Raw genomic sequence first — 55,779 nt, forward strand, 5'->3', positions numbered from 1 at the left:
TCTCAACACGACGCTATCGGAGCTTGCCGCCTACGAAAAGCAGGGCCGCGCGCTGCTCGCGGCCGGCATCGACAAACGCGCGCGCCGCTCGAAAGCCGCATGATGTGAGCCGCCATGAATCACTTCCCCAAGCTGCTGTCGTCGGAAATCGGCTTCGATGTCGCGCAGACGCTGCTCGAAGGCTTCAACCGGCATTACCGCGTGTTCCGCGAGGCCGCCATCGACGCGAAGCTGTTATTCGAACGCGGCGACTGGCACGCGCTCGCGCAACTCGCGCGCGAGCGCATCACGTCGTATGACGAACGCGTCGCGGAGTGCGTGATGCGCCTCGAAGAACGATACGACGCCGAGCATATCGACGACGAGCTTTGGCAGCAGATCAAGCTCCACTACATCGGCTTGCTGACGACGCACCGCCAGCCGGAATGCGCGGAGACGTTTTTTAATTCGGTGTGCTGCAAAATTCTGCATCGCTCGTATTTCAACAACGATTTCATTTTCGTGCGGCCCGCGATTTCGACGGAATACATCGAAAACGACGAGCCCGCCGCGAAGCCGACGTATCGCGCGTATTACCCGGACAAGGACGGGCTCGCCGCGACGCTCGAGCGCATCGTCACCAATTTTCAGCTCGATGTACCTTTCGAGGATCTCACGCGCGACGTGCAGTGCGTGGTCGATTCCATGAAGAGCGCGTTCGGAGACTTGCCGCCCGCGCCCAACTTTCAGATTCACGCGCTGTCGTCGCTCTTCTTTCGCAACAAGGCGGCGTATATCGTCGGGCGCGTCATTCATGGCGATTCGCTTCTGCCCTTCGCCATCGCCATTCGTCATGCGCAACCGGGAATGCTCGCGCTCGATACCGTGCTGCTCGAACGGCAGCAGTTGCTCATCATCTTCAGCTTCGCGCACTCGTACTTTCTCGTGGACATGGAAGTGCCGTCCGCGTATGTGCAGTTTCTGCGCACCATCATGCCGGGCAAGCCGAACGCGGAAATCTACACGTCGCTCGGGCTGCAGAAGCAGGGCAAGAATCTGTTCTATCGCGACCTTCTGCATCACCTGAAGCATTCGAGCGATCCGTTCATCATCGCGCCGGGCATCAAGGGGCTCGTGATGATCGTGTTCACGCTGCCGTCGTTTCCCTATGTGTTCAAGCTCATCAAGGACACGTTTCCGCCGCCGAAAGACACGACGCGCGAGAAGATCCAGGACAAGTATCAACTCGTGAAGCGTCACGACCGCCTCGGGCGCATGGCCGATACGCTCGAATATTCGAGCGTCGCGCTGCCGCTCGCGCGCCTCGATCACGCGCTCATTCGCGAACTGGAGAAAGATGCGCCTTCGATGATCGAATACGAAGGCGACAAGCTCGTCATCAAGCATGTGTATATCGAGCGCCGCATGGTGCCGCTCAATCTCTTCCTGCAGAACGGCGGCGCGGACGACATCGATCACGGCATCCGCGAATACGGCGATGCCATCAAGCAGCTGATGCAGGCCAACATCTTTCCCGGCGACATGCTGTACAAGAACTTCGGCGTGACGCGGCATGGCCGTGTGGTGTTCTACGATTACGACGAGATCGAATATCTCACCGACTGCAACATCCGACGCGTGCCGCCGCCGCGCAACGAGGAGGACGAACTCGCGGACGAACCGTGGTATACGGTCGGTCCGCACGACATCTTTCCCGAAACATACGGCACGTTCCTGCTCGGCGATCCGCGCGTGCGCGAAGCGTTCATGCGTCATCACGCGGACTTCTTCGACCCTGCGCTATGGCAGCGTCACAAGGAGCAACTGCTGCGCGGCGAGCTTGCCGATTTCTTTCCTTACGACCGGGCCATCCGATTCCGCGTCCGCTATCCGGAGCGCTTCGAGAAGGCATCGGCGCGCGCGGCATGACGCCCGCGCGATGAATCATCCGACGCAACATCAGACCAACCATGACTGACCGAACCAACGAAGCCGCCAACCCGCTCGCCCATCTCTTCGACAACAATCAGACGTGGGTCACACGCAAGCTCGCGGAAGACGGCGAGTTCTTCACGCGCCTCGCGCATCAGCAGGCGCCGGAATATCTGTGGATCGGCTGCTCCGATTCACGCGTGCCGGCCAACCAGATCATCGGGTTGCCGCCGGGCGAAGTGTTCGTACATAGAAACATCGCGAACGTGGTCGTGCATTCGGACCTCAACTGTCTTTCGGTGATCCAGTTCGCCGTCGATCTCCTGAAGGTCAAGCACATCATGGTCGTCGGCCATTACGGTTGCTCGGGCGTGGGCGCGGCGCTCGTCGGGCGGCGCGTCGGCCTTGCGGACAACTGGCTGCGACACGTCGAGGACGTGCGCGAGAAGCACGCCGCGCTGCTCGACGAATGGCCGATGGGCGAAGCGCGGCATCGCCGGCTCGTCGAACTGAATACGATCGAGCAGACGCTCAACGTATGCCGCACGACCATCGTCAACGACGCATGGGCGCGCGGGCAGGAACTCACCGTGCACGGCTGGACGTATGGCGTGCACGATGGCCGTCTACGCAATCTGGGCATGATGATCAGCGCGCAGGAAGCGGTGGAATCCACCTATCAATCGTGCCTCGCCGCGTTGAAGCGCGACGGCGCACATGCGGCGGAGAACGACGTGATCGCGTCCGATGCGGCGCGCCTCGGCGATATCCCCGCCGTTATTCAGGGCGTGATAAAGGAGCTGAAACATGAGTGAGACACAGTCGGATGCCGTCGTCATCGTCTCGGCGGCACGCACGCCGATGGCCGCCTTTCAGGGCGATTTCGCCGCGCTCGCCGCGCCGCAACTCGGCGCGGCGGCGATCCGCGCGGCCGTCGAACGCGCGGGTGTGAGCCCCGAGCAGATCGACGAAGCCATCATGGGTTGCGTGCTGCCCGCGGGACAAGGCCAGGCGCCCGCGCGACAGGCCGCGCTCGGCGCGGGCTTGCCGCTTTCCACCGGCTGCACGACGATCAACAAGATGTGCGGCTCGGGCATGCGCGCCGCGATGTTCGCGCACGACATGCTGCTCGCGGATTCCGCCAGCGTGATCGTCGCGGGCGGCATGGAAAGCATGACGAACGCGCCGTATCTGCTGCCGAAGGCGCGCGGCGGCATGCGCATGGGACACGGACAAGTGCTCGACCACATGTTCCTCGACGGCCTCGAAGACGCCTACGAAAAGGGCCGGCTGATGGGCACGTTCGCGGAGCAGTGCGCGTCGTCGTATGCGTTCTCGCGCGAATCGCAGGATGCGTTCGCGGTCGAATCGCTGCGCCGCGCGAAGCGTGCGAACGAGGACGGCTCGTTCGAATGGGAGATCGCGCCGGTCGCCGTGCAGGGAAAGAAGGGCGAAACGATCGTCGATCGCGACGAGCAGCCGTTCAAGGCGAACATCGAGAAGATCGCGTCGCTCAAGCCCGCATTCGCGAAGGACGGCACGGTGACGGCGGCGAATTCGTCGTCGATTTCGGATGGCGCGGCGGCGCTCGTGATGATGCGCGAGTCCACCGCGCGGCGTCTCGGCGTAACGCCCGTTGCGCGCGTCGCCGGCCATGCGACGTTCGCGCAGCAGCCGGCGCTTTTCACGACGGCGCCTGTCGGTGCTATCCGCAAGCTCTTCGAGAAGAACGGCTGGCGTGCTCGCGATGTCGACCTGTACGAGATCAACGAAGCGTTCGCCGTCGTCACGATGGCCGCGATGCGCGAGCACGATCTTCCGCACGACAAGGTCAACGTGAACGGCGGCGCGTGCGCGCTCGGGCATCCGATCGGCGCGTCGGGCGCGCGGATTCTCGTCACGCTGATCGGCGCATTGCGCACGCGCGGACTGAAGCGCGGCGTGGCGTCGCTGTGCATCGGCGGCGGCGAAGCGACGGCGATGGGCATCGAATTGATCTAAAGCCAACGACAAAGGACGACCATGAAAACCGCCCTCATCATCGGCGCGTCTCGCGGCATCGGCCACGAACTCGCGCGCCAGTACGCACGCGACGGCTGGCGCGTACTCGCCACCGCGCGCGACAAAGCCGCGCTCTCGTCGCTCGACGCGCTCGGCGCGCAGACGTTCTCGCTCGATGTCACGCAGCCCGAGCAGGTCGCCGCGCTCGCGTGGCAGCTCGACGAAGAACGGCTCGACGTGGCGGTCATCGTGTCGGGCGTGTATGGCCCGCGCACCGAAGGCGTCGAAACCATTAGCGCCGACGACTTCGATCACGTCATGCACACCAACGTGCGCGGCCCGATGCAACTGATCCCCGTATTGCTGCCGCTTACCGATGCCGGGCATGGCGTGTTCGCCGTCGTGTCGAGCAAGATGGGCAGCATCGCGGAGACGAGCGGCGCGACCGGCTGGCTGTATCGCGCGAGCAAGGCGGCGCTCAATTGCGCGCTGAAGGTGGCGTCGATCGAATCGCGGCAATCGGCGTGCGTCGCGCTGCATCCCGGCTGGGTTCGCACGGAGATGGGCGGGCCGTCGGCGGCCATCGACGTCGCGCGCAGCGTGACCGGCATGCGCGCGGTCATCGCCGAGGCAGGCGAGATGCGCGACGACTACAACGGGCGCTTCATCCAGTACGACGGCACGCGGCTCGACTGGTGAGCGTCATCGACAAAAAGGGAGCTTCCGAAGTGACTTATCACGTGCATGGCGTCGCGGCATCGGGCAACTGCTACAAGGTGCGGCTCGCGCTCGAACAACTGCAACTGCCGTATGTCTGGCATGAAGTGGACATGATGCACGGCGCCACGCGCACCGATGCATTTCGCAAGCTCAATCCGAACGGCAAGGTGCCGGTGCTGTGCATCGACGAGACGACGACGCTCTCGGAATCCGACGCCATCCTCTGCTATCTCGCCGAAGGCACCGCGCTCTGGCCGGAAGACCGCCTCGAACGCGCGCAAGTGCTGCAGTGGATGTTCTTCGAGCAATACAGCCACGAGCCGAATGTCGCGGTCGCGCGGTTCATCCGCCAGTTTCTGAAGCAACCGGACGATGCGCGTCTGCCCGATCGAATCGCGGGTTCGTATCGCGCGCTCGACGTGATGGAGCAGCATCTCGCCGCGCGCACGTTCTTCGTCGGCGAGCGCTACACGGTGGCCGATATCGCGCTCTACGCGTACACGCATGTCGCCGATGAAGCCGGTCTCGATCTGGCGCGCTATCCGGCCGTTCGCGCGTGGCTGGACCGCGTGCGCGGGGAGCCGCGTCACGTCGAGATGCCGGGAGTCGATGCATGACGCCGCTCGACTGTCCGTGCGGCGGAGCATCGCCCGCGCAGCGCGCGAACGCCCGCGCGCCGCGCTACGAAGACTGCTGCGGCCGGTTCATCGAAGGCCGGGCATCGCCCGCCAATGCGATGGAACTGATGCGTTCGCGCTACACCGCCTACGTGCTCGGCGACACCGCGTATCTGCGCGCGACGTGGGACCCGCAAACCTGCCCGCCCGATCTCGACGCATCCGTCGATCAGACGCGCTGGCTCGGCCTGCAGATCAAACGCCATTCGGTCATCGACGCGGATCGCGAGGAAGTGGAATTCGTCGCGCGATACAAGGTGAACGGGCGCGCGCATCGGCTGCACGAATCGAGCCGATTCAAGCGCAACGAAAATGGCCGATGGATTTATATTGACGGAACCATGATGGAAAAGTAAATCTCCGCTTAACAGAAAAGAGCGAAGAGACGGTATTAATTTCCTGAAATTCTCCTTTCAGATTAAGCTGTTACGGGGTTTCCTTTATTGTGCAGTGCAATTTTGAGCGGGTAATCTCTCATTACGCCAGCGCGCCGTCATTTGCGCGCCCGGCTCAATGCGACGCCCGTTTTTGTCTGTCCGAAGACATTCGTCGTGCCTTTGCAAGGCGCGGCTCCCGGAACCATTAATCGATCCTGCTCATCGTCAGCAGCGCGACAGGTTTGTGACTTCGACGGCAGCTTTGGTGCGGCGCCACATCAACGCCTTGATCGACGCAGTCGGAGTCCACGGATGGCGATCAGAACCTGGTTGGTCGGATGCAGCATGGTGTGCTCGCTCGCGGCGTCGTTCGTCACGTCCGCGGCGCGCGCCGAGCCGATCGGCGGCATTCGTCAATCCGAAGGGCTCGCGGCGCCGGTCTTCAGCCAGATTCCCGATGCGCTCGACCCGCGTTTGCCGGTCGTCGCGAACGGCCTGAACGAAACGGTCGTCGAGATACCCGACGACGACATCGCGCTCCAGACCACCATCTTCAAGCCGGACGGCGCGGGCCCGTTCCCGATGATCGTCTTCAATCACGGCAAGCTCCCCGGCGATTCCCACGCGCAGCCGCGCAACCGGCCCGTCGCGCTCGCACGCGAGTTCGTGCGTCACGGCTACGTGGTCGTCGTGCCGAACCGGCGCGGCTTCGCGGGCTCGGGCGGCGAATACGCTGGCCAGGGCTGCAACGTCGAGGCCAATGGTTTCTCGCAGGCGCGCGATGTCGCCGCCACCGTCGCATACATGAGCGAGCAGCCTTACGTCGACAAGACGCATGTCGTCGTGGCGGGCACGTCGCACGGCGGGCTGACGACCATCGCCTACGGCGCGCGCGATGCGCTCGGCGCGCCGGGCGTGCGCGGCCTCATCAATTTCTCGGGCGGCTTGCGTCAGGACGAATGCGCGGGCTGGCAGAAGAATCTCGTCGATGCCTTCGGCGCGTATGGCGAGCACGTCCGCCTGCCGTCGCTGTGGCTCTACGGCGACAACGATTCCGTCTGGGAAGGCAATCTCTCGACGCAGATGTACGGCGCCTTCGTCGCGCACGGCGCGCGCGCGAGCATGGTGGATTTCGGCACGTACAAGAACGACGCGCACCGGCTCGTCGGCGACCGCGACGGCGTGCAGGTCTGGTGGCCGCGCGTGAAGGCATTCCTCGCGCAGATCGGCATGCCGACCGCCGTGCAGTATCAGGTCGCCGAGCCGCGCGCGCCGCAAGCCACCGACTTCGCGAATCTCGACTCCGTGCAATCCGTTCCGTTCGTCGATGAAAGCGGCCGCGCTGGGTATCGCAATTTCCTGAACCAGTATTCGAGCCGCGCGTTCGCCGTGTCGGACTCGGGCGCGTGGTCGTGGGCCGAAGGCGGCGACGATCCGATGGCGGTCGCCATTGCCGGCTGCCAGAAGCAGAGCAGCGATCCGTGCAAGCTCTACGCGGTGGACGATGTCGTCGTCTGGAACGACAGCGCCGCGCAAACGCAGACCGCGTCGCGCTAAAACCCGCGTGCTTCGCGCTCCCGAAAACGCCGGCCTCTTGCGCCGGCGTTTTGCATCTTGCGGCATGAATCGGAAGATTAGGCGTCGCGTAGAGCGACGATGCGCGCGATAGTGCGTTTTCGCATTTCCGATGCGCGCGCATGCATCGTCCAAAACATCGCCGAAAAAGGAAGCCGCCGCTCGTTTTCGGGATAATTGGAGCGCGCGAAAGCATCGCGCAGCTTTCTCCAAATGCGCAGGCCGCAGCGCCTGCCCCGACGTACCGGCCCGCGCCGCATGCGGGCCTGGGAGCCGTTTTGAACACAGAAGCCAATCAAGACTGGGTCGCGCGCTCGCTCGCCGCCGTATGGCATCCGTGCACCCAGATGAAGCACCACGAGCGCATGCCGCTCGTCCCCATCGCGCGCGGCAAGGGCGCGTGGCTCTACGATCCCGCGGGCGACCGCTATCTCGACGCCATCAGTTCGTGGTGGGTCAATCTCTTCGGCCACGCGAATCCCGACATCAACCGCGCGCTGAAAGATCAGCTCGAGACGCTCGAACACGCGATGCTCGCGGGCTGCACGCACGCGCCCGCCGTCGAACTCGCGGAGCGTCTTTCCGCGCTGACGCACGGCACGCTCGGCCACGCGTTCTTCGCATCGGACGGCGCGTCGGCGGTCGAGATCGCGCTCAAGATGAGCTTTCACTTCTGGCGCAATCGCGGCCAGGACGAGAAGCGCGAGTTCGTCTGCCTTGCGAACAGCTATCACGGCGAGACCATCGGCGCGCTCGGCGTGACGGACGTCGCGCTCTTCAAGGACGCTTACGATCCGCTGATTCGCCACGCGCATGTGGTCGCGTCGCCGGCCGCGTCGGGCGTCGATGAAGCCGTCGCCGCGATGCGCGCGCTCTTCGAGCAACGCGCGGCGCAGCTTGCCGCGGTGATCGTCGAGCCGCTCGTGCAGTGCGCGGCGGGCATGGCGATGTACGACGCGTCGTATCTCGCGCGCCTGCGCGCGCTCTGCGACGAGTTCGGCGTGCATCTGATCGCCGACGAAATCGCGGTCGGCTGCGGGCGCACCGGCACCTTCTTCGCGTGCGAACAGGCGGACGTGTGGCCGGATCTCCTGTGTCTTTCGAAAGGCATCAGCGGCGGATATTTGCCGCTTTCCATCGTGCTTTCGCGCGATGACATCTACGCCGCCTTCTACGACGACGACATCGCGCGCGGCTTTCTGCATTCGCATTCGTACACGGGCAATCCGCTCGCGTGCCGCGCCGCGCTCGCCACGCTCGACCTTTTCGAAAGCGCGAACGTGCTCGCCGAAAACCGCCGCAAGTCCGCGTTGCTGCGCGAAGCCTTGCAGCCGCTTTTCGCACATGAACGCGTGCGCAATCCGCGCGAGCGCGGCACGATCTTCGCGTTCGATGTGGACATTCAGGACCGCACGTTCTCGCGCCGCTTTTTCGCGAACGCGTTGCAGCGCGAACTGCTGATGCGTCCCATCGGCGCGACGGTCTACATGATGCCGCCGTACATCCTCACCGACGACGAACTCATGCTGCTCGCGCAACGCACGCGCGAAACGCTCGACGCCACGCTTGCGGAGCGCGTCGCATGAACGGGACAACGCAGGCGCTTTTCGACACGCTGAATCAGGGCTTGGCCGATATCGACGCACGCGGCTTGCGCCGTCGCCGCAGAATCATCGACGGCGCGAATTCCGCGCACATGACGGTCGATGGCCGCGAGCTCGTCGGCTTCGCGAGCAACGACTATCTCGGACTCGCCGCGCACGAAGCGATCCGCGCGGCGCTGGCCGAAGGCGCGTCGCTGTACGGCGCGGGCAGCGGCGGCTCGCACTTGCTGGGCGGCCATTCGCGCGCGCACGCGCAAGTCGAGGACGACCTCGCCGCGTTCGCGGGCGGCTTCGTCGACGATGCGCGCGCGCTCTACTTCAGCACCGGCTACATGGCGAATCTCGCCGTGCTGTCGACGCTTGCCGGGCGCGGCACGCTCGTGTTTTCGGACGCGCTGAATCATGCGTCGCTGATCGACGGCGTGCGGCTTTCGCGCGCGCAGACGCAGATTTATCCGCACGCGGACATGACCGCGCTCGACGCCATGCTCGACGCATCGCGCGATGAAACCGCGACGAAGCTCATCGTCACCGACACCGTGTTCAGCATGGACGGCGACATCGCGCCGCTCGCGCGCCTCGTCGAACTGGCGGAAGAGTACGGCGCGTGGCTCGTCGTCGACGACGCGCACGGCTTCGGCGTGCTCGGCCCGCAAGGACGCGGCGCGCTCGCGCACCTGGCGCTGCGCTCGCCGCATCTCGTCTATGTCGGCACGCTCGGCAAGGCGGCGGGCGTCGCGGGCGCGTTCGTCGCGGCGCACGCGAGCGTCATCGAATGGCTCGTGCAGCGCGCGCGGCCCTATGTCTTCACGACGGCCTCGCCGCCTGCGGTCGCGCATGCGGTGTCCGCGAGCCTGAAGATCATCGCGAGCGACGAAGGCGATGCGCGCCGCGCGCATCTCGGCTCGCTCATCGCCACCACGCGCGCGATGTTGAAACGCACGCGCTGGCTTCCGGTCGATTCGGAGACCGCCGTGCAGCCGCTCGTCATCGGCGGCAACGATGAAACGCTGCAAATCGCCGCCGCCCTCGACAAGCACGGTCTCTGGGTGCCCGCGATTCGCCCGCCGACGGTTCCGCAAGGCACCTCGCGTTTGCGCATTTCGCTTTCCGCCGCGCATAACGAGGACGATCTCGCGCGGCTCGATCATGCTCTGAACACGCTATGACCGCTCTATCCTTTTTCGTTGCCGGCACCGATACGGAGATCGGCAAGACCTTCGTTTCGTGCGCGCTGCTTCACGGCTTCGCGCGCGCGAACCTCCGCGCCGCCGCGATGAAGCCGATCGCCTCGGGCGCGGCCGTCCGCGATGGCGCGCTTCACAACGAAGACGCCGATCAGCTCGACGCCGCCGCCAACGTCGCGCTGCCGCCCGAGATTCGCACGCCGTTCATGATGCGCGAGCCGATCGCGCCGCACATCGCGGCGGCGCGCGAAGGCATCGCGCTCGATATCGGGCGCATCGTGGACGCGCATCGCGTGGCATCGACGCGCGCGGATATCGTCGTGGTGGAAGGCGTCGGCGGCTTTCGCGTGCCGCTCGACGACGCGCACGACACCGCCGATCTCGCCGTCGCGCTCGGCTTGCCGGTAGTGCTCGTCGTCGGCGTGCGGCTCGGCTGCATCAGCCATGCGCTTCTGACCGTCGAAGCGATTGCATCGCGCGGGCTGCGGCTCGCGGGCTGGGTCGCCAATCGCGTCGATCCGGACATGCTCTATCCCGACGAGAACATCGCGACGCTCACGAAACGCATCGACGCGCCGCTTCTCGGCGTCATTCCTCATCTCGCACATCGCGATGCAGCGCGCGCCGCCGATCATCTCGACGCGCGCCTTCTGCTCGACACGCTTCATCTCAAGGACTGAACTCACATGACGCAGACCATCACTGCGGAAACCACGCAATCCATTCACGCTCATGCACAGACGCCCGCGCGCTGGCGTGTCGCGGATGTCGTCGCGCTCTACGAACTGCCGTTCAACGATCTGCTTTATCGCGCGCAGACGGTGCATCGCGAACACTTCGATCCGAACGCGGTGCAGCTTTCCACGCTGCTCTCGATCAAGACCGGCGGCTGCGAGGAAGACTGCGCGTATTGCCCGCAGTCCGTGCATCACGAAACAGGCGTGAAGGCCGACAAGCTGATGGAAGTCGATGCCGTGCTGAAGGCCGCCGAAACCGCGAAGGCCAACGGCGCGACGCGCTTTTGCATGGGCGCGGCGTGGCGCAATCCGAAGGATCGCCATCTCGAGCCGATCAAGGACATGATTCGCGGCGTGAAGGCGATGGGCCTCGAAACCTGCGTGACGCTCGGCATGCTGGAGGCGCATCAGGCGCAATCCCTGCGCGATGCCGGCCTCGATTACTACAACCATAACCTCGACACGTCGCCCGAGTTCTACGGCCAGATCATCTCGACGCGCACGTATCAGGATCGGCTCGACACGCTCGAACATGTGCGCGACGCGGGCATCAACGTGTGCTGCGGCGGGATCGTGGGCATGGGCGAATCGCGGCGCGAGCGCGCGGGGCTGATCTCGCAGCTCGCGAACATGGAGCCGTATCCGGAGTCGGTGCCGATCAACAATCTCGTGCAGGTCGCGGGCACGCCGCTCACCGGCACCGAGGCGCTCGATCCGTTCGAGTTCGTCCGCACGATCGCGGTCGCGCGCATCACGATGCCGAAGGCGATGGTGCGTCTTTCGGCAGGCCGCGAACAGATGGACGAGGCGTTGCAGGCGCTGTGCTTCGCGGCGGGCGCGAACTCGATCTTCTACGGCGACCAGTTGCTCACGACGAGCAATCCGCAAGCGGAAGCGGATCGCAAACTGATCGAGCGGCTCGGCATGCGCGCGGAAGCGGCGCAGGACACGGCTAAACGCGAAGCGGCTTGCGGCTGCGGGAATTAATCGCACGCTGAGGAGGCTCGCGCGCGCGAGCCTCGTCGCGGATCGCTTACTTGCGCTCCGCGATCACCTGATCGAACGTTCCGCCATCGGCGAAATGCGTCTGCTGCGCTTTCTGCCAGTTGCCGAACACCTGTTCCACCGTGAACGTCTTCAAAGGCTTGAACTCGCTCGCGTGCTTCGCGAGCACGTCCGCGTTGCGCGGGCGCAAGTGATGCTGCGCGATGATCTCCTGCGCCGCTGGTCCATAGAGAAAGTCGAGATACGCCTGCGCCTGCTTGCGCGTGCCGCGCTTGTCGACCACTTTGTCGACGATCGAGACCGGCGGCTCCGCGAGCAGGCTCGATGACGGATACACCGCGTCGAAATCCTTCGCGCCCGCGCCGGCTTCGATCAGGCCGACTTCGTTCTCGAACGTGACGAGCACGTCGCCGATTCCGCGCTGCGTGAACGTCGTCGTCGCGCCGCGCCCGCCCGTGTCGAGCACCGGCACGTTCGCGAAGATCGCTTTCTCGAAGTCCTGCGCCTGCGCATCGGTCGCGCCCTGCTGCTTCTTGTAGCCCCACGCGGCGAGATACGTGTAGCGCCCATTGCCCGATGTCTTCGGGTTCGCGATGATCGCCTGCACGCCGGGCCGCGCGAGATCGCTCCAGTCGTTGATGTGCTTCGGGTTGCCGTGGCGCACGAGAAAGACCATCGTCGTGGTGTACGGCGCGCTGCCGTTCGGCAGGCGCGTGCGCCAGTTCGCGGGCACGAGCTGGCCGCGTTGCGCGAGAAGGTCGATGTCGTTCGGCTGATTCATCGTGACGACATCGGCCTGAAGTCCCTGCATCACCGATAACGCCTGCGCGCTCGATGCCCCATGCGACTGCCGCACCGACACGGTTTCGCCGGTGCGCTTCTTGTAGTCGGAGACGAACGCTGCATCGATGTCCTTGTACAGCTCGCGCGTGACGTCATAGGAGACGTTGAGCAGGGTCGTGTCCGCATGGGCCGCGCCCGCCGTCATGTTCAACGCCGCGCACGCGGCGAGCGCGAGCTTCTTGTATGCCGCCATGTTGTTCCTCGAAAAAGCGGTTGCGATAAAAACGCGAAAGGCCGCGCGAAGGCGGCCATTGCATGTCATTCACGCGCCCGACGCGCGCGGTGCGATTCAGCCATACGCATGTTCGCGCAGGAACGCGTCTTCCGTGTCGCGCGCGGGCGCTGCGGGCGCTGCATGGTGCGAGAGCGTGTCGACGAGATACTTCGCATGCGGCCACGGTCCGAAGCCCGCAGCCGTGTTGATGTGCCCGGCATCGCCGAAATTCACGAACGCGCTGCCCAGACGCTGCGCGAGATCGCGTGCCTGATGCGCGGGCATCCACGGATCGGTCTCGCTGCCGACGAGAATCGACGGTACGCGAAGACGCGCCGGCTCCAAACGTCCCGCGAGGCGAAACTTGTCCGGGCTTGCAGGCGCGACGAACAGCACGCCGACCACTTGCTTGAGCATGCGTGCGTGGGTGCCCGTGCCCGTGCTTGCGTTCGCCTGCGCGCGCAGGAGCGCATGCGCGGCCGCGAAACAGCCGAAGCTATGCGCCGCGAGCACGACGGGCCGGCGCAGCGCATCGAGCCGTGCGCTCACCGCGCTCGCCCACGTGTCAAGATCCGGCGCGTCCCAGTCGGCCTGTTCGACGCGCGACGACTCCGTGTATTGCCGCTCGAGCCAGCTTTGCCAATGCGCGCCTTCGCTGCCGTGCAGCCCCGGCACGGTGACGAGCACAGGCCTGCCCGATGGATAGTCGATGTCGTTCATGCATGCCTCGCGCCGCGTTGGATTCATGCGCCATTCTCGCGTGATGCGCGCCGCGCGCGAACGATTCAATCGTCATTTCGATATGCGCGCCCGCGTCATGCTCACCGTAGAATGTGGCGATATGCCCGCACCATCCTCACCGGAGGCCGTATGTCCGATCTGCCCGACGAATCCGCCGACCGCTTCCAGCACGCGGATCATTCCAGAACGCAGCGCACGCTGCAGCCGTTTCATCTCGCGTTTCCCGTCACGAGCCTCGAGTTCGCCCGCGCCTTTTACGGCGAACTGCTCGGCTGTCCGGAAGGCCGCAGTTCGCCCGACTGGGTCGATTTCGACTTCTTCGGCCATCAGCTCGTCGCGCATCTGTCGCCGGACGAGGCGCGTCCCGCCGCGAAGAACGACGTGGACGGCGACGCCGTTCCCGTGCGTCACTTCGGCGTCGTGCTTTCCATGAGCGACTGGCACGCGCTCGCCGAGCGTCTGCAGGGCGTCGGCACGAAGTTCATCATCGAGCCGCATGTGCGCTTCAAGGGCGAAGTCGGCGAGCAGGCCACCATGTTCTTCCTCGATCCATGCGGCAACGCGCTGGAATTCAAGGCGTTCAACGACATCGGCCAGCTCTTCGCCAAATGAGCCGCATGAAGATCATCTTCTACGAGAAGAACACGGACACCGGCGCGTGGCTGCGCAATTTCGCGCGCGAGCTGCCGGAAGCCGACGTGCGCGTCTGGGAACCGGGCGACACCGCGCCCGCCGATTACGCCGTCGTCTGGCGCGCGCCGCGCGAGTTGTTCGCGCATCGCCCGGATCTGAAGGCCGTGTTCAATCTCGGCGCGGGCGTCGATGCGATTCTCGATGCCGAACGCAAGGAGCCGGGCACGCTGCCGCGAAACGCGATGCTCGTGCGCCTCGAAGACAGCGGCATGGCGCGGCAGATGGTCGAATACGCGAGCTATGCGGTGCTGCGCTACATGCGCCGCCTCGACGAATATGAAGCGCTGCAACGCGAAGGCCGCTGGGAAAAGCTGACGCAGCACGCGCGCCGGGATTTCACGGTAGGCGTGCTGGGTCTCGGCGTGCTGGGCGGCGAAGTGGCGCGCGGCCTGCTTGCGCTCGGCGTGCCGGTGCGCGGGTTCAGCCGCACGCCGAAGACGATCGAAGGCGTCGACGTGTACGCGGGTCCGGAACGTTTCGATGCGTTCCTCGATGGCGCGAAAATGCTCATCAACCTGCTGCCGCATACGCCGGACACCGAAGGCGTGCTGAACGCGCGCACATTCGGCAGGCTTGCGCACGGCGCGTATCTGGTGAACGTCGCGCGCGGCGCGCATCTCGTCGATGACGATCTCATCGCGGCGCTCGATAGCGGACAGCTCGCCGCCGCGATGCTCGACGTGTTCCACACCGAGCCGCTGCCGCAGGCGCATCCGTTCTGGCAGCATCCGCGCGTCAGCGTGACGCCGCACGTTTCCGCCGAAACGCTGCGCGAAGAGAGCGTCGTGCAGATCGCCGCGAAGATCAGGGCGCTCGCGCGCGGCGAAGCCATCAGCGGCATCGTGGATATCGCGCGCGGTTACTGAACGCATCACCGAGACAAGGAGACACCATGCTTCCCGCCAAAGTGAAAATCGTCGAGGTCGCGCCCCGCGACGGCCTGCAGAACGAGAAGGAATTCGTCCCCACCGAAGTCAAGATCGAGCTCGTGAACCGGCTCGCGCGCGCGGGCATCGTCAATGTGGAATCGACGTCGTTCGTATCGGCGAAATGGGTGCCGCAAATGGCCGACGCCGCCGCGCTGATGGCGGGCATCGAGCGCCGGCCGGGAACGCTCTACTCGGTGCTCACGCCGAACATGCGCGGCTTCGAAGGCGCGCTCGAAGCGAAGGCCGACGAGATCGTGATCTTCGGCGCGGCGAGCGAGGCGTTCTCGCAGAAGAACATCAATTGCAGCATCGCGGAGAGCGTCGCCCGTTTCGAGCCGGTCGCCCGCGCCGCGAAGGACGCGGGCATGCGTCTGCGCGGCAGCATCTCGTGCGCGCTCGGCTGCCCGTATCAGGGCGACGTGAGCGTGGCCTCCGTCGTGGATGTCGTCGAGCGCATGAAGGCACTCGGCTGCGACGAAATCGACATCGCCGATACGATCGGCGTCGCCACGCCCGCACGCACGCGCGAAGTGGTCGCGGCGGCGTCGAAGGTGTTTCCGCGCGAGCGTCTTTCGGGCCACTTCCACGATACCTACGGGCAAGCCATCGGCAACATCTATGGCGCGCTGCTGGAAGGCATCGAGATTTTTCACGCGTCGGTGGCAGGGCTCGGCGGCTGTCCGTATGCGAAAGGTGCGACGGGCAACGTCGCGACCGAAGACGTCGTCTATCTGATGAACGGCCTCGGCATCGAGACCGGCGTCGATCTCGATCAGCTCGTCGAAACCGGCGATTTCATTTCGCGCGCGATCGGCAAGGCGAGCGCATCGCGCGCCGGACGCGCGCTGCTCGCGAAACAGCGCAGCGGCGAAGCGTGCTTCTAGCCCGAGGACATTTCATGATCGAAGCCACCCCCATCGAAGCGCTGCCCGATTCCGCGCGCCGCGTCGCGCTGTTGCTGAAGGAACGCGGCCATCCGCATCCGGTCGTGATGCTGCCTGCGACCGGCAAGACATCAGCGGAAGCGGCGGCCGGCCTCGACTGCTCCATCGCGCAGATCGCGAAGTCGATTCTCTTTCGCCGGCGCGACGACGACACGCCGGTGCTCGTCATCGCGAGCGGCGCGAATCGCGTCGACGAAGCGAAAGTCGCGGCGCGCGTCGGCGCATTGGCGCGCGCGGACGCGAAGTTCGTGCGCGAGAAAACGGGCTATGCGATCGGCGGCGTCTGCCCCATCGGACACGCGACGCAACCCGTCACGCTGATCGACGAAGACCTGCTCGCGCTCGATAGCCTTTGGGCCGCGGCGGGGCATCCGCACGCGGTGTTCAACCTGTCGCCGCGCGAGCTGGTCGAGTTGACCGGCGCACCCGTCGTCGATGTCGCGCTGCGCGAACCGGCGCCATGACGACGAACGTGCCCTCGCCTTGCGTCGACGTGTGCCGGATGAATCCGCAAACCGGCTTCTGCGACGGCTGCCTGCGCACCATCGACGAGATCGCGGCGTGGGCCGGCTATGACGGCGACGAAAAGCGCGCGGTGCTCGCGCGCATTCCGAGCCGCCGACAAGGTGCGCGCATCGTCGTGATCGGCGAATCGTTCGACGCCACGCTCGCGCTGCCCGCCGACTCCATCCGGCATTTCGCGACGCTCGTCAACGACATGAACCCGCTGCATCACGACGACGCGACCGCACGTGCAAGCCGCTTCGGAACGCTGATCGCATCGGGCACGCAGCCGACCGCGCATCTGATGGCGATGATCGCGACGCACTTCGCGCGGTACGCGCAGCCGCTCGGCCTCGAATTCGGCATCAAGCTCACGCGCGCGGTGAAGGCGAACGACGTGCTGACGATGCGCTGGCAAGTGATCGAAGCGAAGTGGAAGCCGAGTCTCGGCGGCGATCTCGCGAAGCTCGAAGGCGGCGCGGTGAACCAGCACGGCGAAACCGTGATGAAGGCGACGGCCACCATCGTCGTGATGCCGGCATGAAGACGCTTCCTCAATCGATGACCGTTTTCGAGCGCGGCTGGCTCTCGTCGAACAACGTGCTGTTCGAGGGCGCCGAAGGCACCGCGTTCGTCGATACCGGCTACGTTTCGCACGCGCCGCAGACGCTCGCGCTCGTGCGCCAAAAGCTCGGCGCGCGCAGGCTCGACCTGATCGTCAACACGCATCTGCATTCGGACCATTGCGGCGGCAACGCGCTGCTTCAGCAAACGTATGCGTGCGACACGCTCATTCCCGCCGGCGAAGCGCAGGCCGTGCGCGACTGGAACGAACGCGCATTGACGTTCGACGCCACCGGCCAGTGCTGCGACCGCTTCGGCTTCACGGGCACCATCGAACACGGCGCGACGCTCACGCTCGGCGGCTTGCCGTGGTCCGTGCTCGGCGCACCGGGACACGATCCGCATTCGCTGATGCTCTATTGCGCCGACGCCCGCGTGCTCATCAGCGCCGACGCGCTCTGGGAAAACGGCTTCGGCGTGATCTTTCCCGAACTGGAAGGCGAAAGCGGCTTTGCGGAGGAGCGCGCGGTGCTGGAGGTGATCGCGCGGCTCGACGTCGATCTCGTGATTCCCGGACACGGCGCGCCGTTCAGCGATGTCGCGCGTGCGCTGGATGTCGCGTCGTCGCGGCTCGAATACTTGCAGGCCGATCCCGCGCGCAACGCAAAGAACGCGCTCAAGGTGTTGATCGTCTTCAAGCTGATGGAAGTGCGCGCCATGAGCTTCGACGCGATCTTCGCGATGACCGCGACCGCCCGCGCGATGCGCGCCGCCGCGAGCGTGCTCGCTCCGCCGCGCGAACGCCGCGCGCTGCTGGAGAAGATCGTCGGGGAACTGGAGAAAGCCGGCGCGGTGAAGGTGAACGCGGGCGTGGTATCGGCGGCTTGAGGCGTGTGCAAAGACCACACGCAAAAGCGACGCCCAAAAAGAAAGCCGCTTGTCAGCTACGGCAAGCGGCAGAACATAGACGTGATCAACGTCGAAATTATCCTAACCCGACGATACAACCGTTGCATCGGTGCTTTCCCTACAGAACTGTAACGCTCACCTGACCGGCGCGTGTCACGGTGCGCTCGCCTCGAAGAACGCGAGAATCTCTTCGATGAGCATCTGCGGCTCTTCTTCGGGAATGTAATGGCCGCACGGCAAGGCGCGGCCGCTCACGTCGCGCGCCACGCGCCGCCATTCGGCGAGCGCATCGAAGCATCGCTCGATCACGCCGTTCTCGCCCCACAGCACGCGCAACGGACACGCGATCCTCTGCCCGCGTTCGAGATCGGCGCGGTCGTGCTCCAGATCGATGCTCGCGGACGCGCGATAGTCCTCGCACATCGCGAAGACCGCGCCCGGCTGCGCGAGCGCATCGCGATACGCCTGCAGCGCATGCGGCGCGAACGGCGCAAGCCCCGCGTGGCGATTGCCCATCACGCGGTCGATGTACGCATTCGGATTGCCGCCGATCAGAAGCTCGGGGAGCGGCGACGGCTGGATCAGCAGGAACCAGTGGAAGTACGCAGTCGCGAATTCCCGATTCGTGGCTTCGTACATGGCGAGCGTCGGCGCGATGTCGAGCAGCATCAGGCGGTCGACGGCGTCGGGAAAATCCACGGCCATGCGATGCGCGACACGCGCGCCGCGATCGTGCGCGCAGACGAGGAACCGCCCGAAGCCGAAGTGACGCATGACCGCGATTTGATCGGCGGCCATCGCGCGCTTCGAGTACGGCGTGTGGCGCTCGTCGCTCTCCGGCTTCGACGACGCGCCGTAGCCGCGCAGATCCGTGGCGATGACGGTGAAGCGACGCGCGAGAACGTCGGCGCACGCGTGCCAGATTTCGTGCGTCTGGGGATGACCGTGCAGGAGCAGCAGCGGCGGGCCGTCGCCGCCCTTGACGCCCGCGATGCGGACGCCGGCCGCATCGATCGCAAAAGGCTCGTAGTCTCGGAAGGACATCATGGGCTCTCGTCGTCGCGGTGCGAGTCATTGTAGGCGTGGCGCTTCGAATGCTCATCGTCGCGAGGCGCGTTTCGCGGCAAAACCGAGGAAGCACTCGGGATTTGCCCGGTTCGCGCCGAAAGCGCCGTGCCTATAATCGAACGATCGTTCCAAAGCGTGCACTCACGTCATGCTTGTCTCGCGCGACACTTCACGAAGGCCGCGTCGAGCGCGACAAAGACATCATCAGGAGACTCGATTCATGGCACTTCCCGCAGTCCTGCAGAATCTGGCGCTGCCCGTCATCGGCTCGCCGATGTTCATCGTCAGCTATCCGGAACTCGTGCTCGCGCAGTGCAAGGCGGGCATCGTCGGATCGTTTCCCGCGCTCAATGCGCGTCCCGCCGAACTGCTCGACCAATGGCTCACGCAGATTCAGGCGTCGCTCGCGGAACACGAGGCGGCGAACCCCGGCGCGACCATCGGGCCGATCGCGGTCAATCAGATCGTGCATCAGTCGAACGCGCGGCTCGAACACGATATTCGCGTGTGCGTCGACCATGAAGTGCCGATCTTCATCACGAGCTTGCGCGCGCCGGTCAGGAAGATGATCGACGCGGTTCATTCGTATGGCGGAATCGTGCTGCACGACGTCATCAATCTGCGGCACGCGCAAAAGGCGCTCGAAGCGGGCGTCGACGGCCTGATTCTCGTCGCGGCGGGCGCGGGCGGGCACGCGGGCACGACTTCGCCGTTCGCGCTCGTCGGCGAAGTGCGGCGCATGTTCGACGGTCCGATCGTGCTGTCAGGCTCGATTGCCAATGGCGGCTCGATTCTCGCCGCGCAAGCGATGGGCGCGGACCTCGCCTACATGGGCACGCGCTTTATCGCGACGCGCGAGGCGCATGCGCTCGAAAGCTACAAGCAGGCCATCGTCGAGTCGAGCGCCGCCGACATCATCTATACGAATCTCTTCACGGGCGTGCACGGGAATTACATTCGTCAGAGCATCGTCAACGCGGGGCTGGACCCCGACGCGCTGCCCGAGTCCGACAAGACCGCGATGAATTTCGGCGATGGATCGAGCAAGGCGAAGGCGTGGAAGGACATCTGGGGCGCGGGACAAGGCGTCGGCCTGATGCACGACGTGCCGAGCGTCGCCGAACTGGTCGCGCGGCTCAAGCGCGAGTACGAGGACACGAAGGCGCGGCTCGCGATTCGTTGACGGTCCGCGCCGCCGCAGATGAAAAAACACCGCGCACTCGGCGCGGTGTTTTCGTTTTGGCGTGACCGTGGCGCTCAGAACTTCGCGCGAATGCCGACGCCGAACGTATCGCCCGACGACATGCCGGTGTACTTGTCGTTCAGGTACGCCGCGTAGACATCGGTGCGCTTGGAGAGCGGATAGTCGTAGCCCAGCGCCCAGCTCTTGTGCGTCTGATCGAAGCCGCCGTTGCTGCGCGAGTACGCGTAGGAGGCCATCACGGTGCCCGGGCCGACCGGCACGGTCACGCCGCCTTGCCCGGTGTTGACGTGGAATGAAGTCGGCTCGATGTCGTTCTTCGTATACATGTACTGCGCGAAGAACTTCACGTACTTGAGATCGAACGACGCGCCCAGTTGCCCGACGCTCTGGCTCTTGAAGCCGGGGGTGACGAAGGCGTTAGACGTCGGCAGGTCGCCCGGCACGTTGTTGAAATTCACGTACTGATAGACGCCGGTCGCCGCGAACGGGCCGTGGAAATACAGGAACTGCGCGCTGTACTTCTTCGAGCGGCCATCGCCCGCGTTGTTGCCGAACGCGTACATCGCGCTGGCGGACAGGCCGTTGAAGTCCGGCGTCGTGTACTGAACCGCGTTGTTCCAGCCGGAATCGCCCGTCACGCCCTGATCCGTCCGGTACGTCGGGAACGTGCCCTGGCCGAGGAACACGTGATAGACCATCGGCGAAAAGACGTAGGAATCGACGAACGGGTTGAAGAGGATCGTCGAGACGAAGAGTTGCGTCGTCAGGCGGCCCGCGGTGACGGTGCCGATCGGCCCCTGAACGCCGACATACGAGTTGCGGGCGAAGAACGTGTCGCCCTGGAAGCGCCCGTACTGGCCGTTCTGTGCGCGGAAGAAGCTCTCCAGCGTGAAGATCGCCTTGTAGCCGTTGCCGAGGTCTTCAGCGCCCTTCAAGCCCCAGTAGGACGTGGACATGCCGCCGCCGCTCACGTTCCACGCGCGCTGGCCGCCGGGGAATTTCGTCGCGCCGACCCATTCGTCGACTTGGCCGTACAGCGAAACGCTCGATTGCGCGTGAGCGGCGCTCGCGGCGAAAAAGCCGATCATCGCGGCGACGGCTGTTGCCTTCACCGCGGCTTTCACCGTTCTCTGCGGCGCACGGTTGACGGTTGGCTTCATGGACTCTCCTGTCGTTTGTCAAAAGTTGAAAGCGTGGCGGGCAAAGAACGCTGCGCTCGCCTCGTCAGACCGGCGTAATGGGCTTCTTGGCGAGAGGCATCGCGTGCGGAGCGGCACCATCTTTACGGACCATTTATCCGGTCAAAAATAGTTGTCGTTATTGCGGGTATAGCGGTTGGGATACTCCGTGCGTAATCGCCGGTGGCGACGCTTCACCGCGTTCGTGCCGCACGCACGGACGGCGCGCGCCGCCGCGCCGGAGCGCGTGCACCGGCGCGCCTGTCCACGCGATGAAAGGAGTCTGAAAACGCTGGGAACGCGCAATGACCTGAAGGCCGCATTGTCCTTGCGCGCAAAAGAGAGGGGAATGTCTGACAGGAAAAGTGACGCGTCACTGTGGCGAGATTACGTCACCGCGACAAGCGCGCTGGACGCGCTATTTATTTTTCGTTAATTGCCGCTGCAAGCCGCGCTTTTAGTTGCGGAAGTTGGACGTTGCGGGCGCGCGGCCGTCTTCAGAAGGACGGCCCTGCGGACGCGGCAAGCTGCGCTCTTCGTTGTACCGCGTGATGTCGGCCCGGATCGATCCCGCGCCGTGGAATTGCGCGGCCTGATCCGCGCGCGGCACCGGGCGCATTTCCGCGCTGACGGGCGTGAGGCCGTCTTTTGCCGCGACCGGCGTGTAATGCAGCGACTGACGGCTCGCGGGGGAATCGGCGAAAACGGCCGGCGACAGCCACTCGACGCGCGGTCCCGCAAGCGCGAGCGAACCCCCGACCGCGAGCGCAGCAAGTGCGGCGGAAGCGAGAAGCCGAGATGTTTTGCGAATGCCAGTGAGCGCCATTGTCGATACGACCTGCCTCCAACGCGAAACGTCTCCGCGACGCGCGACCGGAAGACGGATTCGGCGAAGCGGACGCCAACCGTGGTTGGAGCGTGCGGGGCGCAATCGGGCGATGCGCGACCCCGCCGGTCGGCGCAATCGTCAATTTATTTGCGTTGGTGAAAGCCGTCGAGTCAAAAAGTGTTAGGCCCGCTCGATGGTTGTAACACCATGTTACGTCAGAGTTTTTTCACTTCGCCATCCTGATCGGCACGCTGGCACTAACCGCATTCGGCATCGCGGTCGCGGCCCGAATGTTGCTCGATTCGATGCGCGCGTCGGCCGCTTTAATGCGCGAAGGGTATCAATCGATCGAAGAAATGAATTTGCCAATTCAATCGGCGGCAGAGGAAAATCATGGTTTTCCCTGACGCAACGCTGGGCATGCCTCCGATGGCGCCGCCGGCAGCGCGAGTGCGAGATCTCATCAATGGCACGGCCTAAATTTCTGCCCGACAACTTCACGCTGGCGCTCGTCGGCACCGTCATCATCGCGAGCTTTCTGCCGTGTCGCGGCGGCGTGGCGGTCGCGTTCAACTGGGTCACCAACGTCGCGATCGGGCTGCTGTTCTTCCTGCACGGCGCAAAGCTCTCGCGCGAAGCCATCGTTGCCGGGGCGACGCACTGGCGCCTGCACCTCGTGGTGCTGCTGAGCACCTTCGCGATGTTTCCGGTCCTGGCCATCGCGCTCAGGCCTCTGCTGAGCCCGCTCGTGACGCCCGCGCTCTACACCGGCATCCTGTTCCTCTGCACGCTGCCGTCGACCGTTCAGTCGTCGATCGCCTTCACCTCGATGGCCAAGGGCAACGTGCCGGCCGCCGTGTGCAGCGCGTCGGCGTCGAGTCTGCTCGGCATCTTCATCACGCCGGCGCTCGTCGGCGCGCTCATCAGCAATCACGGCGCGACGACCGGCTCGCCTTGGCAGACCGTCGGCAATATCGTGCTGCAACTGCTCGTGCCGTTCATCGCGGGGCAATTGCTGCGGCCGGCCATCGGCAAATGGGTGGACCGGCACAAGCCGGTGCTCAAGTTCGTGGATCAAGGCTCGATTCTGCTCGTCGTGTATGTCGCGTTCAGCGAAGCGGTCAACGAAGGCATCTGGCATTCGATTCCGCTTTCCGCGCTCGCCGGCCTCGTCGCCGTAAGCGCCCTGCTGCTCGCGGTGGCGCTGTTCATCACCGCGTTCGGCGCGAAGCGGCTGGGCTTCAGCCGCGCCGACCAGATCACCATCATCTTCTGCGGCTCGAAGAAGAGTCTCGCGTCGGGCATTCCGATGGCCAAAGTGATCTTCGCTTCGCACGCAGTCGGCGCAGTCGTGCTGCCGCTGATGCTTTTCCATCAAATCCAGTTGATGGTCTGCGCGGTACTGGCCCAGCGATGGGGCGCGCGCAAGACCATGGCCGAACCCGCGCGCGACGCCAAGAACATGGCGGCTCCCGCCCGCCGCTGACATCCTCATCGCTTCCCTCCGAAGAAGGCCGCCCCGCGCGGCCTTTTTTGCATTTGAGCGCACGGATTGGATGCCGTCGACTCTGCCGAACGGCATAGGCAAATCAGCCTGCCTGTTGGCAAGAAGGCGTGGCAGTTGGCGGCGGCATGTCCGGCGTTTTCGCCTATGCCGTTTGGCCGACTGGCGATGACGCCGCCGCCCTGCGAAGCTCTTCACCATGTCGCCGCTCGCCTCACTGACGACGTCGGCACGGCGTTGTTTTGGACGTTTTACTAAACGGAAAACGTCCAGCAACAAACCTTTCAACACGATGGCTTACTGGTTTTCTCCTATGCCCTCTCAGCGCGGTTTCACGGCGTTTTACTATACAATCGCGCCGAACGACGCTGCGGGCCACGCCCGCGCGCACAGCAACGGAGACCACGATGCCCACCACCATCCGCGATGTCGCCCGCGCGGCCAGCGTCTCGATCGGGACGGTTTCGCGGGCGCTCAAGAATCAGCCGGGGTTGTCGGAAGCCACGCGCGCGCGAGTCGTCGAAGTCGCGCAGCGGCTCGGCTACGACTCGGCGCAATTGCGCACGCGCATTCGCCGCGTGACCTTCCTGCTGCATCGGCAGCACAACAATTTCACCGTCAGCCCGTTTTTCTCACAGGTGCTGAACGGCTTCGAAGAGGCGTGCCGCGAGCGGCGTCTCGTGCCTTCGGTGCTCACGGCCGGGCCGACGCACGACCTGGCGCAGCAAATGCGGCTGCATGCGCCCGACGCCATCGCGGTCGCGGGCTTCGTCGAGCCGGAACTGCTCGCGCATCTGCAGGCGCTCGCGCGGCCGCTCGTCCTCATCGATCTGCGCGCGCCCGGCTTTCGCTCCGTCAACGTGGACAACGCGAAGGGCGCGGCGCTTGCGATGCGGCATCTGTTCGCAACGGGCAGGCGGCGCGTCGCGTTCATCGGCGGGTCGCTCGCGCATCACAGCATCGCGCAGCGCGCGCTCGGCTATCGCAAGGCGTATTTCGATGCGGGCCTGCTCTTCGATCCCACGCTCGAAGTCACGGCGCAAGCCGGGCTGCCGGCTGACGTCGCCGCCGCCGACGCCATGCAGCGCCTGATCGCCGATGCCCGCGCGCAATCGCATCCGTTGCCGGACGCGGTTTTCGCCTATAACGATGCAGCGGCTCTCGCTGCGATGCGCGTCTGCCTCGCGCACGGCTTGCGTGTGCCGGAAGACATCGCGTTCGTCGGTTTCGACGACATCCCCGCCGCCGCGCATAGCACGCCGCCGCTTTCGACGGTCGCGGTGGACAAGGAAGCGCTCGGGCGACGAGGCGTCGAGTTGCTGCTCGACGATTCCTCGAATCCGCAAGGCCAGGCCGATTCGCTGATGAGCGTGGAGTTCATCGCTCGCGCGAGTTCGGGCACGAAAGAGGAAATCCGCACGCCATGAACATGACCGCCTCACCCGCCGCCGTGAGCGAAGCCCCTTCCGCGCCGGCCAGCACGGACCGGGCGATCGACTTTCGCAGCCGCGACTTCCTCCTGTCGCACGTTCGCGACACGCTCGCCTTTTACGCGCCGATCGCGCGCGATCCTTCCGGCGGCTTCTTCCATTTCTTCAAGGACGACGGCACCGTCTACGACCGCACGACGCGCCACCTCGTGAGCAGCACGCGCTTCGTCTTCAATTACGCGATGGCGTATCGCCACTTCGGCGACGCCGGCTATCTTGACGACGCCCGCCACGCCTTCGAATTCCTGCGCGACGCTCACTGGGACGCCGAACACGAAGGCTACGACTGGGAAATCGAATGGCGCGACGGCGCGAAGCGCACGCTCGACGGCACGCGCCATTGCTACGGCATGGCCTTCGTGCTGCTGGCGTGCGCGCATGCGGCGATGGCCGGCATCGACGAAGCCAGGCCGATGATCGACGAAACGTTCGCGTTGATGGAACGCCGCTTCTGGGACGCGCAAGCCGGGCTCTACGCCGACGAAGCCACGGCCGACTGGCAGCTTTCCTCCTATCGCGGGCAGAACGCCAACATGCACGCCACCGAAGCGCTGCTCGCGGCTTTCGAGGCGACGGGCCACGTCATCTATCTGGATCGCGCGGAGAAGATCGCGGGCAACATCACGCTGCGGCAGGCGCGGCTCTCGAACGGGCTCGTGTGGGAGCACTTTCGTCCGGACTGGTCGGTCGACTGGCATTACAACGAGTCGGACAGTTCGAACATCTTCCGGCCGTGGGGCTTTCAGCCGGGGCATCAGACCGAATGGGCGAAGCTGCTGCTGATACTCGAACGTCATCGCGCGTTGCCGTGGCTCGCGCCGCGCGCCATCGAACTGTTCGACGCCGCGTTTTGCCGCGCGTGGGACTACCGGCATGGGGGCCTCTACTACGGCTTCGGCCCGGACGACAGCATCTGCGACCACGACAAGTATTCCTGGGTGCAGGCCGAAAGCCTCGCGGCGGCGGCGCTGCTCGGCGCGCGCACGGGCAGCGAGCGCTTCTGGGATTGCTACGACGAACTCTGGCGCTATAGCTGGGCGCACTTCGTCGATCACGAATATGGCGCGTGGTATCGCATCCTGACGTGCGACAACCGCAAGTACGGCGACGAGAAAAGTCCCGCAGGCAAAACCGACTATCACACGATGGGCGCGTGCTACGAAGTGCTGAACGCGCTCGCGCCGTCGCACAACTCACGGTAAGCACAATGGCAACGGACCACACTTCTTTCCCGCAATTCGTCTCCGCCGGCGACATCCTCACGGATATGATCCGCACCGGCGAGTCGAACTGGCTCTCGCGCCCGGGCGGCGCGGGCTGGAACGTCGCGCGCGCGGTCGCGCGGCTCGGCCTGCCGACCGCCTGCGCGGGATCGCTCGGAACCGACAACTTCTCCGACGATCTCTGGGAAGCGAGCGCTTCGGCGGGGCTCGACATGCGCTTCATGCAGCGCGTGCAACGCCCGCCGCTGCTTGCCATCGTCCACAAGACGCAGCCGCCGACCTACTACTTCATGGGCGAGAACGGCGCGGACCTGGCCTTCGATCCGTCGAAGCTGCCGCAAGGCTGGATGGAGCGCGTGAAGTGGGCGCACTTCGGCTGCATCAGCCTCGTGCGCCAGCCGCTCGGCGCAACGCTCGCCGCGCTCGCCGCGCAGTTGCGCGAACACGGCGTCAAGATCAGCTTCGATCCGAACTATCGCAATCTGATGGAACACGGCTACGAGCCGATCCTGCGCAAGATGGCGGGCCTCGCGGATCTCATCAAGGTGTCCGACGAAGACCTGCACATGCTGTTTCGCGGCGTTTCTGAACAAGACGCGCTCGCGCAGATTCGCGCGATGAACCCGCAGGCCACCGTGCTCGTCACGCGCGGCTCGTCGGAAGCGTCGCTTCATGCCGGCGACGAAACATACAGCGCGCGTCCGCCGGCCGTGGACGTGGCCGATACGGTTGGCGCGGGCGATGCGTCCATCGGCGGGCTGCTCTACAGCCTGATGGCGCGACACGGTGGCTGGCCGGAGCACCTGAAGTTCGCGCTCGCGGCGGGCGCTGCGGCGTGCCGTCATTCGGGCGCGCATTCGCCTTCGCTCGAAGAGGTCGAGGAATTGCTTCGCTGATTACGCACGTAACGCTGTCATACGCGTCGCGTGACTGCGTGCTAGCATGAATTTTCGTGCTTGCGTCCCTGGGCTAAAGGCAAATCCATCATGGAAGACACGACCTACACGAAAGGCATCTACACCGCGACGCTTGACGTGCGCGCCACGGAGGACGGCAAGTTCCAGGGACTCGTCTCGCTCTCGCGCGACGACGGCGAGCAGCCCGACGCCACGCTCTACGAAGTCGAGGCGCTATCGGAAAACGAGCGCGAAGCGCTGGACGAAGCACGCGCGCTCGCGCATCGCATCCTCGGAGAAATCGAGCTGTAACTGTTGATCGCGAGAGGCGCGACCCAGCGCGACACAGCGCGGCAGCGCGCACTGCATCGGAGAGCGACATGCCGGACCAGATTTTCCTCTATGGCGTCTATTCCATCCATGTGCGGCCCATTGAGCTGGCGGGCCCGCGCTGGGACGCCGAGTACGAGATTCGCCATCTCGACAAGGCCGTGCAGGACTGGAAAACCGTCGGCGGCGACCACGGCCTCGCATCCGCGAACGAAGCGGTCGAACTCGCGCATGTGCGCGCGGTCGCGGACATCGACGCGGGCGCCGGCATTCCCAAGCCGCGCGCGTTCCCCTAATCGGCGGACGCGCGGGGATGCGGCTTGAGGCCGAGCCGCTCCGCCTCGCGATGATCGATCTGCGCCGCGCGCTCGTATCCTTCGCGCGCCACCGCCCGCTCCACGTAGTCGAAAAGCACGCCGTCCGGCTCGATCAGCCGGGCGACGAACGCAATCTGCAGCGTGCTCGCGAGCAGGATATCGGCGGCGGTGAACGGCTCGCCGAGCAGCCACGGCCCTTCTTCGAGCGCGCTTTCGATCGCGTGCTCGACGCGCGACAGATCGCCCCAGCCGAAGCTGAACGTGTTGCCCTGCGCGCCCGTCATGCGCTCGGCCATCGCCGGTTCCAGGCATGAGCCGGTGAAGAACATCCATTGCAGAAAGCGGCCGCGCGCCGGGTCGTCGGCCGGCACGCCGAGCCGCGCGTCCGGATACCGGTCCGCGAGATACAGAAGCACCGCGCCGGATTCCGCGACGCGCACGCCGCTATCGTCGAGCGCGGGCAGCTTCGACATCGGATTCACGCGGCTAAACGCGGCGTCGTTCTGCGCGCCCGCACGGATGTTCACGAACGCGAGTTCGTAAGGCGCGCGCATTTCCTCGAGCATCCACAGCGCGCGAAAGGCGCGCGTCTTCGGCCAGTAGAAGAGCTTCATTGCGTCGGCCTTCCTTCTCGATGGGGAGCAATCAGATTAGTCCCAAATGACGCGGCTCCGTGCGGTCTTCCGCTGCGGGTTTACGCGCATCTCACGCGAGATGGAGAGAATTTCACTCGCCTATCCCGAAAAAGCTCGCTGCCGTCCTCGATAAATGCGCAACGGCAGCGAGTGCGCAAAAACATTTCGGATTCGGCAGCGAAGAATGGCGTATCGCCTCACATACCTACAAAGAGACACGCCCATGAACGCACGCGTCCCCGCCGATGCCCTCGCGCTTTCCGAATACCAACTGAGCGACAACCTGAGCGCCACGCGCGGGCGCATCTTTCTGACCGGCACACAGGCGCTCGTGCGCCTCGTTTTGATGCAGCGGCAAATCGACCGCGCCGCCAATCTGAACACCGCGGGTTTCATCAGCGGCTATCGCGGCTCGCCGCTCGGCATGGTCGATCAGCAATTGTGGAAGGCGAAGAAACTCCTCGCGGCGCATGACGTGCGATTCTTGCCCGCGATCAACGAAGAACTCGGCGGCACGGCGGTGCTCGGCACGCAGCGCGTGGAAAGCGATCCCGAGCGCACCGTCGATGGCGTCTTCGCGATGTGGTACGGCAAAGGCCCGGGCGTGGACCGCGCGGGCGACGCGCTCAAGCACGGCAACGCGTATGGTTCGTCGCCGCACGGCGGCGTGCTGGTCGTGGCGGGCGATGACCACGGCTGTGTGTCGTCGTCGATGCCGCATCAGAGCGACCAGGCGATGATCGCGTGGCATATGCCGGTGGTGAATCCGTCGAACGTCGCGGATATGCTCGAATTCGGCATCTACGGCTGGGCGCTGTCGCGATTCTCGGGCGCGTGGGTCGGCTTCAAGGCGATTTCGGAGACGGTCGAATCCGGCTCGACCGTCGATCTGGACGCGCTCGCGCTCGACTGGCAAGCGCCCGGCGACTTCGCGCCGCCGCAAGGCGGCCTGCACAACCGCTGGCCCGATCTGCCGAGCCTCACGATCGAAGCGCGGCTTCACGCGAAGCTCGACGCCGCGCGCCATTTCGCGCGCACGAACAGCATCGACAAGTGGATCGCGCCGAGCGCGCGCGCGGACGTGGGCATCGTGACATGCGGCAAGGCGCATCTCGATCTGATGGAAGCGCTGCGCCGACTCGAACTCACCGTCGCCGATCTCGATGCAGCCGGCGTGCGCATCTACAAGGTCGGGCTGTCGTATCCGCTCGAAACCACGCGGCTCGACACGTTCGTCGAAGGATTGAGCGAAGTGCTCGTGATCGAGGAGAAAGGCCCGGTCGTCGAACAGCAGATCAAGGAGCATCTCTATAACCGGGCGAGCGGCGCGCGGCCCGTGGTCATCGGCAAGACGACGCAGGATGGCGCGCCCTTGCTGAGCGCGCTCGGCGAACTCAGGCCCTCGCGCGTGCTGCCGGTTTTCGCGCAATGGCTCGCGCGCCACAAGCCGGCGCTCGACCGTCGCGAGAAAGTGGTCGATCTCGTCGCGCCGCGGATTCTTTCGAATATCGCCGATTCCGTTAAGCGCACGCCGTACTTCTGCTCGGGTTGCCCGCACAACACGTCGACGAAAGTGCCGGAAGGCTCGGTCGCGCAGGCGGGCATCGGCTGTCACTTCATGGCGTCGTGGATGGAGCGCGACACGACCGGCCTCATCCAGATGGGCGGCGAAGGCGTGGACTGGGCGTCGCACGCCATGTTCACGAAGACGCCGCACGTCTTTCAGAATCTCGGCGACGGCACGTACTTCCACTCCGGCATTCTCGCGATTCGTCAGGCCGTGGCCGCCAAAGCGAACATCACGTACAAGATTCTCTACAACGACGCCGTCGCGATGACGGGCGGCCAGCCGGTCGACGGCAGCATCTCCGTGCCGCAGATCGCGCGGCAGGTCGAAGCGGAAGGCATCGCGCTGCTGGTCGTCGTCAGCGACGAACCCGAGAAGTACGACGGCCACGAAGACCAGTTCCCGCGCGGCACGACGTTTCATCACCGCAGCGAACTCGATGCCGTGCAGCGCCGCCTGCGCGAGACGCCGGGCGTGACCGTGCTGATCTACGATCAAACCTGCGCCGCCGAAAAACGCCGCCGCCGCAAGAAGGGCGAGTTTCCCGACCCGAACAAGCGGCTCTTCATCAACGAGACCGTCTGCGAAGGCTGCGGCGATTGCGGCGTCCAGTCGAATTGCCTTTCCGTCGAGCCGGTCGAAACGGAGCTGGGAAGAAAGCGCCGCATCGATCAATCGTCGTGCAACAAGGACTATTCGTGCGTGAACGGCTTCTGTCCGAGCTTCGTCACGCTCGAAGGCGCGAAGCTGAAGAAGGCCGAAGGCCACGCGTTCGATCCCGCCGAACTCGCGCGCCGCGTCGATGCGCTGCCGCTGCCGCACGCGCATCTCGATCACGCGCCGTACGACATTCTGGTGACGGGCGTCGGCGGCACCGGCGTCGTGACGGTCGGCGCGCTCATCAGCATGGCCGCGCATCTGGAAGGCAAGAGCGCGTCGGTGCTCGACTTCATGGGCTTCGCGCAGAAAGGCGGCTCGGTGTTGTCGTTCGTGCGCTTCGCCGCGACCGACGCGCTGCTCAATCAGGTGCGCATCGACACGCAGCAGGCCGACTTGCTGCTAGCGTGCGACATGGTCGTCGGCGCGAGCCCGGAAGCGTTGCAGACGGTGCGGCACGACCGCACGAAGATCGTCGTCAACACGCACGCCATTCCGAACGCGAGCTTCGTGCAGAATCCCGACGCGAACCTTCACGCCGATTCGCTCATCGACAAGATGCGCGACGCCGCCGGCACCGATGCCGCCGACGCAATGCGAACCTGCGACGCGCAAGCGCTCGCGACGCGCTTTCTCGGCGACACCATCGGCGCAAACATTTTGATGCTCGGCTTCGCGTGGCAACTCGGGCTCGTGCCGGTGTCGCACGGCGCGTTGATGCGCGCGCTCGAACTGAACAACGTCGCGGTGTCGGCGAACAAGCTCGCGTTCGCGATCGGACGGCTCGCGGCGGCGGATATGAACGCGCTCGAAGCGCTCGCGGCGTCGAAGCAGAAAAAGCGCATCGCGATGGCCGACATGCCGCTCGCCGATCTCATCCGCGACCGCGAAGCGCGGCTCTTCGCTTACGGCGGCGCGAAATATGTCGAGCGTTATCGTGCGCTCGTCGACAAGGCATCCGCGAACGAAGACGTGCAGCGCGCCGTCGCGATCACGTTCTACAAGCTGCTCGCGGTGAAGGACGAATACGAAGTCGCGCGCCTGCACGCGGACCCGGCGTTTCGCGCGGCGCTCGCCGCGCAATTCGAAGGCGCGGCCGGCGACGATTACACGGTCAAGTTCAATCTCGCGCCGCCGGCCTTGTCGCACGGCACGCCGAAGAAGCGAACCTTCGGCCAGTGGATGTGGCCGGTGTTCGGCGGCTTGTCGAAGTTGCGCGCGCTGCGCGGCACCGCACTCGATCCGTTCGGCAAGACGCTCGAACGCCGCATGGAGCGTCAACTCGCGACCGACTACGAAATCACGATACACCGCGCGCTCGCGAAACTCGATGCGGTGCACGCGAAAGACGTCGCGGCGCTCGCCGCGCTCTTCGAGCGCGTGCGCGGCTACGGTCACGTCAAGCTCGCGAATCTCGCGATGGTCAAGCGCAGCGAGCGCGATATCGCCGCGCGGTTCGGCATCGAAGCCGCGACGGGCGATGCCGTGCGCGCGTCCATCGAATCGATGAAGGGCGCGGGCGCGCTCAAGGGCATTCCGGTGGTCGCGGCGAAGTAGTCAGATGCCGTCGTCCGCGATCCAGTCGATGTCGCCGCACAGCACGCAGCGCTTGCCGCCCGAGCGCGTCTCGACGGAGAGCGTGACGCACGGCATCGCCTCGTTGATCGACAGATACGGCTTGGTGACGTGCACGCGCTCGGGGTCGCCGAGCGCCGCGCGAAAGTACGGACGGCGCAGCCAGTTCGCGCCCTGCGCATCGACGAGCGGCAGAAAGCGCGCCTCGTGCGCGGCGCGGTCCGCGCGCAGAACCACGTTGCGGCCCGATTGCCGGCCGTTCTGATCGAGCAGAAAACAGCGCGCGGCGTGGTCGAGCGCGAGGAAATTCCAGCAGACTTCGTCGAGCGGTTCGCCCGCCGCGAGCCGCTCGGCCGCGCGCTCGAACGCGCGCACATAGGGCTGAAGCCGCGTCGCGACACGCCGCTCGCGCGCTTCCGTCTGCAGCCGGTAACGCTCCGTCAACTCGCTGATGACGCTTTGCGCGAGCGCGCCATCCGCGAGACCGGGATGCGGCCGCGCAAAGAAAAAGCCCTGCACGAAGTCCGCGCCGCTCGCGAGCGCAAGCTGCGCTTCGTGCTCGGTCTCCACGCCTTCGATCAGCACGAGCTTGCCGGCCTCGTGCAGCAGCGAAACGATGCCCGAGAGCACCGCCTCCATGTTGCGCCGCTGCTTGACCGTGCGTTCCGAGCGCGCCGCATGAACGTTGTGGCCGGCGTGCGAAAGCATCACGCGGTCGAGCTTGACGATATCCGGATCGAGTTGCCAGATGCGCTCGATGTTGCTGTGCCCCGCGCCGAAGTCGTCGAGCGCGATCAGGAAACCGTGATCGCGGAACTGCTGCACGGCCTGCGCGAGCCGCTCGATATCCTCCGCGCTCTGCTCCAGCACTTCCAGCACCACACGGCGCGGCTCGATGCGCAGACGCTTGAGATTCGCAAGCAGCGCGGCGGCGTGATACGGCTCGGTGAGCGCGCCGGGATGCACGTTCAGAAAGAGCCATTCGGTCCCGGCGCCGAGCATGCGGAAGTTCTCGAGATGCAGCGCCTGCGCGAGCCGGTCGATCTGCAACGCTTCGCCGACGCGCGACGCCTGCCCGAACACATCGACGGGCGGCACCGGGCGGTCGAGCGCATCGTGCGCGCGCAGCAAGCCTTCGTAGCCGACCGCGCGCATGTGCGACAGGCTGAACACCGGCTGGAACACGCTGGATAGCGTCCACTCGCCATGCTCGACGGAATAGCGGTCGAGTCCCGACATCACGCCAAGCTCGAAGCTGCGCGCGGCGAGCGTCGTCTTCTCCGGATTGGCGATCATCATGTGGATGGCCTCGCCGTGGCCCGCTTCGCGCCCGATACCGTTTTCATAAACCCTGCCCTCGATGATCTCGTCGGGAGTCTCGTGTCCCGTGGGTGTCGATAAAGCAAGCTCCATGCGCGCGATGCCGGTGGTTTCGTCGGGCGTTTCGTCGTTTTCATGCACCGCGAGCAGGCGAATGGCGCGGCGGGCGCACCGCCGCGGTGCGCCCTCGAAACATGCCCGCGACGAAATGCCGGGCTACACTCTCGCGTCGTCCTAAGAAAACCGAAGGGACGCCGCGCGCCCCGCACTCGCATGGAAATCGTCTTCACCGTCCTCATCCTGCTGATGATCGTCGCGCTGTCGGGCGTCGGCCTCAGTCTCTTGCCGGTCAAGCTGCCGCTGCCGCTCATCCAGATCGGCATCGGCGCGCTGCTCGCGTGGCCCGGCTTCGGGCTGCACGTCACGTTCGATCCCGAGCTCTTCATGCTGCTTTTCATCCCGCCGCTCCTCTTCGCGGACGGCTGGCGCATTCCGAAGCGCGAGCTTTACATGCAGCGCCGCGCGATCCTGATGCTCGCGCTCGGGCTCGTGTTCATCACCGTGGCCGCGCTCGGCTACTTCCTGAACTGGATGATTCCGGCGATGCCGCTGCCCGTCGCCTTCGCGCTCGCGGCCGTGCTCTCGCCCACGGATGCGGTCGCGCTGACGGGCATCGCGGGGCGGCATCGCATTCCGGCGAATCTCATGCATATCCTGGAAGGCGAAGCGTTGATGAACGATGCATCCGGCCTCGTCGCGCTCAAGTTCGCGATCGCGGCGGCGCTGACTGGCGTGTTTTCGCTGCATCAGGCGGCCATCAGCTTCGTCGTGATCGCGGCGGGCGGGCTTGCCATCGGCGCGGCGATCAGTTGGATCGTCACCGAGATTCCGGCGCGCATCCTCAAGTTCTCCGAAGACGACGATCCCGCCGCCGGCGTGATCCTCACCGTGCTGATTCCGTTCGCCGCCTATGTCATTGCCGAGCACGCGGGCTGCTCGGGCATTCTCGCGGCGGTGTCGGCGGGGATGATGATGAATATTCAGAGCCTGCGCGCGAGCATTCCGAGCGCGGTGCGCGTGCGCATGACGAGCACCTGGACGATGATCGAGTTCGTGTTCAACGGGATGGTGTTCATCCTGCTCGGCTTGCAGTTGCCGCACATCATCGGACGCGCGCTGATCGAGGCGCACCACGACGGCAATGCGCAAGTCGGCTTCCTGATCGGCTATGTCTTCGCGACGGTGATCGCGCTGTACGCGCTGCGCTTTCTGTGGGTGTACTGCCTGCGCTGGGTCGCGAGCCGCAGCGCCGCGAAGTACGGGCTGGAAAGCGCCGCGCCCGGCTTTCGCACGCTCGCGCTGACGACCATCGGCGGCGTGCGCGGCGCGGTGACGCTCGCGGGCGTGCTGTCGCTGCCGGTCACGCTCGACAACGGCGCGGCGCTCGCGGGCCGCGATCTGGCGATTTTCATCGCGTCGGCGGTGATTCTGGCGTCGCTGCTCATCGCTGTCGTCGGCTTGCCGGTGATGCTGCGCGGCGCGGCGCGCGAGCGCAATCCGCACGCGGCGGAAGAACGCATGGCGCGCCGCCACGCGGCGCAGGCGGCAATTCGCGCCATCGACGATACGCACGACTTTCTAATCGAAGGCATGGACGAAGCCGGCTCGGCGCGCTGCGCGGATTCGACGGCGCGCGTGATGGGAACGTATCGGCGGAGGCTGGAATCGCTGGGCGACGAGGAAGCGCCGCGCGTGGCGGCAAAGCGAAGCGAGCTGGTGGAAACGCGGCTTAAGATGGCCGCGCTCAGGGCGGAGCGCGCGGAACTGCTGCGGCTGCGATCCGATCAGGCGATCAACGACGAGACGCTGAACAAGCTGATGCGGGAAATCGATCTTTCGGAGACGGCGATCGTAAACCGCAAGCGCGGCATGGCGCCGTGAGCGCCGTGCCGCGAACCGGAGACCGGCGAATCAGACGACGCCCGCGCCGCGCCGCCGCAACAGCGCATAGAAGATGATCGCGCCGAAGGTCGCGGTGCCGATGCCGCCGAGCGCGAAGCCGCCGAGCTTCAGCGTGAAATCGCCCGCGCCGAGCACGAGCGTGACCGCCGCGACGATCAGGTTGCGGTTATCCGAGAAGTCCACCTTGTTGACGACCCAGATGCGCGCGCCCGTCACCGCGATCAGCCCGAACACGACGATCGACACGCCGCCGAGGACCGGGCCGGGAATCGTCTGGATCAGCGCGCCGAACTTCGGCGAAAAGCCGAGGACGATTGCGAAGAGCGCGGCGATCACGAAGACGAGCGTCGAATAGATCTTGGTGACGGCCATCACGCCGATGTTTTCCGCGTAAGTGGTCGCGCCCGTGCCGCCCGCGAAGCCCGAGACGATGGTGGCGAGGCCGTCGCCGATGAACGCGCGGCCGATGTACTTGTCGAGGCTTTTTCCGGTCATCGCGCCGACCGCCTTGATGTGGCCGAGATTTTCAGCGACGAGAATGATCGCGATGGGCGTGAGCAGCGTCATCGCCTGCGCATTGAAGACGGGCGCGGTGAAATGCGGCATGCCGAACCACGCGGCGTTCGAGACGATTGCGAAGTCGATCGGCTTGCCCATGCTCATGCCGTTGGTCAGCACGGCGTAGATGAGGTAGGCGATCGCGAGACCGATCAGGATCAGGAGCCGCTGCGCCATGCCGCGCGCGAACACCGCGACGCCGCCGACGCACAGCACGGTCACGAGCGCCATCCACGAATCGAATTTGCTGCCGCTCACGCCCTTCACGGCGATGGGCGCGAGATTCAGCCCGATCACGCAGACGATCGATCCCGTGACGACCGGCGGCATCAGCGTTTCGATCCATTTCGTTCCGACCGCCGCGACGATCAGCCCGATGATCGCGTAAGCCACGCCGCACGCGATGATTCCGCCGAGCGCCACCGGAATGTTCATGTTCGGGCCGTGGCCGCCGTAGCCCGTGACCGCGATCACGAGGCCGATGAACGCGAAGCTGGAACCGAGATAGCTCGGCACGCGGCCGCCGACCAGCACGAAAAAGAGAAGCGTGCCGATGCCCGACATGAAGATGCAGAGATTCGGATCGAAGCCCATCAAGAGCGGCGCGAGAACGGTCGAGCCGAACATGGCGACGACGTGCTGAACGCCCATCGCGATCATCTGCGGCCAGGGCAGGCGTTCATCCGGTCCGACGACGCGGCCGCCTTCGGCGTCCGGCTGGGCGGGCCACCGTGGGAAATAGGAATCGGACATGGGTGCTTCTCCTTCTCGGCTTGATCTCTTTGAACAGGCGCGAGTGTACGGAGTGGGGTAGGCAGTGGCAAGCGAGCCCAAATTACGGACGGCTTACGGCGTTCCACGCGCCGTTACGGTTTCATCGGCGCCCGCTCTTTAGGATTAGTCGTATATAAGGGCGGCATCATGCAACGTATGCTGTCCTACGTGCGTATCCCCATGTATATGCACGTAGTCGTTGCAACTCTCCGATTACCGCCCTCGTTCCCCGGCTTGGGCGGTTCTTTTTTTGTTCCCGTTTTCTTCTCCGCGCCGGCGCGCTTTCCGAGCCGCTGCCGCGCCGGTCGCAAGCACGTCTCACTGACGAACCGGCTTCTTCGCCAGTTTCCGCTGCAACGTCCGCCGATGCATGTTCAACGCGCGCGCCGTCGCGGATATGTTGCCGTTGTGCTCGGCCAATGCCCGCTGAATGTGTTCCCATTCCAGCCGCGCGACGGAAAGCAGCGCCGGATGCTCGATCGCTTCTTCGGCCGTCTGCTCGCTCGCCTCTTCGTGAAGCGCCGAGAGAATCGACTCCACGTTCGCCGGCTTCGCCAGATAGTTGTCCGCGCCGTCCTTCACGGCTTGCACCGCCGTCGCAATGCTCGCGTAGCCGGTCAGGACGAGAATGCGCGCGTCCGGCTGCAAGTCCCGCAGCGGCGCGACGAGGCGCAGGCCGGAATCGTCGCCTAGGTGAAGATCGACCGTGATCTGCCCGAACTTGTGCTGATTGGCGAGCTTCACGGCTTCGTCCGCGTTGTGCGCCTGATGCGGCGTGTAGCCGCGACGCGCGAGACCGCGAGCGAGAATGCCCGAAAAGACCTCGTCGTCGTCGATGATCAAAAAGTTGGTATCGCTCATTTTGGTTTCTCCTTGTTGACGCGGACTTCACGCCGCGCCGCTTGATTCCGTTTTCGCGGCAGGCGCCGGCGCTTTGCCGCGATTCGGCACGCGCAGCACGGCGCGCGTGCCGCGCGGCTCGCCCGCGAGCAGTTCGACCGAACCGTTCAGGCGCGCCGCCGCGGCGAACGCCAGATAGAGGCCCACGCCGTGGCCGCCCTGCGTGCTGTCGACGGGCCCCGCGCCCAGCGACGCGCGCAGCGCGGGCGGAATGCCCGGCCCGCGATCGCACACGTCGAAGCGCACGCAATTCACGCCTTCGACGCTTTCGGCCGCTGCCTGCAGCGTCACGGATTCGCTGCTCGCGCGCGCCGCGTTGTCGAGCAGGATCGTGAGAATCTGCCCGACGGCCACGGCGTCGTCGATGGATGCGCCCGCCGGCGTCTCGCCGGTCTGCTCGAACTTCACCTGCGGATGACGCAGCCGCCATTGCTCGATGAAGCTCGCGAGCCATTCGTCGAGCGGCTGACGGCTCGACGGCCCGCGCGCCCGGTTGCGCAGGCGCGCGAGCGCGGACGTGCAGAGCGTCATCTGCTGCTCGAGCAGTTCGAAGTCGGCGGCGTAGGGCGCGAGATTGCGGTCGTGCGCGGCGGCATCGCGCAATTCCTCGGAAAGCATCGCGATGGTCGAAAGCGGCGTGCCCATTTCGTGCGCGACGGTTGCCGCCTGCACGCCGAGCGCGACCGCGCGTTCGTCGCGCAAATGGCGTTGTTGAGCGTCCGCGAGGGCGGCGTCGCGCACGCGCAGCGCCCGCGACATGCGCGCGACGAACCAGCCGATCAGCCCGACGCTCACCATGAAGTTGACCCACAGGCCCATGCGGAAATAATCGAAGAGATTCGCCGGATTCTCGATATTGAGCGGCACGTAGCTGTAGCTCAGCAGCGCGTAGCAAGCGACCGCGAAGAGCGCGAGGCACGCCATCATGATCCACGGCAGAATCGCCGCCGCGATGGCGAGCGACGGCAGATAGAGCGTGACGAACGGATTGGTCGCACCGCCGGAGAGAAAGAGCAGCGCGGAGAGCGCGCCGAGGTCCACGCACATCTGGCCGAACAGTTCGAGGTTCGTTTCCGGACGCGCGCGCGCGACGCGCAGCCAGGTGAGCGCGTTGAAGACCATTTCCAGCGCGATCACGAGCAGCATGGCCGGCAGCGGCAGCTTCGCGCCGTAGAAGATTTGCACGACGGCGATCGTCGTCAGTTGCCCGATGATCGCGAGCGAGCGAAGCCAGAAGAGATGGCCGAGGTTGACGCGTCCCGTATTCGTTATGCGATGCATGTTTCGTCGAGTGCTTGAGCGGCAGTGAAACGCGCGGCGTTTCGTGATCCATGCGGCATTATCCCGCGTGCAGACACCCCCGAAAGGCCGCTGACGCGATTTGTCGCACCGTGCGCGGCATACGCTCTGCTAACTCGAACGCAAGGCGCCCGCTTTTTCGATGTCCGCAACGAGGCACGCGCGGCACAGGCACGGCTCGCCGGGACGCAAGCGATCGAGCGGCAGCGCGGGCAGCGACGCGCACCAGCAGACCGGCTCGCCCGCGAGCGAGCCGCATCGAAAATGCGCGCCGCAGCGCGCGCAAGTGCGCTCGCCGTTGTTCTGCGGCGCGTCGGGTCGTGCGTGGGCGTTCATCGTCGTGACATGTGGTGGGAAGCCGGTGAAATCGAAGCACATGAGCGATGATCGCATGCCGGCCGCCCGCGCCGGAAAAGCTGCCGGCGTCGCGGCAAAACGTCATGTTGCGTTGCGTCGGTCCTGTACAATTCGCCGTGTTTAAACGCTCTTCGCCTCGACTGCCGCCATGTCCGACCTTCCCGACCTCACGCAGATCGCGCCTACCCTGAAGGCTGAAATTCTGGCCGAGGCGCTGCCTTATATTCGTCAATATCACGGCAAAACGGTCGTGATCAAATACGGCGGCAATGCAATGACCGAGGAGCGCCTGAAGCAAGGCTTCGCGCGCGACGTCATTCTGCTCAAGCTGGTCGGCATCAATCCGGTCATCGTGCACGGCGGCGGCCCGCAGATCGATCAGGCGCTCAAGAAGATCGGCAAGCAGGGCACGTTCATTCAGGGCATGCGCGTCACCGACGAAGAGACGATGGAAGTCGTCGAATGGGTGCTCGGCGGCGAAGTGCAGCAGGACATCGTCACGCTCATCAATCATTTCGGCGGCCACGCGGTGGGGCTCACCGGCAAGGACGGCGGCCTCATCCACGCGCGCAAGCTGGTGATGCCGGACCGCGACAATCCCGGCGACTACATCGACATCGGGCAAGTCGGCGAGGTCGAAGCCATCAATCCGGCCGTCGTGAAGGCGCTTCAGGACGACGCGTTCATTCCCGTCATTTCGCCTATCGGCTTCGGCGAGGACGGCCTCTCGTACAACATCAACGCGGACCTCGTCGCGGGCAAGCTGGCTGTCGTGCTGAACGCGGAAAAGCTCGTCATGATGACGAACATTCCCGGCGTGATGGACAAGGAAGGCAATCTGCTCACGGATCTGTCGGCGCGCGAGATCGACGCCCTTTTCGCCGATGGCACCATTTCCGGCGGCATGCTGCCGAAAATTTCATCGGCACTGGACGCGGCGAAGAGCGGCGTGCGCTCGGTGCACATCATCGACGGGCGCATCGAGCATTCGGTGCTTCTCGAAATCCTGACCGAACAGCCGTTCGGCACCATGATCCGCTCGCATTGAGCCTCGCTCCTTCGACCATGACGCCCGCCATCGCGCGGGCGTTTCTTTTCGCGCAATGAACCCGTCCCGCACTTCGCGCCGCCGCCGCGTCGAACCGCGCGTCCCGGTCTGGCTCTTCGATCTCGACAACACGCTGCATCACGCGTCGCATCGGATTTTCCCCGCGATCAACCGCGCGATGACGCAGTACATCATCGACCGGCTCGGCGTGGACATCGACGAAGCGAACCGGCTGCGCGTCGGCTATACCGTGCGATACGGCGCGACGCTGCTCGGGCTCGTGAAGCATCACGGCGTCGATCCGGCGGATTTCCTGCATGTGGTTCACACGTTCGCCGAACTTCCGTCGATGGTGCACGCCGAGCGCGGCGTCGGACGCATGCTGCGCGCGCTGCCGGGGCGCAAGATCGTGCTGACCAACGCGCCTTCGGTGTATGCGCGCGCGGTGCTGGCGGAACTCGGCATCGACAGGCTGTTCGAGCGCGTGATCGCCATCGAGGACATGCGCGAGGGCGACCGCTGGCGCGCAAAACCCGAAGCGCCGATGCTTCGCCGCGCGATGCGCCGCGCGCATGTGCGCCTGTCCGACGCGATTCTCGTCGAAGACACGCGCGGGCATCTCAAGAGCTATCGGCGGCTCGGTATTCGCACCGTGTGGATCGTCGGGCATCTTCCGGCGGCGCGCACGTCCACAGGCGCGGTGTCGGCGCGCCTGGCCGGCGTCGGGCGCCCGCATTACGTGGATCGCACCGTGCGCTCGCTGCGCGCGCTGACGCTCGGCATGCGCGGCCGCGCGCTCGGCCGGCAGACGCGCGGCTAGATTCTGAAGAGCCGGCGCGCGAGGACGTCCTCGAGGTCCGAACGCGTATCGACGACGAGATGCACGTAGATCGTGTCGGCATCGAGCTTGTAGATGATCCGGTTCGTTCCGCTAACCACTTCGTAGTAGCCCGACATGCGGAAGTCGACGAGTTCGGGCGGCGTCGCGCCGTTGCGCGGCGAGGCCTCGATCTGCGCGACGGCATCCGCGATTTTGTCGCGCGTCGCCTTCCACGCCGTGCCGCCGAACTTGTTGATGACGTAGCGGCGGAAATCCTGCAAATCCTGCCGCACGGGATCGAGAAAGACGGTTTTCATCGGACGCCTTCTTCCCGGTCGAGCCGGTCCAGTTCCGCGAAGAGATCGCCCGCGCCGATGCAATGCCCCGCTTCGATGTATTTCTGCCCCATCGCCAGAATCTTGAGCAGCGCGAGCGTCTGATGCACGTCCTCGTAGGACTGCACGTCCTGCACGACTACCTTCCCTTCGCCGTTTTGCGTGATGAGCATCGGCTCCCGGCTTTCGACCACGTTGCGGATCATCTCGGCCGCGCGGCTCTTGAGATGACTCAGCGGTCTGACGCGGCTCGGTTTCATGTCGATTCCCGCAAGGCGCGATGCAAGGCTTCATAGATACAAAACCGCGGCGCTCTCAGCAAGCCCCAGCGCCGCGACGATTGGCGGCTTTATTACGTTTTCCGCTATACTTCACCGCTAATCTGAATTCAAACGCGCCGATTTGCTGACTCGATTGCGGGCGCGCGAACCGAGGGCCATGCCCTGCGGTTCACTATAAATGCGGCTAAAGAGGTCGTCAGCCGCGCCCATTCTCCGCGCACAGCCGACACCGTTTAGCCGCCCTGTAAAAGGCGGAATGAATGGAATCCATCGGCATCGTCACTCCCCAAACATTGCGTTTCGAAACGCCGCTCGTCCTGCAAAGCGGCAGTTCGCTCGGCGATTACGAACTCGTCGTCGAAACCTATGGCGAGCTCAACGCCGCGCGCTCGAACGCGGTGCTCGTGTGCCACGCGCTCAACGCATCGCATCATGTCGCGGGCGTTCATGCGGACAATCCGAAGGACATCGGCTGGTGGGACAACATGGTCGGGTCGGGCAAGCCGCTCGACACGAACCGCTTCTTCGTGATCGGCGTGAACAACTTCGGCTCGTGCTTCGGTTCGACAGGCCCGATGAGCATCGATCGCGCCACCGGCAAGCCTTACGGCGCGAGCTTTCCCGTGGTCACGGTGGAGGACTGGGTGCACGCGCAGGCGCGCGTCGCGGACCGCTTCGGCATCGAACGATTCGCGGCCGTCATGGGCGGCAGTCTCGGCGGCATGCAGGCGCTCGCGTGGAGCATGATGTATCCGGAGCGGCTCGGGCATTGCATCGTCATTGCATCGACGCCCAAGCTCTCGGCGCAGAACATCGCGTTCAACGAAACGGCGCGCTCCGCGATTCTTTCCGATCCCGACTTCCACGGCGGCGACTATTACGCGCATGGCGTCAAGCCGCGCCGTGGCCTGCGCGTCGCGCGGATGATCGGCCATATCACGTATCTGTCCGATGACGACATGGCCGTGAAGTTCGGCCGCGCGCTGCGCCGCGCCGAAGGCGCGCTCGACGCGTACAACTTCAACTTCGACGTCGAGTTCGAAGTGGAATCGTATCTGCGCTATCAGGCCGACAAGTTCGCCGAATACTTCGACGCCAACACGTACCTGCTCATCACGCGCGCGCTCGATTACTTCGATCCCGCGAAAGCCTACGACGGCGATCTCACGCGCGCGCTCGCGAGCACGCAGGCGAAGTATCTGATCGCGAGCTTCTCGACCGACTGGCGTTTCGCGCCCGCGCGCTCGCGCGAGATCGTGAAGGCGCTGCTCGACAACAAGCGCACCGTGAGCTACGCCGAAATCGACGCGCCGCACGGCCACGACGCCTTCCTGCTCGACGACGCGCGCTATCACAACCTGATGCGCGCCTATTACGAACGCATCGCCACGGAGATCGGCGCATGAACCAGAACACGCTTGATTCGCTCGCGCTGCGTTCGGACTTTCGCGCCATCGCGCGTTGGGTGGAACCGCGCGCGACCGTGCTCGATCTCGGCTGCGGCGACGGCTCGCTGCTGTCGCTGCTTGGCGAAGAACTCGAAGTGAACGGCTACGGCATCGAAATCAACGATGCCGGCGTGCTCGCGTGCGCGCAGAAGGGCGTGAACGTGATCCAGCAGAATCTGGAAGACGGCTTGCGCCTCTTCGAAGACGACAGCTTCGACTTCGCGATCCTCTCGCAAACGCTGCAGACCATTCACCAGACCGCCGCGATCCTGCGCGAGACGGTGCGCGTCGGGCGCGAGTGCATCGTGTCGTTTCCGAACTTCGGGTATTGGCCGCATCGCCTGGCCGTCATTCAGGGACGCATGCCGGTGTCGAAATCGCTGCCGTATCAATGGCATAACACGCCGAACGTGCGCGTTCTGACGATCAAGGACTTCGAGGCGCTCGCGCCGGAAGTGGGCATCGAGATTCTCGATCGCGTGGTGCTGCACGGCGGGCAGTCCATCCGTTGGGGCGCGAACTGGCGTGGTAGTCTTGCGGTCTATCGCGTGAAGCGCCGGTGATGCGTCCCGGCGCATCGCGCATCGACAACGCTTTTCCATCATCGACATGCCCGACACGCCACACGAGGCGCCCGCTTTAACTGCTCACGAAGATCATCCCGGCTGGCGCTCGTTTCTCAACGCGCGCATCCTCATTTGCATCTCGCTCGGCTTCGCTTCCGGGCTGCCGCTTTTCACCCAGTTGAGCCTTTTGCAGGCGTGGCTCACGAAAGAACACATCGACGTCAAGCAGATCGGCCTCTTCGCGCTGCTCGGGCTTCCCTATACGTGGAAGTTCGTCTGGGCGCCGCTGATGGACCGCTACGTTCCGCGTCTGCCGTTCTGGCGGCCCGGCCGACGGCGCGGCTGGATGCTCATCACGCAAGTGTTCGTGATGCTGGCGATTGCCGCGTTCGGTTTCACTTCGCCGCAGCAGAACATCTGGACCGTCGCCGCGATCGCCGGCCTGCTCACGCTTTTCAGCGCGAGTCAGGACATCGCCATCGACGCGTATCGCCGCGAACTGTTGCATGACAACGAGCAGGGCCTCGGCAACGCGGTGCATGTGAACGCGTACAAGATCGCGGGGCTCGTGCCTGGATCGCTCGCGCTCATTCTGGCGAGTCATGCGCCGTGGAAGACCGTCTTTCTCGTGACGGCGGCGTTCATGGTGCCGGGCATCGTCACGACGCTCTTCGTGAAGGAACCGGAGATTCACGGCGCGCCGCCGAAAAGCCTGCGCGATGCCGTCATCGAGCCGTTTCACGAATTCGTCACGCGCGATGGCTGGCGCGCCGCGCTGCTCGTGCTCGGCTTCATCTTCCTGTACAAGCTCGGCGACACCATGGCGACCGCGCTCGCCACCAAGTTCTTTCTCGATATCGGCTTCACGATGACGCAGATCGGCGTGATCGCGAAGACGGTCGCGTTCTGGACGAGCATCGCGGGCGGGATCGTCGGCGGCGTGTTTCTCGTGAAGATCGGCATTGCGCGCGGATTGTGGATCTTCGGCGTGCTGCAGATTCTCGCGACCTTCGGTTTCGCGTGGCTCGCGAAGATCGGGCCGTCGCCGCTCGCGCTCGCCGTGCTGTACGGCTTCGAAACGTTCAGCACCGGCCTCACGCTCGCCACGTTCACCGCGTACATCGCGAGCACCACCGACCCGCGCTACACCGCGACTCAGTTCGCGCTCTTCACGAGCCTCGCCGCCGTGCCGCGCACGCTGGTGTCGTCGGTGAGCGGCTTCATCGTCGCGCAGACGGGCTGGTTCGAGTACTTCATTGTCTGCATCGCGCTGTCGATTCCGGGCATGTTACTGTTGCCGCTGATCGCGCCCTGGAGACCAAAACGATGACGGTGCGGATATCGACCAACCGGCCGCTGCGCGCCGTGCTCTGCGCACTGGCTTTTGCTTCGCTCGCCTCGCCGTGGGCGCGTGCGCAGGACGAAGACCGCGCGCCGCCGCCCTACACCGCGCCGAACAACCAGATTCGCTTCGGCAACACAGCGCTCTTTCGGAATCTCATTCCGCCTGCGACGCTCGAACAACAGTCCGCCGACGAATACGCGCAGATCATCCGCGAGGCCGAGCGCAACAAGCGGCTTCTCGGCGACGACAACGCGCTCGTCAAGCGCGTGCGCGATATCGCGAATCACGAGATTCCGTTCGCGCTCAAGTGGAACGATCGCTCGAAGGGCTGGAAGTGGGAAACGAACGTCGTGCGGTCGAGCGAGATTCGCATGTACTGTCTGCCGGGCGGAAAGATCGTGGTTTATAGCGGGCTGATCGAGAAGCTGCGCCTGAACGACAACGAGATCGGCATGATGATCGGCCACGAGATCGCGCATGCGCTGCGCGAACACGCGCGCGAGCGGCTCGGACGCCAGCAGGCCGCGCAACTGACGGCGGGCACCATGCCGCAGCTTTTCGGCTTCGCGGACGTCGGTTCGACGCCGCTCGGCATCGGCGATCAACTGCTCGCCATGCGCTATTCGCCCGCCGACGAAACGGAAGCCGACGTGATCGGCAGCGAGATCGCGTCGCGCGCGGGCTACGATCCGCGCGCCGCCGTCACGCTATGGAACAAGATCGACACGGCCACGCGCCGCGCCGACAACGGCTTCATCTGGATGCATCCCTACGGGCAGGACCGCAAGCAGGATCTGCTCAAGCGCATGCCCGACATGATGCCGCTGTATGCGAAGGCGATCGGCAAGAGCATCGACGCGTTGCCGACTTACGCGGGCATGGGGCGGTTCAAGAAGAGCGGACCTTAGCGCTTCCAGTCGTAATCGATGGTGAGCGGCGCGTGGTCGCTGAACTTGATGTCGCGGAAGATCGACGTCTGCTTCGCGGTGGCGGCGACTTCCTTCGTCGCGATCTGATAATCGATGCGCCATCCGACGTTCTTCGCATACGCCTGACCGCGATTGCTCCACCACGTATATTGCTCGGGGCGCGAATCGAGCGTGCGGAACACGTCGACATAACCGACGTCGTCGAATAGCTTCGTGAGCCACGCGCGTTCTTCGGGCAGGCAGCCGGAATTCTTCTGGTTGCTCTTCCAGTTCTTGATGTCGATTTCCTTGTGCACGATGTTCACGTCGCCGCACAGGATGACTTCGCGCTCGCTGGAAAGCTGGGCGAGATGCGGCATGAATTCGTCCATGAAACGGTATTTCGCCTGCTGGCGCTCTTCACCGCTCGATCCCGACGGCACGTACACGGACACCACCGAGAGCTTGCCGAAACGCGCTTCCACGTAACGGCCTTCCGCGTCGAACTCCTCGCTGCCGAAGCCGATGATCACGTCGTCCGGTTCATGGCGCGTATAGACGCCCGCGCCGCTGTAACCCTTCTTGACCGCGTGCTGGAAGTAGCCCTGAAAGCCGTGCGGCGCGAGAAACTCGGGCGTGAGATCGTCTTGCGAGCACTTGATTTCCTGCACGCACACGACATCGGCATCCTGCTCGCCGAACCAGTCGAAGAAGCCTTTCTTGGCAGCCGAACGGATGCCGTTCAGATTGGCGGTGATGACGCGAAACATACGCTTCCTTTCTTCTAAGTTTTGGAGTGAGTCGAATCACTCGACCTTCACGCCCGTGAGCGATTCCTTCGCCGGCGGAAATTCGAGCTTCATGCCCTGCATCGTGCGCAAGACGAGTTCGGCGACCATCAGGTTCCGATGCGTCTTCGAATCGCCCGGAATGATGTACCACGGCGCGTAGTCCGTCGAGGTCGCGCCGAGCGCCACCGAATACGCCTGCTGATAGTCGTCCCAGAGCTTGCGCGCGTCGAGGTCGGAGACATCGAACTTCCAGTGCTTCGTCGGATCGTCGATGCGCGCCTGCAGGCGCTTGCGCTGCTCGTCCTTCGAAATGTGCAGGAAGCATTTGACGATGGTCGTGCCCGAATCCGCGAGCAGCGCCTCGAATTCACGAATATGCCGATACCGCCGCTCGCATTCGTCATCGTCGATGCCCTTTTGCACGCGCGGCACGAGCACGTCCTCGTAGTGGCTGCGGTTGAAGACGACGAATTCGCCGGCCATCGGCGCCTGCGCGTGCACGCGCCAGAGGAAGTCGTGCGCGAGTTCGCGCTCGGTCGGCGCGCGAAACGGCACGATGCGCAAGCCGAGCGGATCGACGTCATGGAACACGCCGCGCACGGTGCCGTCCTTGCCGCTCGTGTCCATGCCTTGCAGCACGAGCAGAACGCGCCGGCGACGCTGCGCGTGCAGCTTTTCCTGCAGCTCGTCGAGTTGCGTGCCGATTTCGGTCAGGCGCGCGCGGTCGTCATCTTTCGAACCCGTGGAAAATGGCTTCGCGGAGGAATCCACCGAAGCGATGTCGAACGATTTGAGCTTCTTGCCGCCGTCGAAGGAGGGGACGCGAAAGTCGTCCAGATCGGGTTTCTTTGCCATGTCTTTTTCACCCTTTCCAATGAAAACGGGCTGCTGCCAACCTGAACCGGCAACAGCCCGTGAGTCTTGCTCTCTGGAATCAGCTAGCGATACGACCGCCTCCGCGCCGCCCTGCTCGCTGACTCAGCCAAGCTTCTTTTTCAGCAATTCGTTGACCTGCTGCGGATTGGCCTTGCCCTTGGTCGCCTTCATTGCCTGGCCGATCAGCGCGTTGAACGCCTTCTCCTTGCCCGCGCGGAATTCGTCGACGGATTTCTGATTCGCGGCGAGGACGTCGTCGATGATCGCTTCCAGCGCGCCGGTGTCCGAAATCTGCTTGAGACCCTTCGCCTCGATGATGCGGTCCGCCGCGCCCTCGTCCGTCGCCTTCTCTTCCCAGATCGACTGGAAGATGTCCTTCGCGATCTTGTTGGAAATGGTGCCGTCCGCGATACGCTGAAGCACGAGCGCGAGTTGCGCGGCCGAAACCGGCGATTGCGCGATATCCAGCGATTCGCGGTTCAACTGCGCGGAAACGTCGCCCATCAGCCAGTTCGCGGCGATCTTCGCCTGGCCCGCGCCCGCGTTCGCGACGACCGCTTCGAAATACGCGGCCATCGCCTTCGAGGACGTCAGCACGCCCGCGTCATACGGCGTGAGGCCATACGTTTCGACGAAGCGCTTCTGCATGTCCGACGGAAGTTCGGGCAGTTCGCCTTTAACGCGCTCGATCCACGACGCGTCGATCACGAGCGGCATGAGGTCGGGGTCGGGGAAATAGCGGTAATCGTGCGCGTCTTCCTTGCTGCGCATGGAGCGCGTTTCACGCTTGTCCGGATCGTAAAGGCGCGTTTCCTGAACCACGGTGCCGCCGTCCTCGATCAGCTCGATCTGGCGGCGCACTTCGTAATGAATGGCTTCTTCGAGAAAGCGGAACGAATTCAGGTTCTTGATTTCCGCGCGCGTGCCGAATTCCTTCTGGCCGACCGGACGCACGGACACGTTCGCGTCGCAGCGGAACGAGCCTTCCTGCATGTTGCCGTCGCAGATGCCGAGCCACACGACGAGACCGTGCAGCGCCTTCGCATACGCGACCGCTTCGGCCGCGCTGCGCATTTCCGGCTCGGTCACGATTTCGAGCAGCGGCGTGCCCGCGCGATTCAGGTCGATGCCCGTCATGCCCGCGAAGTCTTCGTGCAGCGACTTGCCGGCGTCCTCTTCGAGATGCGCGCGCGTCAGGTTGACGGTCTTCGAATACGCTTCTTTCCCCGACTTTTCATTGGCCGGAACCTGAATCGTGATCGTGCCGCCCTGCACGACGGGAATCTCGTACTGGCTGATCTGATAGCCCTTCGGCAGATCGGGATAGAAATAATTCTTGCGCGCGAAGATGCTGCGCGGCGCGATGTGCGCGCCGATCGCGAGACCGAAGCGGATCGCGCGCTCCACGGCGCCCCGGTTCATGACCGGCAGCACGCCGGGCAGCGCGAGATCGACGGGACATGCCTGCGTGTTCGGCGCGGCGCCGAACTGCGTGGGCGCGCCCGAAAAAATCTTGGAGACGGTGGACAACTGCGCGTGCGTTTCCAGACCGATGACGACTTCCCACTGCATGTTCACACTCCCGATGCCGATGGTGCCTTGCGGTGCCAGTCGGTCGCGCGCTGGAACGCGTCGGCGACCTGGAGCATCCGGGCTTCGTTGAAATAGTTGCCGACGATCTGCAGACCGACCGGCCGATTCGCGTTCGCGCCGGCGCCGAAGCCGCACGGCACGCTCATGCCCGGAAGGCCCGCGAGGCTGACGGAAAGCGTGTAGATATCCGCGAGATACATCTGCACCGGATCGTCGGTCTTTTCACCGAGATTCCACGCCACCGACGGCGCGACCGGCCCCATGATGACGTCGCACTGCCTGAACGCTTCCTGAAAGTCGCGCGCGATGATGCGGCGAATCTTCTGCGCCTGCAGGTAGTACGCGTCGTAGTAGCCGTGCGAGAGCACGTAGGCGCCCACGAGAATCCGCCTCTTCACTTCCGGCCCGAAGCCTTCGGCGCGCGACTTCTTGTACATGTCGAGCAGGTCCGTGTAGTGCGCTGCGCGATGCCCGTAGCGCACGCCGTCGAAGCGCGACAGATTCGACGATGCCTCCGCCGGCGCGATGATGTAGTACACGGGAATCGAAAGCTCGGTCTTCGGCAGCGACACTTCGACGAGCGTGGCGCCGAGCGCTTCGTATGCCTTCAGCGCGGCTTCGATCGCGGCGCGCACGTCGTCCGCGAGACCCGCGCCGAAATACTCCTTCGGCATGCCGATGCGCAAGCCTTTGAGCGGCTTGGAGGCGTCATCGCTCCAGTTCTTGCCGAGATAGCGCGTGTAGTCTTCGTCGTCGCGCTGCAGGCTCGTCGAGTCGCGCTCGTCGAAGCCGCCCATCGCGTTGAGCAGGAGCGCGCAGTCGGCGGCGGTCTGCGCCATCGGGCCGCCCTGATCCAGCGACGACGCGAACGCGATCATCCCGTAGCGCGACACGCGGCCATAAGTCGGCTTGATACCCGTGATGCCCGTGAACGACGCGGGCTGGCGAATGGAGCCGCCGGTGTCGGTGCCGGTTGCAGCGGGCGCGAGGCGCGCGGCCACCGCTGCGGCGGAACCGCCCGACGAGCCGCCCGGCACGGCCTTCGCGTCCCACGGATTCTTCACCGCGCCGAAGTACGAGTTCTCGTTGGACGAGCCCATCGCGAACTCGTCCATGTTGGTCTTGCCGAGGCACACCATGCCCGCGCGCGACAGGCGTTCGACGACCGTCGCATCGAACGGGCTCGCGTAGTTTTCGAGCATGCGCGAGCCGGCCGTCGACTTCCAGCCGCGCGTGACGAAGACGTCCTTGTGCGCGATCGGAAGGCCCGCGAGCGGACCCGCGTTGCCTTGCGCAATGAGCGCGTCGGCGGCATTCGCCTGCGCGAGCGTGAGGTCGCGGTCCACGCCGATGAACGCGTTCAGTTCCTTCGCGGCTTCGATGCGTTCCAGATACGACTGCGCGAGCTCGACGGCGGAAATCTCCTTCGAGTCGAGCGCGGCGCGCAGTTCGGTCAAGCTTTTCTGATGCATTGCAGTTCCCTGATGAGCGCGGCGGTTCACGCCAGGCGCGAGATCCTTGTTTCGATGCGCGTGCGAACCGCGCTCACTCGATCACCTTCGGCACGAGATACAGCCCGTCCTGCACGGCCGGCGCGCAACGCTGGAACTCTTCGCGATCGACTTGCTCTGAGACTGCGTCGTCGCGCAATCGCAGCGCGACTTCCTCGATCGCGTCGATGGGATGCGCGAGCGGCTCGATGCCCGCGGTATCGACCGCCTGCATCTGCTCGACGAGACCGAAGAAATCGTTGAGGCGCGCGAGCGTCGGTTCGGCCTCGTGCTCGGGCAGTTCGAGCCGCGCGAGATGCGCGATGCGTTTAACGTCGGTCAGGGTCAATGACATGGGATCACCGGAGAAAAACATGAACAACTCCCACGCCAGAAACAGTCGCTGTAACAGAGAGTTACGAAGCTGGCGGAAAGCCGTCGAAGCGGGGCCGAGGATGGCAAAAAGTGCCGTCCTTTTCCTATAGAAACCCCCAAATTATAAGGTATCATTACACGTTCGACTCACATCCGGATCGACCTGTCAGCGGCTTTCTCCCTGTATCAATGCTTTGCGAGAAACGTTTGCGTGGCACGTTCAACTCCGCGGTAGATTTCTGCTCGGATTTGCACTCACGGCGGCCCTTTTCGCCGTCCCGGCAAACCGTTATTTTTTCCGCTGCCGTCCCCGGCGCTCTTAGCGAGGCACGGCTACCCAGCGAGACAGGATTTTTGAATGTTCGGCTTTTTGCGCAGCTATTTTTCCAACGACCTGGCGATTGATCTCGGCACCGCCAACACGCTGATCTACATGCGCGGCAAGGGCATCGTCCTCGACGAGCCGTCAGTCGTTTCCATCCGTCAAGAAGGCGGCCCCAACGGCAAGAAGACCATTCAGGCTGTCGGCAAGGAAGCGAAGCAGATGCTCGGCAAGGTGCCGGGCAACATCGAAGCCATTCGTCCGATGAAAGACGGCGTGATCGCCGACTTCACCGTGACCGAGCAGATGATCAAGCAGTTCATCAAGACTGCACACGAATCCCGCATGTTCTCGCCGTCGCCGCGCATCATCATCTGCGTGCCGTGCGGTTCCACGCAGGTCGAACGCCGTGCCATCAAGGAAGCGGCACACGGCGCGGGCGCGTCGCAGGTCTATCTGATCGAAGAGCCGATGGCCGCCGCAATCGGCGCGGGCCTGCCGGTGTCGGAAGCAACCGGCTCGATGGTGGTCGACATCGGCGGCGGCACGACGGAAGTCGGCGTCATTTCGCTCGGCGGGATCGTGTACAAGGGTTCGGTGCGCGTCGGTGGCGACAAGTTCGACGAAGCCATTGTCAACTACATCCGCCGCAATTACGGCATGCTGATCGGCGAACAGACGGCCGAAGCCATCAAGAAGGAAATCGGCTCGGCGTTCCCCGGCTCCGAAGTGAAGGAAATGGAAGTCAAGGGCCGCAATCTGTCCGAAGGCATTCCGCGCAGCTTCACCATTTCGAGCAACGAAATCCTCGAAGCGCTCACCGACCCGCTGAACCAGATCGTCTCGTCGGTGAAAATCGCGCTGGAACAGACGCCGCCGGAACTCGGCGCGGACATCGCCGAGCGCGGCATGATGCTGACGGGCGGCGGCGCGCTGCTGCGCGATCTCGACCGCCTGCTCGCCGAAGAAACGGGCCTGCCCGTGCTGGTCGCCGAAGATCCGCTGACCTGTGTCGTGCGCGGCTCGGGCATGGCGCTCGAGCGCATGGACAAGCTCGGCAGCATCTTCTCCTACGAGTGACCCCGGCTTCCGGCGCCCGACTATCTGCGCGCCGCCGCGAACGATCCAAGGCACTTTCGCGTAACGCGACGCGCGCACGGCCCGGCATCAGTCCGGGCCGTTGTCGAAACAGCGTAGGGCAGGTTCCGCCACGAGCGACAAAGCCTGCAGCATCATCCACTTGCTCACGCCCTCGGCGCTGACCATGGAATACAGTCCGCCGCCACTCTTCAAGCAAGGCCCCTCCGCGCTCGCGCGTCTCATATTCTTCGTGGTGCTCGCCATCACGCTGCTGATCTCGGACGCCCGCTTCAGTACGCTCGAAATCGTGCGCGGCATGCTCGGCGCCGGCTTGTATCCGTTGCAGCGCGCGGCGCTCGTTCCGCGCGATATCTTCATGGGCGCCGCCGACCTCGCCGTGACGAGCGCCACGCTGCGCAGCGAGAACCGCAAGCTCGCCGACAAGAATCTCGAACTGTCCGTCAAGGCCGGCGATGCCGCGCAATTGAGCATCGAGAACGCGCATCTGCGCGCGCTGTTGAATCTGCAGTCGCGCGCGACCACGCAGACCACGCCCGCCGAAATCCAGTACGACACGCGCGATCCTTTCACGCAGAAGGTGGTAATCGGCAAGGGCTCGCAGCAGGGCATCCAGGACGGCGCGCCGGTCGTCGACGAAGAAGGCGTGATCGGGCAAGTAACGCGTGTGTTTCCGCTTCAGTCCGAAGTCACGCTGCTGACGGACAAGGACCAGGCCGTGCCTGTGCAGATTGCGCGCACCGGGCTTCGCAGCGTGATCTACGGCACGCCGAAGGGCGACACGCTCGATCTGCGTTTCGTGCCGATCAGCGCCGACGTGCAAGCCGGCGATCAACTGGTCACGAGCGGTCTGGACGGCGTCTATCCGCCGGGGCTCGCGGTGGCGAAGGTGCTGCGCGTCGACAAGCAGGCGGACACGGCGTTCGCGCGCGTGGTCTGCGTGCCGGTCGCGGCGGTGCGCGGCGCGCGCCAACTGCTCGTGCTGCATTACAACGTGAACGTGCCGCCGAATCCGATCGAAGTCGAAGCCGCCGCTGCCGCGAAGGAAGCGAAAGAGAACAAGGGCAAGAAAAAGCCCGCGCCGAAGGCGGCAGCCGCCGCGAGCGCGAGCGGCGCGAGCGGTGCAAGCGGCGCAGCGGCAGCCGCGGCACCCGCGAGCGCGGCCACAGCCGCAACGCCCGCCGCAAAGCCGGCGGCAAAAGCTGCCGCGCCTAAAGCGGCGTCCAGCGCAGCGGCGAAACCGGGCAGAAAGGCGCACGCGCCGAGACCCGCATCATCGGGAGCCGCGCGATGAATCGCCCGCAATACATTCTTCAGCCGGTCAATCCGTACTTCATCACGTTCAGCCTCGCCGCCGCGTTCCTGCTGAATCTGGTGCCGTGGGGCCGGCTCGTCGGCGTGCCGGATTTCGTCGCGCTCGTGCTGCTGTTCTGGAACGTGCAGCAGCCGCGCAAGGTCGGCATGGGCATCGCGTTTTTGCTCGGGCTTCTCATGGATGTCCACAGCGCGAACCTGCTTGGCGAGCACGCGCTCGCCTACACGCTCTTGTCCTATGGCGCGATCACCATTCACCGGCGCGTGCTGTGGATGTCGCTGCCGGTGCAGATGTTCGTCGTCGCACCGCTGCTCGTCGGCGCGCATCTCGTGCCGTTCGTCATCCGTCTGATGACCGGCGCCGCGTTTCCCGGCTGGAGCTATCTCGTGAACGGATTCGTCGAAGCGCTGCTTTGGCCAATCGCGAGCTTCCTGCTTCTGATGCCGCAACGGCGCGCAGCCGATCCCGACGACACGCGCCCCATCTGAGCGCTGCTCGCGCGCCGGCTCGCGAAGCCAGGCGCTGATCGCCCCGCGCGCGGACTACACTTGAATCGCGAAAGATCGCGAAAACTCGCGAAACCTGCATGACCGAAATCAAGAACACCGAGCAACAGTTGTCGAAGTTCCGCCTGCGCGTTGCGGCGGCGGGACTGTTCGTGTTCGTCTGCTTCGGGCTGATCGGCCTGCGCTTCCTGTACCTGCAGGTCTGGCACTTCAGCAAATACTCGTTGCAGGCGAACGAGAATCGCATTTCCGTTGCGCCGATCGTGCCGAACCGCGGCATCATCACGGACCGCAACGGCATCGTGCTGGCGAAGAATTACTCGGCGTACACGCTGGAGATCACGCCGTCGAAGATCAACGGGACGCTCGACGAAGTCATAGACGCTCTGTCGCAAGTCATTCCCATCGATTCGCGCGACCGCCGGCGTTTCAAGAAGCTGCTCGAGGACTCGAAGAATTTCGAGAGCCTGCCGATCCGCACGCGCCTCACCGACGAAGAAGTCGCCAAGTTCACCGCGCAGCGCTTCCGCTTTCCGGGCGTCGAAGTGCGTGCGCGCCTCTTCCGCCAATATCCGCTCGGCACGACGGCCGCGCATGTGATCGGCTATATCGGCCGCATTTCGCAGCGCGATCAGGAACGCATCGACGATGCAAGCGATGCCAACGACGAGAACTCGGACCATTACGATCCGCGCCTCGACGCGAACAACTACAAGGGCACGGATTACGTCGGCAAGATCGGCGTCGAGCAAAGTTACGAGACGGAACTGCACGGGCTGACCGGCTTCGAGGAAGTGGAAGTGACCGCGGGCGGCCGTCCTGTCCGCACGATGTCGCGCACGCAGGCGACGCCCGGCAACAATCTCGTGCTGTCGCTCGATATC

Annotated in this window: 55 protein-coding genes (2 of these 55 only partly in view); 37 read left to right on the forward strand and 18 right to left on the reverse strand. The window is 64.8% G+C overall.

The annotated features are described in order from the left end of the window. From LDZ27_RS13870 to bioB, 12 genes are all read left to right on the forward strand, one after another. Window positions 1–103, forward strand: partial view of a MerR family DNA-binding transcriptional regulator gene (locus LDZ27_RS13870; RefSeq protein ID WP_244814633.1) — the 3' end only. It extends 320 nt beyond the left edge of the window; only the last 103 of its 423 coding nucleotides appear in the window; its start codon lies off the left edge, out of view; its stop codon occupies window positions 101–103. Window positions 104–114: 11 nt separating this feature from the next. After that, entirely contained in the window at window positions 115–1,908 is a 1,794-nt protein-coding gene (aceK, locus tag LDZ27_RS13875) for a bifunctional isocitrate dehydrogenase kinase/phosphatase (RefSeq protein WP_244814634.1), read from the forward strand. 41 nt (window positions 1,909–1,949) lie between these two features. Then, on the forward strand, window positions 1,950–2,726 hold the full coding sequence (gene can, locus LDZ27_RS13880; protein WP_244814635.1) for a carbonate dehydratase: 777 nt from the start codon (window positions 1,950–1,952) through the stop codon (window positions 2,724–2,726). Further along, window positions 2,719–3,912: an acetyl-CoA C-acetyltransferase gene (locus LDZ27_RS13885; RefSeq protein ID WP_244814636.1), complete on the forward strand. Its 1,194-nt coding sequence runs from the start codon at window positions 2,719–2,721 to the stop codon at window positions 3,910–3,912. Before can ends, LDZ27_RS13885 begins: the two co-directional genes overlap by 8 nt. Before the next feature lie 21 nt (window positions 3,913–3,933). Beyond that, on the forward strand, window positions 3,934–4,611 hold the full coding sequence (locus LDZ27_RS13890) for an SDR family oxidoreductase (protein WP_244814637.1): 678 nt from the start codon (window positions 3,934–3,936) through the stop codon (window positions 4,609–4,611). 29 nt (window positions 4,612–4,640) lie between these two features. Further along, a complete protein-coding gene (locus LDZ27_RS13895; RefSeq protein ID WP_244814638.1) occupies window positions 4,641–5,249 on the forward strand; it encodes a glutathione S-transferase family protein in 609 nt (202 codons plus the stop codon). Then, complete coding sequence (locus LDZ27_RS13900; protein ID WP_244814639.1) at window positions 5,246–5,665, forward strand: YchJ family protein; 420 nt, start codon at window positions 5,246–5,248, stop codon at window positions 5,663–5,665. Before LDZ27_RS13895 ends, LDZ27_RS13900 begins: the two co-directional genes overlap by 4 nt. A gap of 333 nt (window positions 5,666–5,998) precedes the next feature. Continuing rightward, complete coding sequence (locus LDZ27_RS13905; protein WP_244814640.1) at window positions 5,999–7,243, forward strand: dienelactone hydrolase family protein; 1,245 nt, start codon at window positions 5,999–6,001, stop codon at window positions 7,241–7,243. Between the two features lie 296 nt (window positions 7,244–7,539). Further along, complete coding sequence (locus LDZ27_RS13910; protein WP_244814641.1) at window positions 7,540–8,847, forward strand: adenosylmethionine--8-amino-7-oxononanoate transaminase; 1,308 nt, start codon at window positions 7,540–7,542, stop codon at window positions 8,845–8,847. Beyond that, complete coding sequence (gene bioF / locus LDZ27_RS13915; RefSeq protein ID WP_244814642.1) at window positions 8,844–10,034, forward strand: 8-amino-7-oxononanoate synthase; 1,191 nt, start codon at window positions 8,844–8,846, stop codon at window positions 10,032–10,034. Before LDZ27_RS13910 ends, bioF begins: the two co-directional genes overlap by 4 nt. After that, window positions 10,031–10,732, forward strand: coding sequence for a dethiobiotin synthase (bioD, locus tag LDZ27_RS13920; RefSeq protein ID WP_244814643.1), 702 nt, complete (start codon window positions 10,031–10,033; stop codon window positions 10,730–10,732). The genes bioF and bioD overlap by 4 nt, the downstream gene beginning before the upstream one ends. 6 nt (window positions 10,733–10,738) lie before the next feature. Continuing rightward, on the forward strand, window positions 10,739–11,776 hold the full coding sequence (gene bioB, locus LDZ27_RS13925) for a biotin synthase BioB (protein WP_244814644.1): 1,038 nt from the start codon (window positions 10,739–10,741) through the stop codon (window positions 11,774–11,776). Window positions 11,777–11,822: 46 nt separating this feature from the next. On the opposite strand, the gene LDZ27_RS13930 is transcribed toward bioB, so the two are convergent. Continuing rightward, window positions 11,823–12,830, reverse strand: a complete 1,008-nt coding sequence (locus LDZ27_RS13930; protein WP_244814645.1) for a sulfate ABC transporter substrate-binding protein — start codon at window positions 12,828–12,830, stop codon at window positions 11,823–11,825. Between the two features lie 96 nt (window positions 12,831–12,926). Continuing rightward, window positions 12,927–13,571 carry an alpha/beta hydrolase gene (locus LDZ27_RS13935; RefSeq protein ID WP_244814646.1) on the reverse strand — a complete coding sequence of 215 codons (645 nt, stop codon included), beginning with the start codon at window positions 13,569–13,571 and terminating at the stop codon, window positions 12,927–12,929. A 150-nt stretch (window positions 13,572–13,721) separates the two neighbouring features. On the opposite strand from LDZ27_RS13935, the gene LDZ27_RS13940 reads away from it, so the two are divergent. From LDZ27_RS13940 to LDZ27_RS13965, 6 genes are read left to right on the forward strand one after another with little or no spacing between them, the layout of a single operon-like run. Then, window positions 13,722–14,204, forward strand: a complete 483-nt coding sequence (locus LDZ27_RS13940) for a VOC family protein (RefSeq protein ID WP_244814647.1) — start codon at window positions 13,722–13,724, stop codon at window positions 14,202–14,204. Between the two features lie 5 nt (window positions 14,205–14,209). Then, window positions 14,210–15,151, forward strand: coding sequence for a glyoxylate/hydroxypyruvate reductase A (locus tag LDZ27_RS13945; protein WP_244814648.1), 942 nt, complete (start codon window positions 14,210–14,212; stop codon window positions 15,149–15,151). Between the two features lie 26 nt (window positions 15,152–15,177). Beyond that, window positions 15,178–16,098: a hydroxymethylglutaryl-CoA lyase gene (locus tag LDZ27_RS13950; protein ID WP_244814649.1), complete on the forward strand. Its 921-nt coding sequence runs from the start codon at window positions 15,178–15,180 to the stop codon at window positions 16,096–16,098. A gap of 14 nt (window positions 16,099–16,112) precedes the next feature. Beyond that, on the forward strand, window positions 16,113–16,622 hold the full coding sequence (locus tag LDZ27_RS13955) for a YbaK/EbsC family protein (protein WP_244814650.1): 510 nt from the start codon (window positions 16,113–16,115) through the stop codon (window positions 16,620–16,622). A gap of 38 nt (window positions 16,623–16,660) precedes the next feature. Then, window positions 16,661–17,206: a DUF1289 domain-containing protein gene (locus LDZ27_RS13960; protein ID WP_244816152.1), complete on the forward strand. Its 546-nt coding sequence runs from the start codon at window positions 16,661–16,663 to the stop codon at window positions 17,204–17,206. Further along, window positions 17,203–18,114 carry an MBL fold metallo-hydrolase gene (locus LDZ27_RS13965; protein WP_244814651.1) on the forward strand — a complete coding sequence of 304 codons (912 nt, stop codon included), beginning with the start codon at window positions 17,203–17,205 and terminating at the stop codon, window positions 18,112–18,114. Before LDZ27_RS13960 ends, LDZ27_RS13965 begins: the two co-directional genes overlap by 4 nt. A gap of 174 nt (window positions 18,115–18,288) precedes the next feature. On the opposite strand, the gene LDZ27_RS13970 is transcribed toward LDZ27_RS13965, so the two are convergent. Further along, entirely contained in the window at window positions 18,289–19,179 is an 891-nt protein-coding gene (locus LDZ27_RS13970) for an alpha/beta fold hydrolase (RefSeq protein WP_244816153.1), read from the reverse strand. Window positions 19,180–19,423: 244 nt separating this feature from the next. On the opposite strand from LDZ27_RS13970, the gene LDZ27_RS13975 reads away from it, so the two are divergent. Then, window positions 19,424–20,386 carry a nitronate monooxygenase family protein gene (locus tag LDZ27_RS13975; RefSeq protein WP_244814652.1) on the forward strand — a complete coding sequence of 321 codons (963 nt, stop codon included), beginning with the start codon at window positions 19,424–19,426 and terminating at the stop codon, window positions 20,384–20,386. 74 nt (window positions 20,387–20,460) lie between these two features. Here the strand turns inward: LDZ27_RS13975 and LDZ27_RS13980 are convergent, their stop codons facing one another. Then, window positions 20,461–21,567: a porin gene (locus LDZ27_RS13980; protein ID WP_244814653.1), complete on the reverse strand. Its 1,107-nt coding sequence runs from the start codon at window positions 21,565–21,567 to the stop codon at window positions 20,461–20,463. 475 nt (window positions 21,568–22,042) lie between these two features. Then, a complete protein-coding gene (locus LDZ27_RS13985; RefSeq protein WP_244814654.1) occupies window positions 22,043–22,411 on the reverse strand; it encodes a hypothetical protein in 369 nt (122 codons plus the stop codon). A gap of 469 nt (window positions 22,412–22,880) precedes the next feature. Here LDZ27_RS13985 and LDZ27_RS13990 point away from each other — a divergent pair, with 469 nt between their 5' ends. From LDZ27_RS13990 to LDZ27_RS14015, 6 genes are all read left to right on the forward strand, one after another. Then, window positions 22,881–23,900 carry a bile acid:sodium symporter family protein gene (locus LDZ27_RS13990; protein WP_244814655.1) on the forward strand — a complete coding sequence of 340 codons (1,020 nt, stop codon included), beginning with the start codon at window positions 22,881–22,883 and terminating at the stop codon, window positions 23,898–23,900. 425 nt (window positions 23,901–24,325) lie between these two features. Continuing rightward, a complete protein-coding gene (locus LDZ27_RS13995; protein ID WP_244814656.1) occupies window positions 24,326–25,345 on the forward strand; it encodes a LacI family DNA-binding transcriptional regulator in 1,020 nt (339 codons plus the stop codon). Next, window positions 25,342–26,610 (forward strand): AGE family epimerase/isomerase, encoded by a 1,269-nt coding sequence (locus LDZ27_RS14000; protein ID WP_244814657.1) that lies wholly within the window; start codon window positions 25,342–25,344, stop codon window positions 26,608–26,610. Before LDZ27_RS13995 ends, LDZ27_RS14000 begins: the two co-directional genes overlap by 4 nt. A gap of 5 nt (window positions 26,611–26,615) precedes the next feature. Further along, the gene (locus LDZ27_RS14005; RefSeq protein WP_244814658.1) at window positions 26,616–27,527 is read left to right on the forward strand and encodes a carbohydrate kinase; all 912 of its coding nucleotides are present in this window, start codon (window positions 26,616–26,618) and stop codon (window positions 27,525–27,527) included. A 90-nt stretch (window positions 27,528–27,617) separates the two neighbouring features. Continuing rightward, window positions 27,618–27,839, forward strand: coding sequence for a hypothetical protein (locus LDZ27_RS14010; RefSeq protein WP_244814659.1), 222 nt, complete (start codon window positions 27,618–27,620; stop codon window positions 27,837–27,839). A gap of 68 nt (window positions 27,840–27,907) precedes the next feature. Further along, window positions 27,908–28,153 (forward strand): hypothetical protein, encoded by a 246-nt coding sequence (locus LDZ27_RS14015; RefSeq protein WP_244814660.1) that lies wholly within the window; start codon window positions 27,908–27,910, stop codon window positions 28,151–28,153. On the opposite strand, the gene LDZ27_RS14020 is transcribed toward LDZ27_RS14015, so the two are convergent. After that, complete coding sequence (locus LDZ27_RS14020) at window positions 28,150–28,788, reverse strand: glutathione S-transferase family protein (protein WP_244814661.1); 639 nt, start codon at window positions 28,786–28,788, stop codon at window positions 28,150–28,152. The genes LDZ27_RS14015 and LDZ27_RS14020 overlap by 4 nt on opposite strands. A 244-nt stretch (window positions 28,789–29,032) precedes the next feature. Here LDZ27_RS14020 and LDZ27_RS14025 point away from each other — a divergent pair, with 244 nt between their 5' ends. Continuing rightward, on the forward strand, window positions 29,033–32,590 hold the full coding sequence (locus LDZ27_RS14025) for an indolepyruvate ferredoxin oxidoreductase family protein (protein ID WP_244814662.1): 3,558 nt from the start codon (window positions 29,033–29,035) through the stop codon (window positions 32,588–32,590). Here LDZ27_RS14025 and LDZ27_RS14030 read toward each other — a convergent pair whose 3' ends face one another. Next, entirely contained in the window at window positions 32,591–33,907 is a 1,317-nt protein-coding gene (locus LDZ27_RS14030) for an EAL domain-containing protein (RefSeq protein WP_244816154.1), read from the reverse strand. It abuts the gene before it with no gap. Between the two features lie 294 nt (window positions 33,908–34,201). Between LDZ27_RS14030 and LDZ27_RS14035 the strand changes: the two genes are divergently transcribed. Further along, the gene (locus LDZ27_RS14035; RefSeq protein WP_244814663.1) at window positions 34,202–35,869 is read left to right on the forward strand and encodes a Na+/H+ antiporter; all 1,668 of its coding nucleotides are present in this window, start codon (window positions 34,202–34,204) and stop codon (window positions 35,867–35,869) included. A gap of 30 nt (window positions 35,870–35,899) precedes the next feature. On the opposite strand, the gene LDZ27_RS14040 is transcribed toward LDZ27_RS14035, so the two are convergent. The 4 genes from LDZ27_RS14040 to LDZ27_RS14055 form a co-directional block, all read right to left on the reverse strand. Continuing rightward, window positions 35,900–37,201, reverse strand: a complete 1,302-nt coding sequence (locus LDZ27_RS14040; protein WP_244814664.1) for a solute carrier family 23 protein — start codon at window positions 37,199–37,201, stop codon at window positions 35,900–35,902. 339 nt (window positions 37,202–37,540) lie between these two features. Next, complete coding sequence (locus LDZ27_RS14045; RefSeq protein WP_244814665.1) at window positions 37,541–38,083, reverse strand: response regulator transcription factor; 543 nt, start codon at window positions 38,081–38,083, stop codon at window positions 37,541–37,543. A gap of 27 nt (window positions 38,084–38,110) precedes the next feature. Continuing rightward, entirely contained in the window at window positions 38,111–39,403 is a 1,293-nt protein-coding gene (locus tag LDZ27_RS14050) for an ATP-binding protein (protein ID WP_244814666.1), read from the reverse strand. 129 nt (window positions 39,404–39,532) lie between these two features. Further along, window positions 39,533–39,814 (reverse strand): cysteine-rich CWC family protein, encoded by a 282-nt coding sequence (locus LDZ27_RS14055; RefSeq protein WP_370653324.1) that lies wholly within the window; start codon window positions 39,812–39,814, stop codon window positions 39,533–39,535. A 112-nt stretch (window positions 39,815–39,926) separates the two neighbouring features. On the opposite strand from LDZ27_RS14055, the gene argB reads away from it, so the two are divergent. Together argB and LDZ27_RS14065 are read left to right on the forward strand one after the other, a co-directional pair. Beyond that, window positions 39,927–40,826, forward strand: a complete 900-nt coding sequence (argB, locus tag LDZ27_RS14060) for an acetylglutamate kinase (protein ID WP_244814667.1) — start codon at window positions 39,927–39,929, stop codon at window positions 40,824–40,826. Window positions 40,827–40,881: 55 nt separating this feature from the next. Beyond that, a complete protein-coding gene (locus tag LDZ27_RS14065; protein ID WP_244814668.1) occupies window positions 40,882–41,646 on the forward strand; it encodes a pyrimidine 5'-nucleotidase in 765 nt (254 codons plus the stop codon). On the opposite strand, the gene LDZ27_RS14070 is transcribed toward LDZ27_RS14065, so the two are convergent. After that, complete coding sequence (locus tag LDZ27_RS14070; RefSeq protein ID WP_244814669.1) at window positions 41,643–41,963, reverse strand: type II toxin-antitoxin system RelE/ParE family toxin; 321 nt, start codon at window positions 41,961–41,963, stop codon at window positions 41,643–41,645. The genes LDZ27_RS14065 and LDZ27_RS14070 overlap by 4 nt on opposite strands. Continuing rightward, a complete protein-coding gene (locus LDZ27_RS14075; protein WP_244814670.1) occupies window positions 41,960–42,241 on the reverse strand; it encodes a type II toxin-antitoxin system Phd/YefM family antitoxin in 282 nt (93 codons plus the stop codon). Before LDZ27_RS14075 ends, LDZ27_RS14070 begins: the two co-directional genes overlap by 4 nt. A 281-nt stretch (window positions 42,242–42,522) precedes the next feature. On the opposite strand from LDZ27_RS14075, the gene LDZ27_RS14080 reads away from it, so the two are divergent. From LDZ27_RS14080 to LDZ27_RS14095, 4 genes are read left to right on the forward strand one after another with little or no spacing between them, the layout of a single operon-like run. Beyond that, the gene (locus LDZ27_RS14080; protein WP_244814671.1) at window positions 42,523–43,668 is read left to right on the forward strand and encodes a homoserine O-acetyltransferase; all 1,146 of its coding nucleotides are present in this window, start codon (window positions 42,523–42,525) and stop codon (window positions 43,666–43,668) included. Further along, window positions 43,665–44,273, forward strand: a complete 609-nt coding sequence (metW, locus tag LDZ27_RS14085; RefSeq protein WP_244814672.1) for a methionine biosynthesis protein MetW — start codon at window positions 43,665–43,667, stop codon at window positions 44,271–44,273. The genes LDZ27_RS14080 and metW overlap by 4 nt, the downstream gene beginning before the upstream one ends. Before the next feature lie 46 nt (window positions 44,274–44,319). After that, window positions 44,320–45,606 (forward strand): AmpG family muropeptide MFS transporter, encoded by a 1,287-nt coding sequence (locus tag LDZ27_RS14090; RefSeq protein ID WP_244814673.1) that lies wholly within the window; start codon window positions 44,320–44,322, stop codon window positions 45,604–45,606. After that, the gene (locus tag LDZ27_RS14095; RefSeq protein WP_244814674.1) at window positions 45,603–46,529 is read left to right on the forward strand and encodes a M48 family metallopeptidase; all 927 of its coding nucleotides are present in this window, start codon (window positions 45,603–45,605) and stop codon (window positions 46,527–46,529) included. The genes LDZ27_RS14090 and LDZ27_RS14095 overlap by 4 nt, the downstream gene beginning before the upstream one ends. Here LDZ27_RS14095 and LDZ27_RS14100 read toward each other — a convergent pair. From LDZ27_RS14100 to gatC, 5 genes are all read right to left on the reverse strand, one after another. Next, on the reverse strand, window positions 46,526–47,299 hold the full coding sequence (locus LDZ27_RS14100; protein ID WP_244814675.1) for an exodeoxyribonuclease III: 774 nt from the start codon (window positions 47,297–47,299) through the stop codon (window positions 46,526–46,528). The two genes, LDZ27_RS14095 and LDZ27_RS14100, sit on opposite strands and share 4 nt — an antisense overlap. A 36-nt stretch (window positions 47,300–47,335) precedes the next feature. Continuing rightward, a complete protein-coding gene (locus tag LDZ27_RS14105) occupies window positions 47,336–48,175 on the reverse strand; it encodes a PPK2 family polyphosphate kinase (RefSeq protein WP_244814676.1) in 840 nt (279 codons plus the stop codon). Between the two features lie 123 nt (window positions 48,176–48,298). After that, window positions 48,299–49,768, reverse strand: coding sequence for an Asp-tRNA(Asn)/Glu-tRNA(Gln) amidotransferase subunit GatB (gene gatB / locus LDZ27_RS14110; RefSeq protein WP_244814677.1), 1,470 nt, complete (start codon window positions 49,766–49,768; stop codon window positions 48,299–48,301). 2 nt (window positions 49,769–49,770) lie between these two features. Continuing rightward, entirely contained in the window at window positions 49,771–51,261 is a 1,491-nt protein-coding gene (gene gatA / locus LDZ27_RS14115) for an Asp-tRNA(Asn)/Glu-tRNA(Gln) amidotransferase subunit GatA (RefSeq protein WP_244814678.1), read from the reverse strand. A 73-nt stretch (window positions 51,262–51,334) separates the two neighbouring features. Next, entirely contained in the window at window positions 51,335–51,634 is a 300-nt protein-coding gene (gene gatC, locus LDZ27_RS14120; RefSeq protein ID WP_244814679.1) for an Asp-tRNA(Asn)/Glu-tRNA(Gln) amidotransferase subunit GatC, read from the reverse strand. 378 nt (window positions 51,635–52,012) lie between these two features. On the opposite strand from gatC, the gene LDZ27_RS14125 reads away from it, so the two are divergent. The 4 genes from LDZ27_RS14125 to mrdA form a co-directional block, all read left to right on the forward strand. Then, on the forward strand, window positions 52,013–53,056 hold the full coding sequence (locus LDZ27_RS14125; RefSeq protein ID WP_004189550.1) for a rod shape-determining protein: 1,044 nt from the start codon (window positions 52,013–52,015) through the stop codon (window positions 53,054–53,056). A gap of 184 nt (window positions 53,057–53,240) precedes the next feature. Continuing rightward, complete coding sequence (gene mreC, locus LDZ27_RS14130; protein WP_244814680.1) at window positions 53,241–54,368, forward strand: rod shape-determining protein MreC; 1,128 nt, start codon at window positions 53,241–53,243, stop codon at window positions 54,366–54,368. Next, complete coding sequence (gene mreD / locus LDZ27_RS14135) at window positions 54,365–54,877, forward strand: rod shape-determining protein MreD (protein ID WP_244814681.1); 513 nt, start codon at window positions 54,365–54,367, stop codon at window positions 54,875–54,877. Before mreC ends, mreD begins: the two co-directional genes overlap by 4 nt. A gap of 98 nt (window positions 54,878–54,975) precedes the next feature. Next, on the forward strand, window positions 54,976–55,779 hold the 5' end (the start) of the coding sequence (mrdA, locus tag LDZ27_RS14140; RefSeq protein WP_244814682.1) for a penicillin-binding protein 2. 1,464 nt of this gene lie beyond the right edge of the window; 804 of the gene's 2,268 nt are visible here — the first part of the coding sequence; it begins with the start codon at window positions 54,976–54,978; the stop codon falls past the right edge of the window.

The sequence above is a fragment of the Caballeronia sp. Lep1P3 genome, from assembly GCF_022879595.1.
Taxonomy (GTDB): Bacteria; Pseudomonadota; Gammaproteobacteria; order Burkholderiales; family Burkholderiaceae; genus Caballeronia.

Excerpts from the sequence above, each read along its gene's own strand:
- aceK (WP_244814634.1), top strand. The coding sequence starts at position 115 with ATGAATCACTTCCCCAAGCTGCTGTCGTCGGAAATCGGCTTCGATGTC.
- can (WP_244814635.1), top strand. The coding sequence starts at position 1,950 with ATGACTGACCGAACCAACGAAGCCGCCAACCCGCTCGCCCATCTCTTC.
- LDZ27_RS13885 (WP_244814636.1), top strand. The coding sequence starts at position 2,719 with ATGAGTGAGACACAGTCGGATGCCGTCGTCATCGTCTCGGCGGCACGC.
- LDZ27_RS13890 (WP_244814637.1), top strand. The coding sequence starts at position 3,934 with ATGAAAACCGCCCTCATCATCGGCGCGTCTCGCGGCATCGGCCACGAA.
- LDZ27_RS13900 (WP_244814639.1), top strand. The coding sequence starts at position 5,246 with ATGACGCCGCTCGACTGTCCGTGCGGCGGAGCATCGCCCGCGCAGCGC.
- LDZ27_RS13905 (WP_244814640.1), top strand. The coding sequence starts at position 5,999 with ATGGCGATCAGAACCTGGTTGGTCGGATGCAGCATGGTGTGCTCGCTC.
- bioF (WP_244814642.1), top strand. The coding sequence starts at position 8,844 with ATGAACGGGACAACGCAGGCGCTTTTCGACACGCTGAATCAGGGCTTG.
- bioD (WP_244814643.1), top strand. The coding sequence starts at position 10,031 with ATGACCGCTCTATCCTTTTTCGTTGCCGGCACCGATACGGAGATCGGC.
- bioB (WP_244814644.1), top strand. The coding sequence starts at position 10,739 with ATGACGCAGACCATCACTGCGGAAACCACGCAATCCATTCACGCTCAT.
- LDZ27_RS13930 (WP_244814645.1), bottom strand. The coding sequence starts at position 12,830 with ATGGCGGCATACAAGAAGCTCGCGCTCGCCGCGTGCGCGGCGTTGAAC.
- LDZ27_RS13935 (WP_244814646.1), bottom strand. The coding sequence starts at position 13,571 with ATGAACGACATCGACTATCCATCGGGCAGGCCTGTGCTCGTCACCGTG.
- LDZ27_RS13940 (WP_244814647.1), top strand. The coding sequence starts at position 13,722 with ATGTCCGATCTGCCCGACGAATCCGCCGACCGCTTCCAGCACGCGGAT.
- LDZ27_RS13945 (WP_244814648.1), top strand. The coding sequence starts at position 14,210 with ATGAAGATCATCTTCTACGAGAAGAACACGGACACCGGCGCGTGGCTG.
- LDZ27_RS13950 (WP_244814649.1), top strand. The coding sequence starts at position 15,178 with ATGCTTCCCGCCAAAGTGAAAATCGTCGAGGTCGCGCCCCGCGACGGC.
- LDZ27_RS13955 (WP_244814650.1), top strand. The coding sequence starts at position 16,113 with ATGATCGAAGCCACCCCCATCGAAGCGCTGCCCGATTCCGCGCGCCGC.
- LDZ27_RS13960 (WP_244816152.1), top strand. The coding sequence starts at position 16,661 with ATGAATCCGCAAACCGGCTTCTGCGACGGCTGCCTGCGCACCATCGAC.
- LDZ27_RS13965 (WP_244814651.1), top strand. The coding sequence starts at position 17,203 with ATGAAGACGCTTCCTCAATCGATGACCGTTTTCGAGCGCGGCTGGCTC.
- LDZ27_RS13970 (WP_244816153.1), bottom strand. The coding sequence starts at position 19,179 with ATGTCCTTCCGAGACTACGAGCCTTTTGCGATCGATGCGGCCGGCGTC.
- LDZ27_RS13975 (WP_244814652.1), top strand. The coding sequence starts at position 19,424 with ATGGCACTTCCCGCAGTCCTGCAGAATCTGGCGCTGCCCGTCATCGGC.
- LDZ27_RS13980 (WP_244814653.1), bottom strand. The coding sequence starts at position 21,567 with ATGAAGCCAACCGTCAACCGTGCGCCGCAGAGAACGGTGAAAGCCGCG.
- LDZ27_RS13985 (WP_244814654.1), bottom strand. The coding sequence starts at position 22,411 with ATGGCGCTCACTGGCATTCGCAAAACATCTCGGCTTCTCGCTTCCGCC.
- LDZ27_RS13990 (WP_244814655.1), top strand. The coding sequence starts at position 22,881 with ATGGCACGGCCTAAATTTCTGCCCGACAACTTCACGCTGGCGCTCGTC.
- LDZ27_RS13995 (WP_244814656.1), top strand. The coding sequence starts at position 24,326 with ATGCCCACCACCATCCGCGATGTCGCCCGCGCGGCCAGCGTCTCGATC.
- LDZ27_RS14000 (WP_244814657.1), top strand. The coding sequence starts at position 25,342 with ATGAACATGACCGCCTCACCCGCCGCCGTGAGCGAAGCCCCTTCCGCG.
- LDZ27_RS14005 (WP_244814658.1), top strand. The coding sequence starts at position 26,616 with ATGGCAACGGACCACACTTCTTTCCCGCAATTCGTCTCCGCCGGCGAC.
- LDZ27_RS14010 (WP_244814659.1), top strand. The coding sequence starts at position 27,618 with ATGGAAGACACGACCTACACGAAAGGCATCTACACCGCGACGCTTGAC.
- LDZ27_RS14015 (WP_244814660.1), top strand. The coding sequence starts at position 27,908 with ATGCCGGACCAGATTTTCCTCTATGGCGTCTATTCCATCCATGTGCGG.
- LDZ27_RS14020 (WP_244814661.1), bottom strand. The coding sequence starts at position 28,788 with ATGAAGCTCTTCTACTGGCCGAAGACGCGCGCCTTTCGCGCGCTGTGG.
- LDZ27_RS14025 (WP_244814662.1), top strand. The coding sequence starts at position 29,033 with ATGAACGCACGCGTCCCCGCCGATGCCCTCGCGCTTTCCGAATACCAA.
- LDZ27_RS14030 (WP_244816154.1), bottom strand. The coding sequence starts at position 33,907 with ATGATGATCGCCAATCCGGAGAAGACGACGCTCGCCGCGCGCAGCTTC.
- LDZ27_RS14035 (WP_244814663.1), top strand. The coding sequence starts at position 34,202 with ATGGAAATCGTCTTCACCGTCCTCATCCTGCTGATGATCGTCGCGCTG.
- LDZ27_RS14040 (WP_244814664.1), bottom strand. The coding sequence starts at position 37,201 with ATGTCCGATTCCTATTTCCCACGGTGGCCCGCCCAGCCGGACGCCGAA.
- LDZ27_RS14045 (WP_244814665.1), bottom strand. The coding sequence starts at position 38,083 with ATGAGCGATACCAACTTTTTGATCATCGACGACGACGAGGTCTTTTCG.
- LDZ27_RS14050 (WP_244814666.1), bottom strand. The coding sequence starts at position 39,403 with ATGCATCGCATAACGAATACGGGACGCGTCAACCTCGGCCATCTCTTC.
- LDZ27_RS14055 (WP_370653324.1), bottom strand. The coding sequence starts at position 39,814 with ATGCGATCATCGCTCATGTGCTTCGATTTCACCGGCTTCCCACCACAT.
- argB (WP_244814667.1), top strand. The coding sequence starts at position 39,927 with ATGTCCGACCTTCCCGACCTCACGCAGATCGCGCCTACCCTGAAGGCT.
- LDZ27_RS14065 (WP_244814668.1), top strand. The coding sequence starts at position 40,882 with ATGAACCCGTCCCGCACTTCGCGCCGCCGCCGCGTCGAACCGCGCGTC.
- LDZ27_RS14070 (WP_244814669.1), bottom strand. The coding sequence starts at position 41,963 with ATGAAAACCGTCTTTCTCGATCCCGTGCGGCAGGATTTGCAGGATTTC.
- LDZ27_RS14075 (WP_244814670.1), bottom strand. The coding sequence starts at position 42,241 with ATGAAACCGAGCCGCGTCAGACCGCTGAGTCATCTCAAGAGCCGCGCG.
- LDZ27_RS14080 (WP_244814671.1), top strand. The coding sequence starts at position 42,523 with ATGGAATCCATCGGCATCGTCACTCCCCAAACATTGCGTTTCGAAACG.
- metW (WP_244814672.1), top strand. The coding sequence starts at position 43,665 with ATGAACCAGAACACGCTTGATTCGCTCGCGCTGCGTTCGGACTTTCGC.
- LDZ27_RS14090 (WP_244814673.1), top strand. The coding sequence starts at position 44,320 with ATGCCCGACACGCCACACGAGGCGCCCGCTTTAACTGCTCACGAAGAT.
- LDZ27_RS14095 (WP_244814674.1), top strand. The coding sequence starts at position 45,603 with ATGACGGTGCGGATATCGACCAACCGGCCGCTGCGCGCCGTGCTCTGC.
- LDZ27_RS14100 (WP_244814675.1), bottom strand. The coding sequence starts at position 47,299 with ATGTTTCGCGTCATCACCGCCAATCTGAACGGCATCCGTTCGGCTGCC.
- LDZ27_RS14105 (WP_244814676.1), bottom strand. The coding sequence starts at position 48,175 with ATGGCAAAGAAACCCGATCTGGACGACTTTCGCGTCCCCTCCTTCGAC.
- gatB (WP_244814677.1), bottom strand. The coding sequence starts at position 49,768 with ATGCAGTGGGAAGTCGTCATCGGTCTGGAAACGCACGCGCAGTTGTCC.
- gatA (WP_244814678.1), bottom strand. The coding sequence starts at position 51,261 with ATGCATCAGAAAAGCTTGACCGAACTGCGCGCCGCGCTCGACTCGAAG.
- gatC (WP_244814679.1), bottom strand. The coding sequence starts at position 51,634 with ATGTCATTGACCCTGACCGACGTTAAACGCATCGCGCATCTCGCGCGG.
- LDZ27_RS14125 (WP_004189550.1), top strand. The coding sequence starts at position 52,013 with ATGTTCGGCTTTTTGCGCAGCTATTTTTCCAACGACCTGGCGATTGAT.
- mreC (WP_244814680.1), top strand. The coding sequence starts at position 53,241 with ATGGAATACAGTCCGCCGCCACTCTTCAAGCAAGGCCCCTCCGCGCTC.
- mreD (WP_244814681.1), top strand. The coding sequence starts at position 54,365 with ATGAATCGCCCGCAATACATTCTTCAGCCGGTCAATCCGTACTTCATC.